The sequence below is a fragment of the Ralstonia pickettii genome, assembly GCF_000607165.1.
Classification (GTDB): domain Bacteria; phylum Pseudomonadota; class Gammaproteobacteria; order Burkholderiales; family Burkholderiaceae; genus Ralstonia; species Ralstonia holmesii.
Map to the genome: position 1 here is coordinate 230687 of NZ_JFZG01000008.1, position 57671 is coordinate 288357.

At 65.0% G+C, this 57671-nt stretch carries 50 protein-coding genes, 1 tRNA gene and 1 riboswitch (2 of these 52 running past the window's edge); of the genes, 28 read left to right on the forward strand and 23 right to left on the reverse strand.

Translation table 11 applies throughout. From position 1 onward, the window contains the following. The 5 genes from gatB to gatC form a co-directional block, all read right to left on the reverse strand. Nucleotides 1-776 carry the 5' portion of an Asp-tRNA(Asn)/Glu-tRNA(Gln) amidotransferase subunit GatB gene (gene gatB / locus BG83_RS0112540; RefSeq protein WP_024977053.1) on the reverse strand. The gene continues 691 nt to the left of window position 1, outside the view, so only the first 776 of its 1467 coding nucleotides appear in the window; the start codon lies at nt 774-776; its stop codon lies beyond the left edge, outside the window. Nucleotides 777-852: 76 nt separating this feature from the next. Continuing rightward, entirely contained in the window at nt 853-1815 is a 963-nt protein-coding gene (locus tag BG83_RS0112545) for a dienelactone hydrolase family protein (protein ID WP_024977054.1), read from the reverse strand. Then, nucleotides 1815-2297: a hypothetical protein gene (locus BG83_RS0112550; protein ID WP_024977055.1), complete on the reverse strand. Its 483-nt coding sequence runs from the start codon at nt 2295-2297 to the stop codon at nt 1815-1817. The genes BG83_RS0112545 and BG83_RS0112550 overlap by 1 nt, the downstream gene beginning before the upstream one ends. Nucleotides 2298-2336: 39 nt before the next feature. After that, nucleotides 2337-3836 carry an Asp-tRNA(Asn)/Glu-tRNA(Gln) amidotransferase subunit GatA gene (gene gatA, locus BG83_RS0112555; protein ID WP_024977056.1) on the reverse strand — a complete coding sequence of 500 codons (1500 nt, stop codon included), beginning with the start codon at nt 3834-3836 and terminating at the stop codon, nt 2337-2339. An 88-nt stretch (nt 3837-3924) separates the two neighbouring features. Continuing rightward, on the reverse strand, nt 3925-4224 hold the full coding sequence (gatC, locus tag BG83_RS0112560) for an Asp-tRNA(Asn)/Glu-tRNA(Gln) amidotransferase subunit GatC (protein ID WP_024977057.1): 300 nt from the start codon (nt 4222-4224) through the stop codon (nt 3925-3927). A 502-nt stretch (nt 4225-4726) separates the two neighbouring features. Here gatC and BG83_RS0112565 point away from each other — a divergent pair. The 5 genes from BG83_RS0112565 to rodA all read left to right on the forward strand — a co-directional run bounded on the left by BG83_RS0112565 (nt 4727) and on the right by rodA (nt 11208). Beyond that, complete coding sequence (locus BG83_RS0112565) at nt 4727-5770, forward strand: rod shape-determining protein (RefSeq protein WP_004628293.1); 1044 nt, start codon at nt 4727-4729, stop codon at nt 5768-5770. Between the two features lie 239 nt (nt 5771-6009). Further along, entirely contained in the window at nt 6010-7056 is a 1047-nt protein-coding gene (mreC, locus tag BG83_RS0112575; protein WP_024977058.1) for a rod shape-determining protein MreC, read from the forward strand. 16 nt (nt 7057-7072) lie between these two features. Next, on the forward strand, nt 7073-7585 hold the full coding sequence (gene mreD / locus BG83_RS0112580; RefSeq protein WP_015856079.1) for a rod shape-determining protein MreD: 513 nt from the start codon (nt 7073-7075) through the stop codon (nt 7583-7585). A gap of 42 nt (nt 7586-7627) precedes the next feature. Then, nucleotides 7628-10033, forward strand: coding sequence for a penicillin-binding protein 2 (mrdA, locus tag BG83_RS0112585; RefSeq protein WP_024977059.1), 2406 nt, complete (start codon nt 7628-7630; stop codon nt 10031-10033). A 23-nt stretch (nt 10034-10056) separates the two neighbouring features. Beyond that, nucleotides 10057-11208 carry a rod shape-determining protein RodA gene (rodA, locus tag BG83_RS0112590; RefSeq protein WP_037031841.1) on the forward strand — a complete coding sequence of 384 codons (1152 nt, stop codon included), beginning with the start codon at nt 10057-10059 and terminating at the stop codon, nt 11206-11208. Between the two features lie 36 nt (nt 11209-11244). On the opposite strand, the gene BG83_RS0112595 is transcribed toward rodA, so the two are convergent. Then, nucleotides 11245-12933, reverse strand: a complete 1689-nt coding sequence (locus BG83_RS0112595; RefSeq protein ID WP_024977061.1) for an AMP-binding protein — start codon at nt 12931-12933, stop codon at nt 11245-11247. 450 nt (nt 12934-13383) lie between these two features. Here BG83_RS0112595 and BG83_RS0112600 point away from each other — a divergent pair, with 450 nt between their 5' ends. Then, the gene (locus BG83_RS0112600) at nt 13384-14322 is read left to right on the forward strand and encodes a LysR family transcriptional regulator (protein WP_024977062.1); all 939 of its coding nucleotides are present in this window, start codon (nt 13384-13386) and stop codon (nt 14320-14322) included. A 73-nt stretch (nt 14323-14395) separates the two neighbouring features. Here the strand turns inward: BG83_RS0112600 and BG83_RS0112605 are convergent, their stop codons facing one another. From BG83_RS0112605 to BG83_RS0112620, 4 genes are all read right to left on the reverse strand, one after another. Further along, nucleotides 14396-17026 carry a DNA topoisomerase III gene (locus tag BG83_RS0112605; RefSeq protein WP_024977063.1) on the reverse strand — a complete coding sequence of 877 codons (2631 nt, stop codon included), beginning with the start codon at nt 17024-17026 and terminating at the stop codon, nt 14396-14398. A 255-nt stretch (nt 17027-17281) separates the two neighbouring features. Continuing rightward, the gene (locus tag BG83_RS0112610) at nt 17282-17662 is read right to left on the reverse strand and encodes a thioredoxin family protein (RefSeq protein ID WP_024977064.1); all 381 of its coding nucleotides are present in this window, start codon (nt 17660-17662) and stop codon (nt 17282-17284) included. 62 nt (nt 17663-17724) lie between these two features. Beyond that, on the reverse strand, nt 17725-18933 hold the full coding sequence (gene dprA, locus BG83_RS0112615) for a DNA-processing protein DprA (protein ID WP_024977065.1): 1209 nt from the start codon (nt 18931-18933) through the stop codon (nt 17725-17727). A 25-nt stretch (nt 18934-18958) separates the two neighbouring features. Beyond that, nucleotides 18959-20146, reverse strand: coding sequence for a LysM peptidoglycan-binding domain-containing protein (locus tag BG83_RS0112620; RefSeq protein WP_024977066.1), 1188 nt, complete (start codon nt 20144-20146; stop codon nt 18959-18961). Between the two features lie 252 nt (nt 20147-20398). Here BG83_RS0112620 and def point away from each other — a divergent pair, with 252 nt between their 5' ends. From def to BG83_RS0112695, 15 genes are all read left to right on the forward strand, one after another. Then, nucleotides 20399-20914, forward strand: coding sequence for a peptide deformylase (gene def / locus BG83_RS0112625; protein WP_024977067.1), 516 nt, complete (start codon nt 20399-20401; stop codon nt 20912-20914). A 10-nt stretch (nt 20915-20924) separates the two neighbouring features. Next, nucleotides 20925-22949 (forward strand): ArnT family glycosyltransferase, encoded by a 2025-nt coding sequence (locus tag BG83_RS0112630; RefSeq protein ID WP_024977068.1) that lies wholly within the window; start codon nt 20925-20927, stop codon nt 22947-22949. Nucleotides 22950-23006: 57 nt separating this feature from the next. Beyond that, nucleotides 23007-23990, forward strand: a complete 984-nt coding sequence (gene fmt / locus BG83_RS0112635) for a methionyl-tRNA formyltransferase (protein ID WP_024977069.1) — start codon at nt 23007-23009, stop codon at nt 23988-23990. A 35-nt stretch (nt 23991-24025) separates the two neighbouring features. Then, entirely contained in the window at nt 24026-24682 is a 657-nt protein-coding gene (locus BG83_RS0112640; RefSeq protein WP_024977070.1) for a LysE family translocator, read from the forward strand. Between the two features lie 120 nt (nt 24683-24802). Further along, entirely contained in the window at nt 24803-25663 is an 861-nt protein-coding gene (gene htpX, locus BG83_RS0112645) for a zinc metalloprotease HtpX (RefSeq protein ID WP_024977071.1), read from the forward strand. Nucleotides 25664-25767: 104 nt separating this feature from the next. Continuing rightward, complete coding sequence (gene rsmB / locus BG83_RS0112650) at nt 25768-27099, forward strand: 16S rRNA (cytosine(967)-C(5))-methyltransferase RsmB (protein WP_024977072.1); 1332 nt, start codon at nt 25768-25770, stop codon at nt 27097-27099. A 13-nt stretch (nt 27100-27112) separates the two neighbouring features. Continuing rightward, on the forward strand, nt 27113-27886 hold the full coding sequence (locus BG83_RS0112655) for a DUF4390 domain-containing protein (RefSeq protein WP_024977073.1): 774 nt from the start codon (nt 27113-27115) through the stop codon (nt 27884-27886). Then, nucleotides 27883-30354 (forward strand): sensor histidine kinase, encoded by a 2472-nt coding sequence (locus tag BG83_RS0112660; protein ID WP_024977074.1) that lies wholly within the window; start codon nt 27883-27885, stop codon nt 30352-30354. Before BG83_RS0112655 ends, BG83_RS0112660 begins: the two co-directional genes overlap by 4 nt. A gap of 36 nt (nt 30355-30390) precedes the next feature. Beyond that, on the forward strand, nt 30391-31104 hold the full coding sequence (locus tag BG83_RS0112665; RefSeq protein WP_024977075.1) for a response regulator: 714 nt from the start codon (nt 30391-30393) through the stop codon (nt 31102-31104). A gap of 67 nt (nt 31105-31171) precedes the next feature. Further along, nucleotides 31172-31247, forward strand: a tRNA-Phe gene (locus tag BG83_RS0112670). A gap of 287 nt (nt 31248-31534) precedes the next feature. Beyond that, on the forward strand, nt 31535-31840 hold the full coding sequence (locus BG83_RS0112675) for a hypothetical protein (RefSeq protein WP_024977076.1): 306 nt from the start codon (nt 31535-31537) through the stop codon (nt 31838-31840). A gap of 182 nt (nt 31841-32022) precedes the next feature. Further along, nucleotides 32023-32931: a MurR/RpiR family transcriptional regulator gene (locus BG83_RS0112680; protein ID WP_024977077.1), complete on the forward strand. Its 909-nt coding sequence runs from the start codon at nt 32023-32025 to the stop codon at nt 32929-32931. Between the two features lie 16 nt (nt 32932-32947). Beyond that, complete coding sequence (locus BG83_RS0112685) at nt 32948-34303, forward strand: aspartate aminotransferase family protein (protein ID WP_024977078.1); 1356 nt, start codon at nt 32948-32950, stop codon at nt 34301-34303. Continuing rightward, on the forward strand, nt 34297-35133 hold the full coding sequence (locus BG83_RS0112690) for a 3-keto-5-aminohexanoate cleavage protein (protein ID WP_024977079.1): 837 nt from the start codon (nt 34297-34299) through the stop codon (nt 35131-35133). Before BG83_RS0112685 ends, BG83_RS0112690 begins: the two co-directional genes overlap by 7 nt. A gap of 83 nt (nt 35134-35216) precedes the next feature. Continuing rightward, nucleotides 35217-36122 carry a glutamate/aspartate ABC transporter substrate-binding protein gene (locus tag BG83_RS0112695; RefSeq protein ID WP_024977080.1) on the forward strand — a complete coding sequence of 302 codons (906 nt, stop codon included), beginning with the start codon at nt 35217-35219 and terminating at the stop codon, nt 36120-36122. A gap of 30 nt (nt 36123-36152) precedes the next feature. On the opposite strand, the gene BG83_RS0112700 is transcribed toward BG83_RS0112695, so the two are convergent. From BG83_RS0112700 to BG83_RS0112715, 4 genes are all read right to left on the reverse strand, one after another. After that, entirely contained in the window at nt 36153-37385 is a 1233-nt protein-coding gene (locus BG83_RS0112700; protein WP_419177607.1) for a multifunctional CCA addition/repair protein, read from the reverse strand. A gap of 50 nt (nt 37386-37435) precedes the next feature. Continuing rightward, a complete protein-coding gene (locus BG83_RS0112705) occupies nt 37436-38125 on the reverse strand; it encodes a glutathione S-transferase family protein (RefSeq protein WP_024977082.1) in 690 nt (229 codons plus the stop codon). Between the two features lie 224 nt (nt 38126-38349). Further along, nucleotides 38350-39354, reverse strand: a complete 1005-nt coding sequence (locus BG83_RS0112710) for a complex I NDUFA9 subunit family protein (RefSeq protein WP_024977083.1) — start codon at nt 39352-39354, stop codon at nt 38350-38352. Nucleotides 39355-39539: 185 nt separating this feature from the next. Continuing rightward, nucleotides 39540-41492, reverse strand: a complete 1953-nt coding sequence (locus BG83_RS0112715; RefSeq protein WP_024977084.1) for a lytic transglycosylase domain-containing protein — start codon at nt 41490-41492, stop codon at nt 39540-39542. Between the two features lie 189 nt (nt 41493-41681). On the opposite strand from BG83_RS0112715, the gene BG83_RS0112720 reads away from it, so the two are divergent. Both BG83_RS0112720 and BG83_RS0112725 read left to right on the forward strand, forming a co-directional pair. Next, nucleotides 41682-42275: a 5-formyltetrahydrofolate cyclo-ligase gene (locus tag BG83_RS0112720; protein WP_024977085.1), complete on the forward strand. Its 594-nt coding sequence runs from the start codon at nt 41682-41684 to the stop codon at nt 42273-42275. Nucleotides 42276-42292: 17 nt separating this feature from the next. After that, nucleotides 42293-42907 carry a pyridoxamine 5'-phosphate oxidase family protein gene (locus BG83_RS0112725; protein WP_024977086.1) on the forward strand — a complete coding sequence of 205 codons (615 nt, stop codon included), beginning with the start codon at nt 42293-42295 and terminating at the stop codon, nt 42905-42907. 4 nt (nt 42908-42911) lie between these two features. On the opposite strand, the gene BG83_RS0112730 is transcribed toward BG83_RS0112725, so the two are convergent. The 5 genes from BG83_RS0112730 to BG83_RS0112750 all read right to left on the reverse strand — a co-directional run bounded on the left by BG83_RS0112730 (nt 42912) and on the right by BG83_RS0112750 (nt 47080). Beyond that, on the reverse strand, nt 42912-43400 hold the full coding sequence (locus tag BG83_RS0112730; protein WP_024977087.1) for a TfoX/Sxy family protein: 489 nt from the start codon (nt 43398-43400) through the stop codon (nt 42912-42914). 30 nt (nt 43401-43430) lie between these two features. Then, a complete protein-coding gene (metF, locus tag BG83_RS0112735; protein ID WP_024977088.1) occupies nt 43431-44261 on the reverse strand; it encodes a methylenetetrahydrofolate reductase [NAD(P)H] in 831 nt (276 codons plus the stop codon). A gap of 10 nt (nt 44262-44271) precedes the next feature. Then, nucleotides 44272-44616 (reverse strand): phage holin family protein, encoded by a 345-nt coding sequence (locus BG83_RS0112740; RefSeq protein WP_004628357.1) that lies wholly within the window; start codon nt 44614-44616, stop codon nt 44272-44274. Between the two features lie 55 nt (nt 44617-44671). Then, on the reverse strand, nt 44672-46096 hold the full coding sequence (gene ahcY, locus BG83_RS0112745) for an adenosylhomocysteinase (protein WP_024977089.1): 1425 nt from the start codon (nt 46094-46096) through the stop codon (nt 44672-44674). 108 nt (nt 46097-46204) lie between these two features. After that, nucleotides 46205-46288, reverse strand: a riboswitch (S-adenosyl-L-homocysteine riboswitch). Between the two features lie 42 nt (nt 46289-46330). Continuing rightward, nucleotides 46331-47080: an AAA family ATPase gene (locus BG83_RS0112750; protein ID WP_024977090.1), complete on the reverse strand. Its 750-nt coding sequence runs from the start codon at nt 47078-47080 to the stop codon at nt 46331-46333. Between the two features lie 225 nt (nt 47081-47305). Here BG83_RS0112750 and BG83_RS0112755 point away from each other — a divergent pair, with 225 nt between their 5' ends. The 5 genes from BG83_RS0112755 (at nt 47306) to BG83_RS0112775 (ending at nt 52413) form a co-directional block, all read left to right on the forward strand. Then, nucleotides 47306-48766, forward strand: a complete 1461-nt coding sequence (locus BG83_RS0112755; RefSeq protein ID WP_024977091.1) for an alkaline phosphatase — start codon at nt 47306-47308, stop codon at nt 48764-48766. 16 nt (nt 48767-48782) lie between these two features. Then, complete coding sequence (locus BG83_RS0112760) at nt 48783-50189, forward strand: alkaline phosphatase (RefSeq protein ID WP_024977092.1); 1407 nt, start codon at nt 48783-48785, stop codon at nt 50187-50189. An 89-nt stretch (nt 50190-50278) separates the two neighbouring features. Further along, nucleotides 50279-50974: a hypothetical protein gene (locus BG83_RS0112765; RefSeq protein ID WP_024977093.1), complete on the forward strand. Its 696-nt coding sequence runs from the start codon at nt 50279-50281 to the stop codon at nt 50972-50974. Between the two features lie 153 nt (nt 50975-51127). After that, nucleotides 51128-52039, forward strand: coding sequence for a bifunctional hydroxymethylpyrimidine kinase/phosphomethylpyrimidine kinase (gene thiD, locus BG83_RS0112770; RefSeq protein ID WP_024977094.1), 912 nt, complete (start codon nt 51128-51130; stop codon nt 52037-52039). A gap of 14 nt (nt 52040-52053) precedes the next feature. Then, nucleotides 52054-52413 carry a DUF4369 domain-containing protein gene (locus BG83_RS0112775; RefSeq protein ID WP_024977095.1) on the forward strand — a complete coding sequence of 120 codons (360 nt, stop codon included), beginning with the start codon at nt 52054-52056 and terminating at the stop codon, nt 52411-52413. An 18-nt stretch (nt 52414-52431) separates the two neighbouring features. On the opposite strand, the gene BG83_RS0112780 is transcribed toward BG83_RS0112775, so the two are convergent. The 4 genes from BG83_RS0112780 to BG83_RS0112795 all read right to left on the reverse strand — a co-directional run. Then, nucleotides 52432-54021, reverse strand: coding sequence for a hypothetical protein (locus tag BG83_RS0112780; protein ID WP_024977096.1), 1590 nt, complete (start codon nt 54019-54021; stop codon nt 52432-52434). A gap of 9 nt (nt 54022-54030) precedes the next feature. Beyond that, a complete protein-coding gene (locus BG83_RS0112785; protein WP_024977097.1) occupies nt 54031-56427 on the reverse strand; it encodes an effector protein Tle3 domain-containing protein in 2397 nt (798 codons plus the stop codon). Between the two features lie 223 nt (nt 56428-56650). Continuing rightward, on the reverse strand, nt 56651-57130 hold the full coding sequence (locus BG83_RS0112790) for a VOC family protein (protein ID WP_024977098.1): 480 nt from the start codon (nt 57128-57130) through the stop codon (nt 56651-56653). 125 nt (nt 57131-57255) lie between these two features. Further along, nucleotides 57256-57671, reverse strand: the 3' end of a protein-coding gene (locus BG83_RS0112795) for a thiamine phosphate synthase (RefSeq protein ID WP_024977099.1). 739 nt of this gene lie beyond the right edge of the window; only the last 416 of its 1155 coding nucleotides appear in the window; its start codon lies beyond the right edge, outside the window; the stop codon is at nt 57256-57258.

Sequence of the window (57671 nt, forward strand, 5' to 3'; positions counted from 1 at the left end):
TCCGGATCGTACAGGCGCGTTTCCTGCACCACGGTGCCGCCGTCTTCGATCAGCTCGATCTGGCGGCGCACTTCGTAGTTGATCGCCTCTTCCAGGAAGCGGAACGAGTTGAGGTTCTTGATTTCGCAGCGCGTGCCGAACGGTGCGTCCGGGCCCCGGCGCACCGACACGTTCGCGTCGCAGCGGAAGCTGCCTTCCTGCATGTTGCCGTCGCAGATGCCCAGCCACATCACCAGCGCGTGCAGTGCCTTGGCATAGGCCACGGCCTCGGCGGCGCTGCGCATGTCGGGCTCGGTCACGATTTCCAGCAGCGGCGTGCCGGCACGGTTCAAGTCGATGCCAGTCATGCCGGCAAAGTCTTCGTGCAGCGATTTGCCCGCATCTTCTTCCAGGTGCGCACGCGTGAGTTGCACGGTCTTCTCATAGCCGGGCTGACCGTTCTTGCCTTCCACCTGGATGGTCAGCGTGCCGCCCTGCACCACCGGAATCTCGTACTGGCTGATCTGGTAGCCCTTGGGCAGATCGGGGTAGAAGTAATTCTTGCGCGCAAAGATGCTCTTGGGCGCGATCTTGGCGCCGATGGCCAGACCGAACACGATGGCACGCTCGACGGCGCCCTTATTCAGCACCGGCAGCACGCCCGGCAGCGCCAGGTCAACCGGCGCCGCCTGCGTGTTGGGCGCCGCGCCGAAGGCGGTGGAGGCGCCAGAGAAAATCTTCGAGACCGTCGAGAGCTGCGTGTGCGTCTCGAGGCCGATCACCACTTCCCATTGCATGTTGCGTGTGTCCTGTCGATTGTTGTGGTGTGAATGTCTAGGTACTCAGTATTCAGGTGTTCTTGCGTTGCTGCGATCAGGGGTGCGGCGCATCGAGCCACGCCGCGAGCTTCCCAAACGCCGCTTCGCGCGCCGCCGGATCGCCACCGACCGTGACCGTTCCATAGCGACGCCCCTTCGGGATGCCGTTGCGCTCCTTGACCGGCGCCGTGCCATCAAAGCCGTGGTACGCGCCGCCAAACATGTCCAGCTCGAAACGGGCCTGCGGCTGGCGGGCCAGGACGGCAGTCTGCAGCGCCTGGCAGTGGTCGGCCTGCGTCCAGTCGTCGTTGCCGCCGGCCAGCAGCAGCAACGGCGCATTCAGCTGATAGTCGGGCCGTTTCTGCGCCGACGCACAGCCCGGGTAAAACGCCACCGCGCGATTGACCCCAGGCGCATCGACGGGCCAGGGACGGCTGGCATCCACGGCCTCCAGCACGGCCTGCGCGCCGTTGGACCAACCCAGCAGAACAATGCGGCGCGCATCCACGCCCGGCTGCCCGGCTACCCAGCGGATCGTCGCCAGCACGTCGGCGCGGCGCACCGCGCCATTGATATCGCGCGTGGCAGTACGTTCGGTGCAGATGCCATGCGGCTTACCGCGCGGGCCGAAGCTGTCGGGAAACACCACCGCATAGCCCCGCGCGCCCAGCCACTGCGCATACCCGCGATACCGCGAGCCCAGCGCCTTGGCATCCGCCCCGGCCTGCGTATAGAGGCCGCTGCAGCCGTGCAGCGCGATCACCACCGGCGCGCCGGTCGCAGGTGCCTTGACGGGCGATGCAACCCAGTAGGCGGTCAGCGTTTGCGGTGCATCCTCGGCGTCCTTCATCGACGCGCGCGGAATCTCCACCGTCTGCACGCCCAATTCTGCTGATGATGGCGCACGCGCAGCCGGCATGTCAGGCAAGGCGCCTTCGGCGTCCGGCGTCGGTTGTGCAGCGGCGTGCAGCGCCAGGGCGCTTGCCAGCGCCGCCAGCACACGGAGCGATGTACGCATCACCGGGCATTCCGGGCGCATTGGCCCGTTTGCGGATCGAACATCACCGGCCAGGCTTCGTCATAGATGCCGGGCGTGCAATGCGCTTCGCAGTTGGCGTGTGCCAGCGTGACGCGGCGTGGGTCCTGCCAAACCATCAGCGTGCACTTGCCGTAGCGCTCGCGCAGCTCGATGCTGGGGCGGCGCTTGGTCTGCTGGAACGTCGACAGGTCGAACTGACACGAACCGCGCCGGCCGACCCACAACTGCCATTGCATGGCGCTGACGTTGTTGTCGGCCACGGTGAGCGTCGCCTGCTCGCGGAAGCCGTCTTCCTCGGTCTGGTTGCAGTAGCCGTTGATGTCGATGCGGCGGTCGGAGATCGGCGGCGGCTTCGACGGGCGGCTGATGCCCGGAATGGACGGCAGCGGAATCGGCACGCACGCCGCCAGCAGGCCGGCGGCAAGCGCCAGCCCGAGTGCAGTGCGGATGCGGTGGTTCATGCGTGCCTCCTGCGCGGAGCGGGTACGTCGGAACGGGCCTCAGGCCGCCGGCTGGCGGTTGTGCCAGTCGGTCGCCTGCTGGAACGCATGCGCAATCTGCAGCATGCGTGCCTCTTCAAAATAGTTGCCGATGATCTGCAAGCCAACCGGCAAACCGTTGGCGCCGAAACCGGCCGGCACGCTCATGCCCGGCAGGCCAGCCAGGCTGGTCGACAGCGTGAAGATGTCGGCCAGGTACATCTGCACGGGGTCGCTCGTCTTCTCGCCCAGTTTCCAGGCGACAGTCGGGGCAACCGGCCCCATGATCACGTCGCATTGGCGATTGGCACCGGCCAGCACGTTCTGGAAATCCTGCGCGATGATGCGGCGGATCTTCTGCGCCTGGAGGTAATAGGCGTCGTAATACCCGTGGGACAGCACATAGGCGCCCACCAGGATGCGGCGCTTGACCTCCCAGCCAAACCCTTCGGCGCGGGACTTTCGATACATGTCGGCCAGATCGCGGTATTCCGCCGCGCGGTGGCCGTAACGCACACCGTCAAAGCGCGACAGGTTGGACGACGCCTCGGCCGGGGCGATCACGTAGTACGTTGGGATCGACAGTTCGGTCTTCGGCAGGCTGATATCGACCAGCGTGGCGCCGAGCTTTTCCAGCTCGGCCAGCGCGGCGCGCACCGTGGTGCGCACGTCTTCGGCCAAGCCTTCGCCAAAATACTCCTTGGGCAGACCAATGCGCAGGCCGGCCAGCGGGCGCGCAGCATCGGCGCCTTGCAGCGGCTGGCCGAGCAGGCGGCCGAAGTCTTCCACGTCGCCACCGCGGCCGGGTTCCAGACTGGTGGAATCGCGCGGGTCGAAGCCAGCCATGGCAGACAGCAGCAGCGCACAATCTTCGGCCGTGCGCGCCATCGGGCCTCCCTGATCCAGCGACGAGGCAAAGGCGATCATGCCGTAGCGCGACACACGGCCGTACGTCGGCTTGATGCCCGTGATGCCCGAGAACGATGCCGGCTGGCGGATCGAGCCGCCCGTGTCCGTTCCCGTTGCAGCGGGCGCCAGATCGGCCGCCACCGCCGCCGCCGAGCCACCCGACGAGCCGCCCGGCACGTGCTCGACGTTCCAGGGGTTTTTGACCGCGCCGAAGGCCGAGTTCTCATTGGACGAGCCCATCGCAAACTCGTCCATGTTGGTCTTGCCCAACGTCACCATGCCGGCCGCGCCCAGGCGCTCGACGACGGTGGCGTCAAACGGGCTGGTGTAATTGCCGAGCATCTTGGAGCCCGCCGTGGCGCGCCAGCCGCGCGTGACGAACACGTCCTTGTGCGCAATCGGCACGCCGGTCAGCGGCGCCCCGTTACCGGCTGCGATGCGCGCGTCGGCGGCCCGGGCCTGGGCAAGCGTTGCCTCGGCGTCGACGTGGGTAAAGGCGTTGAGGTGCGCCCCGGCCTCGATGCGCGACAGGTAATGGCGCGCCAGTTCCTCCGCCGAAACCTCCTTGGCGGCGAGTTGGGCGGACAGGGCTTTGATCGTGGATGCGGTCATCGAATACGTTCGGATGGGCTGCCGGCAAGCGCCGGCGACGTCGAATGGAGTGGGCTCAAGGCAGGCGCGGGAGCGCCGTTTACGCGGATTACTCGATCACCTTGGGCACGAGGTACAGGCCTGCTTCGGTGGCCGGCGCGCATCGCTGGTAGTCCGCGCGGCGGTCGGCCTCGGTGACGGCATCGTCGCGCAGGCGCTGTGCTTGCGCCTGAACTTGCTCGATCGGGTGGGCCATCGGCTCAATGCCGGTGGTGTCCACGGCCTGCATCTGCTCGACCAGCGAGAAAAACTGGTTGAGCTGGGTGAGGGTCTGCGCGGCCTCGCCTTCGGAGACTTCGATACGGGCGAGGTGGGCGATGCGTTTGACGTCGGAGAGTTCGAGTGCCATCGGAATGGGTCAGTGAGTGCAGCGGCGGGCGGGCAACGTACGACAAGCGACGGCTACTGCGCGCAAGGGGCGCCCAGGTTGGGCCCCGACAGCGCCGATTTGCCGCAATTTTGGCGCCAAACGCCCGCCGAATACCCGCAGAGTGCCCGAATTATAAGGTATGATTGCCGACTAAATTTCTAAGTCAGCAGGCGACTTCGTGCAGTCACGGACCCTCTGATTAAGTACCCCGGGAACCTCCCGGCAGTCGCACCGTCAGCATCAGGCGACACTTAATCAAAGGTTCCTTGGGGGCCCCCTCTCCGGGCGGCCCAGCCTCGGCAGGATGGTCAGTGCCACGGCACCCCACCGTCGATCACCACGGAGCCCGCGACATTCCCGGGAGCGCAGTAGCAGGATCGGACCGCATGGCATGCCCGTGCGAGGTCTGCGCGTTGGTGCAGCCGTTGCGCCGCAGTCCTGCTGCTGGGCCGCCCATGACTCGAAAAACAGGATTCATTCGATGTTCGGCTTTTTGCGCAGCTATTTCTCCAACGATCTCGCGATCGACCTCGGCACCGCCAACACCCTGATCTACGTCCGCGACAAGGGCATCGTCCTTGACGAGCCGTCGGTGGTGGCCATTCGCCAGGAAGGTGGCCCGAACGCCAAGAAAACCATCCAGGCCGTCGGTAAGGAAGCCAAGCAGATGCTGGGCAAGGTGCCGGGCAATATCGAGGCGATCCGCCCGATGAAAGACGGCGTGATCGCCGACTTCACCGTCACCGAGCAGATGCTCAAGCAGTTCATCAAGATGGTGCACGACACCAAGCTGCTGCGCCCGAGCCCGCGCATCATCATCTGCGTGCCGTGCGGGTCGACCCAGGTCGAGCGCCGCGCCATCCGTGAATCGGCGCTCGGCGCCGGGGCGTCGCAGGTGTACCTGATTGAAGAGCCGATGGCCGCTGCCATTGGCGCCGGCCTGCCGGTGTCGGAGCCGTCGGGTTCGATGGTGGTGGACATTGGCGGCGGCACCACCGAGGTGGGCATCATCTCGCTGGGCGGCATGGTCTACAAGGGCAGCGTGCGCGTGGGCGGCGACAAGTTCGACGAGGCCATCGTCAACTACATCCGCCGCAACTACGGCATGCTGATCGGTGAACAGACCGCCGAAGCCATCAAGAAGGAAATCGGCTCGGCCTTCCCGGGTTCGGAAGTGCGCGAAATGGAAGTGAAGGGCCGCAACCTGTCGGAAGGCATTCCGCGCGCCTTCACGGTGTCGTCCAACGAAATCCTGGAAGCACTGACAGACCCGCTGAACCAGATCGTCTCCTCGGTGAAGATCGCCCTGGAACAAACCCCGCCTGAACTGGGCGCCGACATTGCCGAGCGCGGCATGATGCTCACCGGCGGCGGCGCGCTGCTGCGCGACCTCGACCGCCTTCTGGCCGAAGAAACCGGCCTGCCCGTGCTCGTGGCCGAAGACCCGCTGACCTGCGTGGTGCGTGGCTCGGGCATGGCGCTCGAACGCATGGACAAGCTCGGCAGCATCTTCTCGTACGAATAACGGGACCATGCGCCGCGCCGATCCGCGTTCCGCTGTTGTGACCGATTTCGTGACTACGATTGTGGTCACGCCAGCCGCCTTCGCGGACCGCTGAGATGCGTCTTGCGCCGGTGCGCCGTGCTCCGCCCGCCAAGGGCTTGGGCACCGCACCAGCGCCACACCCAATCTGTTGCCGGCAGGCCGTTGACCTTGACGTTGACCGTCACGCGTCTGCCGTGCCCATTTGAAGCGTCCGGGTCATGGATTACTCCCCGCCGCCCCTCTTCAAGCAGGGCCCGTCCGCCACCGCGCGGCTGGTCGCTTTGCTCGCGCTCGCGCTTGCGCTACTGGTGATCGATGCCCGCATGTCCGTGCTGGGCGTGGTCCGGCAAGTCGTGTCGGTCATCCTGTACCCCGTCGAGCGCCTGGTTCTGATCCCGCGCGATACGGCACGCGCCGCACTCGAATACACGCAATCGTCCACCAAGCTGGCTGTTGATAACCGGAGCCTGCGCGAATCGGCCGTTGCCCAGGCGCAGCAATCGCTGCGCGCCTCGCAGCTCGAAGCCGAAAACCGCAATCTGCGTACGCTGCTCAATCTGAAACAGCACGCGGCGGTGCCCACGGTGGCGGCGGAAGTCCTCTACGAGGCGCGTGACCCTTATACGCAGCGCATCGTGATCGATCGCGGCTCCAAGGACGGTGTGCGCGCGGGCTACCCGGTCATCGATGATCGCGGCGTGGTTGGTCAGGTGACGCGCGTGTCGCTGTTTGAATCGCAAGTCACGCTGCTGACCGACAAGGACCAGGCGATTCCCGTGGAGGTCGTGCGCAACGGCCTGCGCAGCGTAGCCTTTGGCGGTGCCCGACCGGGTGCGCTGGACCTGCGCTTCATGGCTGCCTCGGCCGATCTGCAGCAGGGCGACCTGCTGGTCACGTCCGGGCTGGATGGCGTCTATCCTGCGGGCCTGCCGGTGGCGCGTATTTCGCAAATCGAGCGCAAGGCCGACACCGCTTTCTCGCGGGTGGTCTGCGAACCGGTGGCCGGCATCCGCAGCAACCGGCACCTGCTGATCGTGAAGTACGAATCGGGCTTCCCGCCGCCGACGGATCTGTCGCCGGCGCCAGTGCCCAAGGGCAAGAACGCTGCACGCAACGCGCGCGAAGAGAAGGACCGCGCTGCACGCGCCGCCGCCGAGGCCAATGTCCCGGGCCCCGCGCCCGCAGCTGAAGAAAACGCTCCGCCGCCGCGCCCGACCGACGCCGACGGCAATCCGCTGGACACCGATTCAGCGCAAAAACGCTGAAGCGAGGCCATCGATCATGAACTCGCCCCAATATCTGCTGCGCCCGGTCAACCCGGGCTTCATCGCTTTCAGCTTCGTGCTGGCGTTCCTGTTCAACCTGATGCCGTGGGGCCACATGCAGTGGATTCCCGATCTGGTGGCACTCGTGCTGGTGTTCTGGAACATCCATCAGCCGCGCCGCGTGGGCATGGTGGTGGCCTTCCTGCTGGGTCTGTTGATGGACGTGCACGAAGCGCGCCTGCTTGGCGAACACGCGATGGCGTACACGATGCTGTCGTACTTCGCGATCACGATTCACCGGCGCGTGCTGTGGTTCTCGGTGCTGTCGCAGGCGCTGCATGTGCTGCCGCTGCTGGTGCTGGCGCACGCCGTACCGATCGTCATCCGCCTGCTGATGGGCGCGCACCTGCCGGACTGGCAGGTCATCCTGCCACCGCTGATCGAAGCCGCCTTGTGGCCGTTCGCAAACGCGTTCCTGCTGGCGCCGCAGCGGCGCCCGGAGAGCGTCGATGAAACTCGGCCCATCTAAGGCGGCCGATCTGATGCACCCCGCTATTCACCCTCACCTGGCATGACCGAAATCCGCAACGTCGAGCAGGAGCTGTCGCGCTTCCGCCTGCGGCTGGCGGCAGCCGCCCTGTTCGTGCTCGTCTGCTTCGGGCTGCTGCTGGCGCGTTTCTTCTGGCTGCAGGAGGTCAAGCACGAGCAGTATTCGGCCAAGGCGGAGGACAACCGCATCTCGGTGGCGCCAATCGAGCCCAATCGCGGCATCATCATGGACCGCAACGGCGTGGTGCTGGCGCGCAACTATTCGGCGTACACGCTGGAGATCACGCCGTCCAAGCTGCAGGACACGCTGGACAACACCATCGACCAGCTTGCCCAGGTGGTCGATATCCAGCCGCGCGACCGCCGCCGCTTCAAGCGCCTGATGGAAGATGCGCGCAGCTTCGAAAGCCTGCCGATCCGCAGTCAGCTGACCGATCAGGAAGTGGCACGCTTCTCGGCGCAGCGCTTCCGCTTTCCGGGCGTGGACGTGCATGCGCGGCTATTCCGCCAATACCCGCTGGGCGACTCGGCATCGCACGTGATCGGCTACATCGGCCGGATTTCCGAGCGCGACCTGGACCGCATCGACAACATGAGCGATGCCAACAGCCAGCCCGGCGTGGCGTATGACCCGCGCAAGGATTCCAACAACTACAGCGGCACGGAATACATCGGCAAGGTCGGCATCGAGCAGAGCTACGAGACCGAGCTGCACGGCCTGACCGGCTACGAAGAGGTGGAAGTGAGCGCGGGCGGCCGGCCGATCCGCACGCTGTCGACCTCGCAGGCAACGCCGGGCAACAACCTGATCCTGTCGCTCGATATCAACCTGCAGCGGCTGGCCGAGCAGCTCTTCGGCAACCGCCGCGGCGCACTGGTGGCGATCGAACCCGAAACGGGTGACATCCTCGCCTTCGTCTCCAAGCCGACATTCGATCCGAACCTGTTCATTGAAGGCATCGACAGCGCGACCTGGGGCGAGCTGAACAACTCGCCGGACAAGCCGCTGCTGAACCGCCCGCTGCGCGGCACGTATCCGCCCGGCTCGACGTACAAACCGTTCGTGGCGCTGGGCGCGCTCGAACTGGGCAAGCGCACGCCGCAGTGGGGCATGGCCGATCCCGGCTCGTTCACGCTGGGTAACCACACGTTCCGCGACGACGTGCCGGGCGGCCACGGCTGGGTCGACATGTACCGATCCATCGTGATGTCGTGCGACACGTATTACTACCGGCTCGCCAACGACATGGGCGTCAATGCCATCCACGATTTCATGAAGCCCTTCGGCTTCGGGCAGGTCACGGGCATCGACATCGAGGGCGAGCGCACCGGCATCCTGCCGTCCACCGACTGGAAGCGCAAAGCCTACAAGCGGCCCGAACAGCAGAAGTGGTACGACGGCGAAACCATCTCGCTGGGCATTGGCCAGGGCTACAACAACTTCACCATCCTGCAGCTCGCGCATGCGATATCGACGCTGGCAAACAACGGCGTGGTGATGAAGCCTCACTTGGTGAAGGCGGTCGAAGATTCGCTGTCCAAGTCGCGCGCGCTGACGGTGCCGACAGAGAGCTACCGGATCCCGCTCAAGCAGGCGAACATCGACGTGATCAAGCGAGCCATGGTGGGCGTGAACCAGGCCGGTACGGCAGCCAAGGCGTTCATCGGTGCGCAATACGTGTCGGCGGGCAAGACGGGGACGGCGCAGGTGTACTCGCTGGGCAAGAACGAGAAGTACAACCACCACGCCATTCCCGAAAACAAGCGCGACCACGCGCTGTTCGAGGCGTTCGCGCCGGCGGACCATCCGAAGATCGCGCTGGCACTCATCGTGGAAAACGCCGGCTTTGGTGCCGCGTCGGCCGCGCCAATTGCACGTGCGGTCATGGACTATTACCTGACCGGCAAGTGGCCTGCAGAACTGGCTGCCACCGCGCCGAAGCCCCAGCAGCAACCGCCGGTGGATACGCCCAGCGTGTTCTCGACCGGCAAGACGGCCACCATTGCCAGCGCGACGGCTGCGCCCCAAGTGGCTGCAGAGCCGGCGTCCGGGGTGGCTGCCGCTTCAGGCGTGTCAGCCCCCGCCGCCAGTGCCGTGGTCGCCGCTTCGGCGCCGGCCGCATCGTCGGTGGCATCAGGCGCCACCCGCAGCGCGCCGCCGCTGTCGCCCGACCTGGTGGCGCCGGCCCTGCGCGAAGCCGGCACCAGCACCGAAGCTATCGCCCCGGCCACGCTGGACGCCCAGGTGCTGCAAGCGCTGTCGCATGCACAACCGGCACCCGAACTGCCACCGCGCGGACGTGGCAACGCTGCCGCACCGGCGGCGGCCCCGGCGACCACGCCAAAGGGCGCGAAGGACGCCAAGCCGGGTAACAAGCCGGCGCCGAAGCCCGCGCAGAAACCGGCCTCCAAGCCGGCCGCACCCTGATATTTGCGCTTGAGGATCTCGCCATGGACAAACTGGACAAGCGCCGCATATTCAACATCATCAAGTCGCTCTTCACCGGCTTCGATGGCCCGCTGGCGCTGATCGTCTTCCTGCTGCTCGGCACGGGATTGGTCGCGCTGTATTCGGCCGCCATCGACATGCCGGGCCGGGTGGAAGACCAGGTCCGCAACATCCTGCTGTCGTTCGTGCTGATGTGGATCATCGCCAACCTGCCGCAGCAAACGCTGATGCGCTTTGCGGTGCCGCTCTACACCGTCGGCGTGGCGCTGTTGATCGGCGTGGCGGCGTTCGGGCTGATCCGCAAGGGCGCGCGGCGGTGGCTCAATATCGGCGTGGTGGTACAGCCTTCCGAGATCATGAAGATCGCCATGCCGCTCATGCTGGCGTGGTACTTCCAGAAGCGCGAGGGCGTGATCCACTGGTATGACTATCTGGCGGCAGCCTTGCTGCTTCTGATTCCCGTGGGACTGATCGCCAAGCAGCCGGACCTGGGCACCGCGCTTCTGGTGCTGGCGGCAGGCATCTACGTGATCTACTTTGCCGGGCTGTCGTGGCGGCTGATCGTGCCGGTGCTGGTAATTGCTGTCACGGCGATCACGCTGGTGGTGTCGTTCGAATCGCGCATCTGCGCTCCTGGCGTGAACTGGCCGATCCTGCACGACTACCAGCAACACCGCGTGTGTACGCTGCTCGACCCGACCACCGACCCGCTCGGCAAGGGCTTCCACACCATCCAGTCGATCATTGCCATCGGCTCCGGCGGCGTGACGGGCAAGGGATGGCTGAAGGGTACGCAAACCCACCTGGAGTTCATCCCCGAGAAGCACACCGACTTCATCTTCGCGGTGTATTCGGAGGAGTTCGGGCTGGTGGGCAACGGCGTGCTGCTGTTCCTGTATCTGCTGCTGATCTTGCGTGGGCTCTTTATTGCAGCCAATGCCGGGACGCTGTTCGGGCGCCTGCTGGCTGGGTCGATCACGCTGATCTTCTTTACTTACGCCTTCGTCAACATGGGCATGGTGAGCGGCATCCTGCCTGTCGTGGGTGTGCCGCTGCCGCTCATCAGTTACGGGGGGACGGCGCTTGTCACGCTGGGCATGGGCATCGGCATCCTGATGAGCATCGCCCGGCAGAAACGCTTCGTGCAGACCTGACAAAACGGCCGCCAGAATTTGGCGGCCGTTTCGTTTTCAGGCGGCGATGGCTTCTTCGCGCAGCAACCTTCGCAGCACCTTGCCCGTTGCGGTAGCGGGCAGCGCATCATGGAACTTCACGCGCCGCGGCACCTTGTACGGCGCCATGTTGTCGCGCGACCAGGCAATCAGCTCGGCTTCCGAGAGCGTCACGCCGTTCATCGGCACCACGTGCGCGCAGACGACTTCACCTTTGTCCGGATCGGGGATGGGCGTCACGGCCACTTGGCGGATGCCCGGGTGGCGCGAGAGGAGCGCCTCGACCTCTTCCGGAAACACGCTGTAGCCCGACACCTTGATCATCTCCTTGATGCGGCCCTGCCATTGCAGGTAACCGTCGGGCGAGACCTGGCCGATATCCCCAGTGCGCAGAAAGCCGTTGTGCAGGACGGCGCGCGTGGCCTCGTCGCGCTGCCAGTAGCCACGGAACACGCCCGGGCTGCGGATGGTGATTTCGCCCGCTTGGCCGGGGGGCAGTTCGGCGCCGGTATGCGGGTCGACGATGCGTACCTCGGTCTGCGGGACGATCTTGCCGTGCCACCCCCAGCGTGGCGCATCGGCAGGCGTGATGGCATCGCAGGTGTGGGTTTCCGACAGGCCATAGGCCGCTTCATAGATGCGGCACTGCGGGCCGGCAAAAGCACGCCACTGCTCGGCAATGGCTTCGGTCAGCGTGACGCCGAAGCTGGTGCATGGGTTGGCCACCAAGGATTCCATGCGGTACTGCGCGGCGTCCGGATGCGCCATGACGGCCAGGTTCATTGGCGTCATGCTGTACCAGCGTGTCACGCGGTAGCGGTCGATGGCCTGCAGCACGGCCAGGGGATCGAACCGATAGAGCAGGATGGTCGTCGCACCGGAATACAGCATCACGTTCATGCCCATCAGCATGCCGGCGATATGGGACAGCGGCGCCACCGCCAGCATCACGTCCGAAGCATGGATGCCGCTGACCTGCACCGTGACAGCGGTCTTGTACAGCGCGTTGCGGTGCGTAAGCATGGCGCCCTTCGGGCGGCCTGTGGTGCCCGAGGTGTAGACCATCAGCGCCACTTCGTCGAGGTCAACGGTGATGGCAGCCACGGCATCGCGCTCGGCCACATCCACGGGTTCAGCCATGAGTTGCATCAGGTCGAGCTGCGCGGCGCCCGGCTTGTTCCTGAGCGGCGGAGCAGACGAGGCATCGGCGGCAATCAACTCGGGCGGCACGGCCAGCGCCTTGCGGCACGCGGGCTGCGAAGGCTGCAGATCGGCATAGCGCGTGGTAATGACGGTTGTGACAGACGTACCCGGCCGCGCGGCCTCGACAATGGGCATCAGGTCAGCCGCCGCCACCAGAATCTTGGCGCCGCAATCGGCCAGTTGGTCGCGCAGTTCGTGCTGACGCGACAGCGGCCCGCACGGCACGACGATGCCGCCCAGCTTGGCCGTGGCCAGATGGGCCACGATGGCTTGCGGACAGTTGTGCAGAAACAGCGCAACGCGATCGCCGCGTGTCACGCCCAACCGCTGCAACTGCACCGCCAGCCGCGTCGAGGCCTGGTCCAGCTCCCGCCAGCAGATCGTGCGGCCGTACCACAGCAGCGCGATGCGCTCGGGCGTCTGCTGCGCATGATGGGCGCAATACCGGTGCAGGGGCATCTCGCCCGCCAGATAATTGACCGGTTCGCGGTTCTGGATGGTCATGTGGTGTCTCCTCGGCCGCCGGCATCGCGGGGCGACACATCGGCCGTGATGGCTGCCCTCGTTGCGGGGCGCTCATGCGGGTCAGGGTTCGCGGCATCCATTGGTCGAGTATGGCGAAGCCATATGGCCACCGCCGCACCGATTTGCGCAAGACCGCGTTCCACCCACGATTCGGGTCAAACATGACCTCGCGCAAGACGAATCCCAAAAAATCTACCGCTCGGTATAGAGTCTCTGCGCAAATCTGCTGTTGCGTCAATCGGTGAGAAGTCGGATACGCAGCCCTGGCAACGAAACATCGCAAACGTAACTGGGGCGGCATTCTCACATGAGCGTGCACTCACATTCAAGGAACGCCCCTAGGCAGTAAATTGCTTGTGTCAATATTAAACATTTGCTGTCACGACAGATTTGTTCTATTTTTGACAACAAATTATGTGAGAGGCTGGAATGGATCGTTTGCAGTCGATGCGGGTGTTTTCCAAGGTGGTGGAGCTTGGCAGCTTCGCCCGGGCGGCCCAGCATCTGTCGATGAGCAATGCCGTGGTCACACGTTACGTGGCCGACCTTGAGGCGCATCTCGGCACGCGCCTGCTCAACCGCACCACGCGGAGCCTGTCGCTGACCGACGTGGGCGAAACCTACCTGCAGCGCTGTGCGCAGATCCTGCTCGACATTGACGAGGCGGAATCGCTCGCCACGTCGCGCAGCCAGGCACTGGTCGGTGGCCTGCGCATCGTTGCCCCTGTCATGTTCGGGCTGCATGTGCTCCCGATGTTGCTCGCGCGCTTCCAACAGCTTTATCCCGAGGTGACGTTTGACGTGGCGCTGTCCGACCGCCCGATCGACATCGTCGAGGACGGCCGCGACGTCGGCATCATGGTCTCGGAACTCGGCCTCGGCTCGCACCTGGTGGCGCGCCGCATGATTTCCGCCGAGATGGTCATGGCAGCCACTCCCGCTTATCTCCGCCAGCATTCCACGCCGCAGCGCGCCGAAGACATTGCCGAGCACCGAGTCATTGCGATGTGGCACCCGCAATTGCGCCACGAGTGGGAGATGAGCACCGCCGACGGCCAGTCGATTTCGGTGCCGGTGCAGCCCTCGCTCGTCACCAGCAACGCCGAACTCATGCACCGCGCGGTGCTCGCCGACATGGGCATCGCGATTCTGTCGTCGTACATGGCCCGGCCGGACCTGGAGTCTGGACGCCTGGTGCGCGTCCTGCCGCAATACAAGCTGCCGCATCGGTCGCTGTCGCTGGTGTATCCGAGCCGCAAGTTCCTGCCGACAAAGGTACGCACGTTCATCGATTACATGCTGGCCCAGGCGATGGAGGTCAAGCACAGCGAGGCGCGCGCCGGCCGAGGCCTGAGCGAAGCCGCATAAGCCACGCCCTATCGCCAAAGCAAAACGGGAGGACAGCGTCCTCCCGTTTGCGTTGGTCCCTGCGAAACCGCGTTCAGGTCTCGCTGGTGCTTTCCTCGTCGGCCTCGGTTTCAGCGGCTTTCTTGCGTGCCGGCGCCTTCTTGGCTGCCGTCTTGCCTGCGGTCTTGGCCGGCGCCTTCTTGGCGGCAGGCGTTTTAGCCGCAGCGGTCGTCTTCTTCGCCGCGGTCTTGGCGCCGGGCTTGCCCTTGCCTTCGCCGCGCGGCTCGAATTCGAAGCCGATCTTGCCGTCCGGTTGCTTGACCAGGAACGCCTTGAAGTTGCGGCCCGTGCGCGCCGACTTGAAGCCGGTCAGCAAGTCGGTCTTGCCCTCGGCCAGCAGCTTGGCCAACTGCTCGCGGCTGATCTCCTGCTGCAGGATGATCTTGCCGGTGGTGAAGTCGCAGGTCTTGGGCTGCGCCACAGCGTTTTCGCACACGTACTTCAGGCCGTGCTCGTAGACGTTGCCGTTGCACTTGGGGCAGTGGCCGACGCTTTCCTGACCCGAGAAATCGACCGGCTCGCCATCGTCTTCGTCGTTCTGGCCGAAGTCGAACTCCATCTTCCAATGACCATCTTCCTGCGCCAGCTTGAGGATGGCCGCAAACGGACGGCCCATCTTGCTGCGGAAGCCCTGCAACGGGCCGATGGTCTTGTTGGTCAGCAACTCCTCCACCTCGTCCAGCTCGAACTGGCGGCCACCCGGAATCTTGCTGATCGAGAAGTCGCAGTGGCTGCAGGCGAAGCGGCGGTAGTTTTCCTTGACCACGTGGCCGCATTGCGGGCACGGCGTGGAAAGCGTTGCGTAGTCGCCGGGGATGGTGTCGCTGTCGTATTCCTTGGCGCGTTTGACGATCTGCTGCGTCATCTGCGCGATCTCGCGCATGAATTCGTCGCGCTCCAGCTGACCACGCTCGATGAGGGAAAGCTTGTGCTCCCAGCCGCCGGTCAACTCCGCTTGCGTCAGTTCCTCCACGCCCAGGCCACGCAGCAGCGTCATCAGCTGGAACGCCTTGGCGGTCGGGATCAGTTCGCGGCCTTCGCGCACAAGGTACTTTTCCGTCAGCAATCCTTCGATGATGGCCGCGCGGGTGGCTGGCGTGCCCAGGCCCTTGCCTGCCATGGCTTCGCGCAACGCATCGTCGTCGACGAGCTTGCCGGCGCCTTCCATGGCGGAGAGCAGCGTCGCTTCGTTATAGCGTGCGGGCGGCTTGGTGGTGAGGCCAACCGGCTCGATCTTGTCCGTCTTGACCTTCTCGTCCTTGGCGACCGGCACGAGGTTCGCATCTTCGCCCTGCGCCTCGCGGCCGTACACGACCAGCCAACCCGGGTTCACCAGCACCTTGCCTTCGGTCTTGAAGTGATGCCCGGCCACCTCGGTCACGCGCGTGGTGACCTGGTATTCGGCCGCCGGGAAGAACACCGCCAGGAAGCGGCGCACCACCAGGTCGTACAGCTTCTGCTCCGGCTCCGACAAATTCTTCGGTGCCTGCAGCGTCGGGATGATGGCGAAGTGATCGCTGATCTTGCTGTTGTCGAAGATCCGCTTGTTCGGCTTGACCCACTGGTTGGCGAGGATCTTCTTCGCGTGCGTCAGATAGTTGGGCGAGCTTTCGCCCAGCATGTCCAGCGTCTGCTTGACCGTGCCCAAGTAGTCTTCGGGCAGCGCGCGCGAATCGGTACGCGGATAGGTCAGCACCTTGTGCTTTTCGTACAGCGCCTGCGCCAGGCCCAGCGTGTTTTTGGCCGAGAAGCCGAAGCGGCCGTTGGCCTCGCGCTGCAGGCTCGTCAGGTCGAACAGCGCCGGCGACATCTGCGTCGACGGCTTCGATTCTTCCGTCACGGTGCCCGGCTTGTCGCGGCACGCAGCCACGATGCTTTTGGCCTCGGCCTCGCTCCAGAGGCGCGAATCGCGCTGCTCGGGGTCGAACTCGTTCCTCTTGAACTTCGGGTCGAACCAACGGCCTTCGTACAAGCCGGCCGCGGCGATGAATTCAGCGCGCACTTCCCAGTAATCGCGCGGGACGAAGCGTTTGATCTTCTCTTCGCGCTCTACCACGATCGACAGCGTGGGCGTTTGCACGCGGCCCACGGTGGTCAGGAAGAAGCCGCCACCCTTGCTGTTGAACGCAGTCATGGCGCGCGTGCCGTTGATACCGACCAGCCAGTCGGCCTCGGAACGGCAGCGGGCAGCATCGGCCAGCGGCATCATGTCTTCGTTGCTGCGCAGCTTGCCAAAGCCATCACGGATGGATTGCGGCGTCATCGACTGCAGCCACAGCCGTTTCACCGGCAGCTTGGTGTTCGCGTGTTGCGCGATCAGGCGGAAGATCAGTTCACCTTCGCGCCCCGCGTCACAGGCATTGATCAGGCCGGTCACGTCCTTGCGCTTGATCAGCCGCGTCAGCACCTTCAGGCGCGATTCCGACTTGGCGATCGGTCGCAGATCAAAGTGCGGCGGGATCACCGGCAGATGAGCGAAGCTCCATTTGCCGCGCTTGACTTCGTATTCATCCGGCGCGGCAATCTCGACCAGGTGGCCAACAGCCGACGAGAGGACGTAGTCGTCGCTCTCAAAGTACTCGTCGTGCTTGGTGAAGCCACCCAGCGCGCGCGCGATATCAGCGGCGACCGACGGTTTTTCGGCAATGATGAGAGCCTTGGACATGTGAGCGGATCCTGGCGATCGCAAGTAATCGGGTAAAGAAGAAGTCGCTTTTCTATAGCGACCGTTCGCGTGTTTTTTTTAGAGTCTTATGGCAACGCCTGCCGACTTCAAGTGCCGCGGGCGCTTGTCAGCGCGCCCGGTGGGACGCCATCAATCACCGGTCGGTCCCAAATTTGGCCGCCAATCATAAGCGCGGTTCCTTTTCAGGCGCAATAGAGTGGCGCATGCATCGCTTAGTGTTGTCAAGACCGGCGATCACGCCGATTCCAGCAGCCAGCCTCGCAAGTCCGGGGCCGATGGCACTACGGGAGCAACGCCCAGATCACGCGAAAGCAATCCCTCGACAACTCCCGGGTGAGGCAAGACTGGGCCGAAAAACAACACATCGCTCCCACGCTGCACTAGCAGGGTTGGGAAGTTTTCAACGTCGTAATCGCCCAGCGCGTCGGCATGGTCTTCGACATCGACCCAGACGAAGCAGTACTCCGGATGCCGTTCCGCCATCTCGGTGAAGGTCTTGCGATAGCTGCGGCACGTGCCGCACCACTCGGCGCACAGGCACGCCACCAGCAGTTGCCCCGAGCGAATGCGCGCGTGCAGCGTGGCGGCGTCGGTGTCAGGCGAGAGCAGTGGCATGAAAAAAGGCGCTAGGCGACCAGCGGAGTGACGGTGGGGTCGCGCTTATTGTAGGCACGCTTTCACGGAAGCCGCAGGAAGCGCCCGCCGGGCTGACGCTCCACGCGGCCATCCAGCTCCAGCGCCAGAAGCTGTGCAGAGAGCGCAGCAGCAGCTTCGCCGGTGCGCTCACACAAGGTATCCAGATCGACGGGATCAAAACCGAGCGCGTCGAGCAATGCGGTTTCGGAAGCACTTGGCGCCGGGCGCGCGGCTGGGCCCGGCGCGGCCGGGGACGCCTCGGCCGAGGCCGCGCGCGTCGCACGTTTGGCCGGCGCAGTAGCACGCCCCCAGCCAAGTTCATCGAGGATATCGGCAGCGGTTTCCACAAGCTTGGCACCTTGCTTGATCAGCAGGTGGCAGCCCTTGGCCAGCGGCGAATGGATCGACCCCGGAATCGCAAACACATCGCGCCCCTGCTCGGCCGCCAGCCGCGCGGTGATGAGCGAGCCAGACTGCGCCGCAGCTTCTACAACCAGAAGCCCCCGCGCCAAACCCGAGATCAGGCGATTGCGGCGCGGGAAGTTCTCGGCACGTGCGCCCATCCCCAGCGGGTATTCAGAGATGATCACGCCAGCCTCGGCAATGCGATGCGCCAGCGCCCGGTTACGGGCCGGGTAAACAATATCGAGCCCCGTACCCACGACTGCGATGGTGCTCCCTGGGCCTGCGAGCGCGCCCTCATGCGCTGCCGCATCGATGCCGAGCGCCAGGCCTGACACAACCGTCACGCTCGCCATCGACAGCGCCTGGGAAAACGCGCGCGCGTTGTCGATGCCGGCTGCCGTGGCGCTGCGCGCGCCCACCACGCCCACCGCCGCTGCACGCAGCAGCGAGGCATCGCCCTTGGTGTAAAGCAAGGTCGGCGGGTCCGGCAGTTCGAGCAAGCGGGGCGGATAGCCGCGATCGGCCAGCGTGAAGATGGCATTGCCGGGCTCGTTCACCCAGGCGACGGTGCGCTCGATCAGCGCCGCAAGCGTGTCGTCGGGCTCGGCGAGCACCGCGCGCGCTTGCCGCTCGGGCAGCACCTTGGCGAGCGTGGCATACGGCTGGGCAAAGATGTCTTGCGGCAACCCGAAGGCCGCCAGCAACTGCCGCGCGGCGACGGGCCCAACGCCGGGGGTTTCAGTCAGACGCAGCCACGCGGCCAGTTCAGCCGGATCGCGCGTACAGGAAAGGGAAGCTGTGGAATCGGCCGCGGCGGGCGCCGCGACCTGAGATGCATCGGTCAAATCAAGGACTGCGTTAGCGCGTAGTTCAAGGTTGCGGCGACATCGGGTTGCTGACGCTGTCGCCCACTTCCACGGCGTTCGATGCGTCCGTCACCAGCGCATAGGCTACGTGCGGGAACACGCGGAACACGAAGGCCAGGCCGTAGCGCTCTGCGGGCAATTGCACGGCCTCATTGCCGGCCGTCGCGTCCTTCACGACGGCGCCAGCGCGCGCCAGCGACAGCACGTGGCCCGGCTCAAGCCCCTGCTGGCTGCCGATGTTCAGCACAACCACCTGGTCGGTGCCGCCAAAGCGCACACCACCCGTTACCTTGGCGACCGCGCCGTGCACGTCGCCTTCCGGCGCATGCGGCACATAGCGCACCGGCACGCGCGGCGGCAGTGGCATCAGTTGCGAGCCGACGCCCATTTCTTCCTTGGACGACAGCACCTCCATCTTGGTCACGGCCTGCGGGCCGGTCGCCGCACGCACCACGCGCAGCGTACCGAGGAAGTCGGCTTCGTAGCCGAGCACGTTGCCCGTCACGGGGTCCTTGAGCGGCCGGACCGGGCGATACGCCTGCCATTCGGCGCCGGCCTGGCCGCCTTCACCTGCGGGCAAACCGCGGGCGTAGGCGTTTTCGCCCTTGCCCAGATAAACGCGGCCCTCGGGCAGCGAGAAGATGCGCGCCGGCGTGGCCAGCGTTTCTTCATCCACCACGATCGGCTGGGTCAGGAAGGGCTCGATGGCGGCGGAGGGAATGCTGGAGATGGCGTCGCCATCTTGTCCCGACACGCGGGTATGCGGCGACAGGCGCACCGTGCTGCCATCCGCCGATGCCGGCGAACTCGACAGCCAAGCACGGCCATTGGCGTGATGCAGATACAGGATCTGGCCCGGATAGATCAGATGCGGGTTGCGGATCTGCTCGCGGTTCATGCCCCACAGCTCTGGCCAGCGATAGGGCCGCTTGAGGTATTTACCCGAGATTGCCCACAGCGTGTCGCCACGGCGCACGGTGTACTGCGCGGGCGCGGTGGCAGACAGTTCGGATTCCGGGATGCCCGCTTGGGCAGCCGTCGCGGCCTGCGCCTGTTGCGCCGGCGTCACAGTGCGCTCGGCGGCGTGGGCGGCGCCCATGCAGAAAAGCGCTGCCGCGGCAACCGCCGAGAGGGCGCAAACGTAAGGCTGGCGCGCTTTCGTGGCGGTTTGCATGGCGGGCTGAGAGAGCATCGGTGTGTTACGATGGCGCATTATTCTATGAAGAATCGGCGAGTGGTCCGCGTGCCTGTTCGACGCCTCACCGCCGCAGCTGTACGCAGTTCTGCGTCGCAGCAAGAGGGGTATGGCATCCAACATTCGTCAGGCTTTTTCCTAAGCCATGTGGCGGATAGCGCCCCCGATTCTGCATGACATTCCAAGCGATCGCAATTGAAGGCAACCCCTCGTTAGCGTGGCCTTCTGCAACCGTTGTTGCCAAGCATCATGGCCCTACTGAATATCCTGCAATACCCTGATCCGCGGCTGCACAAAGTCGCCAAGCCGGTCGCCGTTGTCGATGACCGCATCCGCAAACTCGTGGCGGACATGGCCGAGACCATGTACGAGGCGCCCGGCGTTGGCCTGGCCGCCACGCAGGTCGACGTGCATGAGCGCGTGATCACCATCGACGTGTCGGAATCGCGCGACGAACTGCGCGTGTTCATCAACCCCGAGATCATCTGGGTAAGTGATGAGCACAAGGTCTGGGACGAAGGCTGCCTGTCGGTGCCCGATATCTATGACAAGGTTGACCGCCCGGCCCGCGTGCGCGTGCGCGCACTGAACGAGAAGGGCGAAACCTTCGAGCTGGAGGCAGACGACCTGCTGGCGGTGTGCATTCAGCACGAGATGGATCACCTGATGGGCAAGGTATTCGTCGAATACCTCTCACCGCTCAAGCAGACGCGCATCCGCTCCAAGCTCAAGAAGCATCAACGCGACGCAGTACCGCAGCGTTGAACGTGCTCCCATGCCTGCCGACGTCGGCGCGCGCCCTCGCTCCATCCCGCTGATGCCGATCGCTCCCGCTGACGCAGGCACGCCCGCCAGCCCGCGCCGCCTGTCGGCACTGCTGGTGCGGCATTGGCGTGCTGTCGTCCTGCTGATGTTGTGCGCGTATTTCGTTGCGGGCACGTTCTGGCGCGCACCCTGGAAGGCCGACGAGCCGTATTCCTTCGGCATCGTCATCAACATCATCGAGCGTGGCGACTGGGTCGTTCCCAACGTCGCCTTCGAGCCGTTCGTCGAGAAGCCCCCGCTGATGTACTGGACGGGCGCGCTGGCCGCGCTGGCGCTGCCCGACATGCCGCCGCACGAAGCGGTGCGCGTGGCGGTGCTGTTCTGGATGGCGCTGACATGCTGGGCGGTCTGGCGCACGGCGCGCCTGCTGCGAAGCGAAGCGCGCGACTGGCGCTTGCGCGTCGGCGCAGACCTCGCACGCGGACGGCCGGGGCTGACCCTGGCCGCACGCCGCGAAGCCGGGCTCGACGCCGGCGGCGCTGCGCTGCGCGACTATGCGTTGGGCGCGCTGCTGCTATTTGCCGGCTGCGTCGGGTTGGTTGAGCACGTCCACAAGTTCATTGCCGATGTCCCGCAACTGGCCGGCACCGCGATCGCCCTGTATGGCCTCGTGCGCTTCGTCAAAGAGAGCGAAGCCGGGGGCGCAAAGGGCGTCGACGTGCTGCATCCGGCATTGTGGTTCGGCACGGGCATCGGTGTGGCGTTCCTGGGCAAGGGCGTGCTCGTGCCTGGGCTGTTCGCCATCACCCTGCTGGCGGCGATCGCACTGCTGCCGGATTTCCGCAACCGCCAGGCATGGCGCTTCTATGGCCTCTCGCTGCTGGTGGCGTTGCCGTGGCTGGTGATCTGGCCGGCCATCTTCTGGCGCGAATCGCCGGACTTGTTCATTGAATGGTTCTGGGTCAACAACCTCGGCCGCTTCTTCGGCTTCTCGCATCTGGGTGGCGAGAAAGGGTCGCTAGCGACGACCGTCCGATCGATCTTCCTGACCGGCACGCCCGCGGTGTGGCCAGCGGTGGCCGTGTTGGGCGTGTCGCTGTACAAGCTCGTGCGGCAACGTGGGCACGGCGCGCGCACGGCGTGGCTACTGCCATACCAGGGGCACTTGGTCGTTGCGTTGTTCGTGCTGGCCACGATTGCCGTGGTGCTGCGCTCGGCCGTGCTGCGCGATGTGTACCTGATGCCGCTGCAACCCGCCTTGGCTTTGTTAGGTGCGCCGATGCTTCTCCTGATTGCGCCCGCGTGGCGCGCGCGTGCATGGGGTGCGGCGGTGACGTTGTTTGGCGCGCTCGGGCTGGTAGTCTGGGCCGTGTGGGGCGCCCTCGTGACCAGCGGCGGGCAACTGTTGCCGAGCTGGCTGGCCAAAATGCTGGGCCGCGTGCTGCCGTTGCCGTATGACATGCTGATCCATCCGGTCGCCGTATTGGCGGCGGGGGGCATTACGGCGCTGTGGGCTGCCTGCGTGTGGCTGCGGCCGGCGCGCTCCGGCGTGGTGGCGTGGGCGGCGGGCCTGGGCATGGTGTGGGGCCTGCTCGGCACCCTGCTGATGCCGTGGGTGGACGATGCCCGCAGCTACCGCCCGCTGTTCCAGGCGATCAAACCGGTGCTCGAATCTGCGCAGATCTGCGTGGCCACGCGCGGCATGGGCGAAAGCGAACGCGCCCTGATGCACTACGAAACCGGCGTGCGACCCGTCAAATGGCTCCTGGGTCACAGCGGTGCCGGCGACGCTCACCACCCCAACCCGACCGCACGCACCTGCGACCTGATCCTCGTGCTCGAAAAACGCCCGGAACATGCCCGCCGCCGCCCCCACGGCAATAACTGGGAAATGGTGTGGCGCGGCAGCCGCCCGGGCGACACCAACGAAACCTTCTCGCTGTTCCAGCGGCGCAGTAATGGCGTGTCCGAGGCGCTGCCGTCGCCCGAGCCCATCGTGCCGCTGACCGACACGCCGCATCGCGGCCGTCGCTAAGCGCAATGCGCTACGCTGTCGTGTAGCCCGCTTCCCCTCGTTTTCGGTTCTCCATCTATGACGTCCACCCTTCGTGTAGCGTTTGCCGGCACGCCTGAATTTGCGCAGATTGCCCTGGCGGCGATCCATCAGGCCGGCTTTCCCGTCGTTGCCGTGCTGAGCCAGCCGGATCGGCCGGCCGGGCGAGGCATGCAATTGCAGGCGAGTCCCGTCAAGCAGTACGCCGTAACGCATGGGTTCACGCCCATCCTCCAGCCGCCGTCGCTGCGTCGCACGGGCAAGTATCCGCAAGAAGCCGCCGAAGCCATCGACGCCCTGGCCGCCCAGCGTCCTGACGTGATGGTCGTTGCCGCTTACGGGCTGATCCTGCCGCAGGAAGTGCTCGACCTGCCGCGCTTTGGCTGCGTCAATATCCATGCGTCGCTGCTGCCGCGCTGGCGTGGCGCCGCGCCCATCCATCGCGCGATCGAAGCGGGCGACGCCGAATCGGGCATCACCCTCATGCAGATGGATGCGGGCCTGGACACCGGTGACATGATCGCCATGGAACGCGTGCCCATCGGCCTGACCGACACGACGGCCACGCTGCACGACACGCTGGCCGCGCTCGGCGGACGCATGGTGGTGGAGGCGCTCGCCAGACTGGCGCAAGACGGCAAGCTGGACGCCACGCCGCAGCCCGCCGAAGGCATCACCTACGCGGAAAAAATCGCCAAGGACGAAGCCACGCTGGACTGGTCGCGCCATGCCGCCGCGCTGCTGCGCCAGGTGCATGCGTTCAATCCGTTTCCCGGCGCATCGGCCGCGCTCGATGGCGTGACGATCAAGTTCTGGCAAGCGCAAGCGCTAGCCGACCGCCCGGCTGATGCCGAACCCGGCACGGTCCTGGCCGCCAACGCCGAGGGCATCACCATCGCCTGCGGCGCCGGCGCGCTCCGCGTGACCCAGTTGCAGAAGCCTGGCGGCAAACGCCTGCCCGCACGCGAATTCCTGCAAGGCTTGGCAATCGAGCCTGGCCAGCGCTTCGCATCGCGCGGTTAACCGACCCGCCTATATATAGAGAAGAGGATTTCGCCATGACCGCGCTGGGCATCGTCAATCTGCCGCTCTTCATGCTGGCCGTGTTTCTGCTGAATGTGACGCCTGGGCCCGACACGGCCTACATCGTCGGGCGCAGCGTTTCGCAAGGACGGGCAGCGGGGCTGCTGTCGGCGCTAGGCGTATCGGCGGGCTGCTGCGTGCACGTGCTGGCAGTGGCGTTCGGGCTGACGGCGCTGCTGGCGGCATCCACCGTGGCCTTCACGGTCATCAAGGTGGTGGGCGCGGCGTACCTGATCTACCTGGGCGGCCGCATGCTGCTGGCGCCGCCCGAGCGCGACGACGCCCCCGTCGAAGAAGGGGAAGCTTCCGCCGCCAAGCGCCCGCGTCCGCTCAAGTCTCTGTTCATGCAGGGTTTTCTCACCAATGTGCTGAATCCGAAGGTCGTGCTGTTCTTCCTGTCGTTCTTCCCACAATTCGTCGACCCACACGCCGCGCACAAGGCGCTGGCGTTCCTGGCGTTGGGTGCGGTGTTCATTGTCATGTCGACGATCTGGAATAGCCTGGTGGCGTGGGTGGCCGCCAGCGTCACGCGCCGCGTGGCGGGCAAGCCGGGCATCAAGCGCTGGCTCGATCGCGTTGTCGGCACGGCATTCATTGGGCTTGGCGCACGGCTGGCGTTCACCACCCGTTGATGGGTCAAGCGTCATCTGCGGCGAAATATCGCGCAAATCCCGCGCAAACCCTTGAATTTTCAGCGATTATCGCGATCTAACAAAGTCGTAAAACCCGAGACCCACAGGAGCCACGCCCCCATGTTCAACTGGATCAAGACCTTCATGCTGATGGCAGCGATCACCGCGCTGTTCATCGTCATCGGCGGCATGATCGGCGGACGCAGCGGGATGATGCTGGCGCTGCTGTTCGCGCTGGGCATGAATTTCTTCTCGTACTGGTTCTCCGACAAGATGGTCCTGCGCATGTACAACGCGCAGGAAGTCAACGAGACCAGCGCGCCGCAGTTCTATCGGCTGGTGCAGGAGCTTGCCGGCCGCGCCGGCCTGCCCATGCCGCGCGTCTATCTCATCGACGAGGCCCAGCCCAACGCCTTCGCCACCGGCCGCAACCCGGAGCACGCCGCCGTGGCCGCGACCACCGGCATCCTCAATATCCTGTCGGAACGGGAGCTGCGCGGCGTGATGGCGCACGAGTTGGCGCACGTGCAGCACCGCGACATCCTGATCTCGACCATCTCGGCCACGATGGCCGGTGCGATCTCGGCGCTGGCCAACTTTGCCGTGTTCTTCGGCGGCCGCGACAGCGAAGGCCGCCCGGCCAACCCGATCGCCGGGATTGCGGTGGCGATCCTGGCGCCGCTGGCGGCAGCGATGATCCAGATGGCGATTTCCCGCGCCCGTGAGTTCGAAGCCGACCGTGGGGGCGCCACCATCAGCGGCGACCCGCAGGCGCTGGCTTCGGCGCTGGACAAGATCCACCGCTATGCCGCCGGCATTCCGTTTGCCGCCGCTGAAGCCCACCCCGCCACCGCGCAGATGATGATCATGAACCCCCTGCACGGCGGCGGCCTGGCCAACCTGTTCAGCACGCACCCGGCCACGGAAGAGCGCATCGCGCGCCTGATGCAGATGGCGCAGACGGGGCAATATCCGGCGTAAAAGCGGCTGCCCGGCCGGGCGCTTCCTTTATACTTCCGCAGTCCGCACGAGCCCGCCCATCGCGGGCTCGTTGCATTTTTGTTCGCCTGATTTCCTGCTGCCCGATGCGCCTGCCGCCCGATTCCCTCGCCCACGCCTTGTCGCTTGCCGCTGTTGCACTGGGCAAGCTGCGGCAGGGCATGGCATTGCCCCAGGCCATTGACGCCGTGTGCCAGGGCCAGCCCGCACCGGTGCGGGGTGCCGTCCAGGATCTCGCATACCGCGCCACGCGCTGGCTCGGCAGCACCGACTGGCTGATCCGCACGCTGATCCCGCGCCCACCTGCCGAAGGCGCCGCCAACCTGCTGCACGTGGCGCTCGCGCAATTACTGGACGATCCGCTGCCGTACGCGCCGTTCACTGTGGTGGACCAGACCGTCACGGCCGCATCGGCCGACCCGAAGCTTTCGCACGGCAAGGGCATGGTCAACGGCGTGCTGCGCCGCTTTTTGCGCGAGCAAAATACGCTGGTCGCAGACATGCAGGCAGACCCGTCGGCCGCCACCAACTACCCGATGTGGTGGATCGACGCCGTGCGCAGCGCGTATCCCGACGCATGGCAAGGCATTCTGGCTGCAGGCAACCGCCGGCCGCCGATGGTGCTGCGCGTGAACCCGCGCCGCGTTGCCATCGACGCGTATCTCGCACGCCTGGCCGAAGCTGGCATCGAGGCCGAGCGCATCGGCGAACAGGCCGTACGCCTTGCCCGCGCCGTCCCCGTTTCCGAACTGCCGGGTTTTGCAGACGGCGATGTCTCCGTGCAGGACGCCGGTGCGCAACTGGCGGCAACGCTGCTCGACGTGGCACCCGGCCAGCGCGTGCTCGATGCCTGCGCCGCACCCGGTGGCAAGACGGGCCATCTGCTTGAGCTGGCTGACCGCCTGGACGTGACGGCGCTTGAGTCGGATGCCGCGCGCGCCGTGCGCATCAGCGAAAACCTCGCGCGATTGGACCAGACCGCCACCCTCTGCATCGGCGATGCGGCCAAGCCCTCCACTTGGTGGGACGGCCGACCATTCGACCGTATCCTGGCCGATGTGCCGTGCTCGGCCGCCGGCATCGTGCGGCGCCATCCGGATATCCGCTGGCTGCGTCGCCCGGCCGACCTCAAGGCGCTGGCTGGCCTGCAGCGAGACATCGTGCGCGCCCTCTGGGCATGCCTGAAGCCGGGTGGCAAGTTGGTTTATGTCACGTGTTCGATTTTTCCGACGGAAGGCGAAGACCAGGCCCAATGGTTTGAACGCCATCTGGAAGATGCGATACGATTGCACGCGCCCGGCCAGTTGCTGCCGGTCTCGCCCGATGCGGCGCAGGCCAGCAGGTTCGCCCCCGGCGCGGCGCCCTTGCCGCTCGATCACGACGGCTTCTTTTACGCGGTTTTCCAGAAACGGCCCTGATGCACCGACCGTTGTGACTGTCATCCTTCGCCCATTGATCCGGCTGCTGCAATCCCGGTTCCGGCAGATTCTGCAACGACTGGTCACGCTAGTCGCATTGGGCATGCTGTTCCTGTGGTGCCCGGTCACGGCATCCGCACAATCCATCGAAATCAACCGGGCCCAGCTCGAATACGCCGACGGCGCCTGGAACCTCTCCGCCGATTTCGATTTCGATCTGCCCAGCAACCTCGAAGACGCGGTGAACAAGGGCATCGCGCTCTACTTCCTCGTCGAATTCGAGCTGATCCGCCCGCGCTGGTATTGGTTCGATGACCACGCCATCAGCGCCACGCGCGTGGTGCGGCTGTCGTATCACCCGCTTACGCGCCAGTACCGCGTGTCGACCGGCGGCCTGCAGGTGCCGTTCTCGCGTCTGAAAGACGCCGTCGACTTCATGCAGCACGTGCGCGGCTGGCGCGTGTTCGAGCAACGCGCCGTCAAGTCCGGCGAGACCGTGCAGGCCGAAGTGCGCATGCGCCTGGACGTGACGCAGTTGCCCAAGCCGTTCCAGATCAACGCCGTCAACACGCGCGACTGGAATCTCAGCTCCGAATGGAAGCGCTTCAGCCTGCTGGTGCCGAATGAGCCGCCGCCAGCCCCCGCGCCCGCACCTGCGGCGCCACCGGCCAGCGCACCGGCATCTTCCTCGCCGGCTTCCGGCTCGGCGGGCCTGTCGCCCAATCCGGGCTGGGGCATGAGCGCCGGCCCGTCCAGCGCAGGCCCGCTGCTGGCGCCCGCCAAATGATCTTCGATCGCAGCTACAAGCGGCTGCTCTATCAGGTGGTGGCGGGCACCATCGTCTTCCTTGCGATCGTGTTGGTGGGCCTGCTGGCTGCCGCATCGGCCAACACCGAGTTCTTCGACCGGTATTTCACGCTGCTCTACAAGGTCAACCTCGTCATCGGGGTGCTGCTGGTGGTGATTATCGGCGGGCTGATGCTGGCGCTGGCACTGCGCGCGCGGCGCGGCAAGTTCGGCACGCGGCTGATGACCAAGCTGGCGGTGTTCTTCGGCGTGGTGGGCGTGCTGCCGGGGGTGCTGATCTATCTGGTGTCGCTGCAGTTCGTGTCGCGCAGTATCGAGTCGTGGTTCGACGTGAAGGTCGAATCGGCGCTGGAAGCGGGCCTCAACCTCGGCCGCTCGACCATGGACACGGCGCTGGCCGATCTGCAGAACAAGGGGCGCCTGATCGCGGAGCAAGTGGGCGATGGGTCCGCCTCGGCCACGGCCATCACGCTCAATCGATTGCGCGAGCAGTTCGGCGTGCAGGAGGCGACCATCTTCACCGCCAGTGGTCGCGTGATCGCCACCGCGTCGAACACCTACGACACGCTCGTCCCGAACCTGCCCGATCAGGCGGTGCTCGAGCAGGCTCGCGCGCCGGGCGGCTATGCCAGCCTGGAAGGCGGCAGCGATAGCGAAACCGATAGCGCCTCCGCTCCGGCCGCCTCGGCACCTGCGGCACGCAACAACAGCCGCCGCAGCGATCTGTATCAGTTGCATGTGGTGGTGGCACTGGGCACGTCGTCCCGCGACGAGCCCGCCCTGGGGCTGAACACGCCGGCGCGCAAATGGGCCGGCACCGGTTTGCTGGCGGATCGCCGGCCGGAAGATGGCAGCAGCACGTCGCGCGGCTTTGGCCTGATCGGCGAAAGCGGCCGCGACGAACGCTTCCTGCAGCTCGTGCAGCCGGTGCCGCAGGCGCTCGCCCGCAATGCTGACGCCGTCCAGCGCGCCTATCAGGAATACCAGGAGAAAGCGCTCGGCCGCACGGGTCTGCGCAAGATGTACATCGGCACGCTCACGCTCACGCTGTTCCTGGCGGTGTTCATCGCGGTGATGTTGGCGCTGCTGCTGGGCGCGCAGTTGGCACGACCGCTGCTAATGCTGCTCCAGGGCACGCGCGAAGTGGCCGAAGGCGATCTCTCGCCCAAGCGGGAACTGCATACGCGTGACGAACTGGGTGTACTCACCCAACAGTTCAACCAGATGACGCGGCAGCTTGCCGACGCGCGCCGCGCCGTGGAGCAGAATCGCGCGGCACTCGAGCAATCGAAAGCCTATCTTGAGAGCGTACTGACCAACCTGACCGCGGGCGTCTTCGTGTTCGACCATCGCTTTGTACTGCTGACTGCCAACCCGGGTGCCGAACGCATCTTCAAACAGCCCTTCGGCGCGTGGGTCGGCCAGGCGCTGACCAGCATCACGCCGGTGGCAGCCTTCGCGCCGGTGGTCGAACAGGCCTTCGCTGAACAAGACGCAAGCACAGCCGCCGGCGGCGCAGTGGCCCACTGGCAGAAGCAGGTCGAAATTCCGCTCGAAGACGAAGACGAACCCCTCACGCTGCTGGTGCGTGGCACGCGCCTGCCCGGCCCGTCAGTGGGCTCGCACGGCACCGAACGCGGCTATGTGGTGGTGTTCGACGATATTTCCGACGTGATCTCGGCGCAGCGCTCGGTGGCGTGGGGCGAGGTTGCGCGGCGCCTCGCACACGAAATCAAGAATCCGCTCACGCCCATCCAGCTCTCGGCCGAGCGCCTGGAGATGAAGCTCTCACCCAAGCTGTCGGATGCCGACGCCGAGGTGTTGCGACGCGGCGCCACCACCATCGTCAACCAAGTGTCGGCGATGAAGCGCATGGTCGATGACTTCCGCGACTACGCCCGCACGCCACCGGCCATGCTGCAGGAGTTGGACCTCAACGCGCTTGCCACCGAAGTGCTGCACCTGTACGGCATCGATCACCCTGACCGCCGCGATCATCCCATCATCGAGGCCAAGCTGGGCGCCAATCTGCCGCTCATCAAGGGTGACCCGACGCAACTGCGCCAAGTCATCCACAACCTGCTGCAGAATGCGCAGGACGCCGTGGCCGAGAATGAAGCGGCCGGGCGACCCGCTCCGCATGTCATGTTGCAAACTGACACGGTAGAATACGACGACGCCTCGGGCGCGCGGCGTCAAGCCGTGCGGCTTGCGATCGCGGACAATGGCGGCGGGTTCTCTTCCCGCATCCTCAACCGCGCCTTCGAGCCGTACGTCACGACCAAAGCCAAGGGCACAGGATTGGGCTTGGCCATGGTGAAGAAAATCATGGACGAGCACGGAGCGCGTATCGAATTGCGCAACCGCCAATCCAGCACAACATCGGGCACATCGGGTACCGACATCGTCGGCGCCCAGGTTTCCATACTGTTCGTAAAACTCGCGTAGCGCGGACGGCAATCCCGCCGCACATAGAGGAAAAGCATGGCCACCATCCTCGTTGTCGACGACGAAATGGGTATCCGGGAGTTGCTCTCCGAAATCCTCGGAGACGAAGGGCACGTTGTTGAAGTCGCCGAGAACGCTCAGCGCGCGCGCGAATACCGCGCGAACGCAACGCCCGACCTCGTCCTGCTCGATATCTGGATGCCGGATACCGACGGCGTGACGTTGCTCAAGGAATGGGCGTCACAAGGTCTGCTGACCATGCCCGTCATCATGATGTCGGGCCACGCCACCATCGACACCGCCGTCGAGGCGACCAAGATCGGCGCGCTGAATTTCCTGGAGAAGCCCATCGCACTGCAGAAGCTGCTGACGGCGGTGGAGCAGGGCTTGTCGCGCAGCAAGGAAAAGCCGCGCTCGGCAACGCCGGCTGCCACACCGGCGGCGGGACTCGCAGGTGCCATGCCCAACGCCGCAGCAGGAGGTACGCCTGCCGCGCTCGATCGCGCCGATATCAATGGCGTACCGACTCGCGCAGCCGAGGGCGGCGGCATGCAGTTCTCGTTCGACATGCCGCTGCGCGAAGCGCGCGACCTGTTTGAGCGCGCCTACTTCGAATACCACCTGCAGCGCGAAGGCGGCAGCATGACCCGCGTGGCCGAAAAAACCGGCCTGGAGCGGACCCACCTGTACCGCAAGCTCAAACAACTGGGCGTCGAACTCTCTCGCAACAAGGGCGAGCCCGCCGCCTGATCATCAAAGTGCCCAGAGATGCTTGACGACTGGGCACCAACCCTGTCATACTTGCCTCTCTTTGCTTGGCCCGGTAGCTCAGTTGGTAGAGCAGCGGATTGAAAATCCGCGTGTCGGTGGTTCGATTCCGCCCCAGGCCACCAAAATTCTTCGCACTTCAAGATCGATCGATTTTGCAGGGCAACAAAAAAGACCTCCTCGCGAGGTCTTTTTTCATTTCTGCGGTGCAATTCGCCCGCACCCGCCATCTCCCGATTTGCCGCGCCAGTCGCCGATCTGCGGCGCAGTGTCGCACCCACAAAAAATGTAACCGCACCTCTTGACGCAGCGCAGCTCAGGGTATACCTAGCGGCGTAAACTGCGCCAAACTGTCGCAGGTCTCGGTATAGTGACTCAACGCTATCAAACGGCAAGCACAAGGAGATTCTCCATGGCACTCGTTGGCACCGGTCACCACCACTTCCATTTCCACGCTTTCGACGGCATCAGCCGCAAGACGCGGTTGACGTGGTTGCGCAATGCCGCAGCGCTGACGTGTTTGATGGCCCTCGTCGCGGCCATGTGGGTTGGCGGCAATCTGTCGGCGTTGATGCATACGCCGCTCATGAGCGGGGTTTCGTCGCTGGGCGCGGTAATGATTCTGGCCTGCACGTGCATGGCGCTGAGCTTGCTTGGACTGATCGGCGCAGGCTTCTTCCAGTTCCGCATGGAACAGCTCGACGCCCCGGCAACCTGAGCCGCGCGCATCACACATCCCTGACGGAGGCTTCGGCCTCCGTTTTTGTTTGCCCATTACGGCCGCACGCCTTGAGGTGCGGCCGTTTTGTTTTCGTGCGCGGCCCAAAGGGTGAATCCGATATTGACTCAATTGTTTCAGTTGCGTAGTTTACGAAACAGTTGAATCAATGCGATCACCTTATGACGTTCGATGGGCTCATGCAAACGCTGCGCGACCGCGCCGGCGATCTCTCTCCGCAACTGCAGCGTGCCGCCATGTTGCTTGAGACACACCAGCACGACATCGCCCTGCTTTCGATGCGGGACCTGGCGCGCCGCTGCGACCTGCCGCCGGCCACGTTCTCGCGTCTGGCGCGCGCGCTGGGCTTTGATGACTTTGCCGCGCTGCGCGATATCTGCGTGAACCACCTGCGCCAGCAGGCCGACGGCTTTGCCGGCCGCGCCAACGCGCTGCAGGGCGACGATGCGGCAGGCGCTTCGGAGGCCGAACGCATCGGCATGGCCATCGGCGCGCATGTGCAGTCGGCGTTTTCACCAGCCAACCTGGCGGCGCTGGATACCGTGGCCGCTGCCCTCTGCAAGGCGCGCCGGGTCTATCTGCTGGGCGCGCGCAGTTGCCTGGCGCTAACGCATGCGTTCGGTTACGCCGCTCAACTGTTCGACGACAAGGTCACGCTGTGCGCCGGCAGCGGCAACACGCTGGCCGACCCGCTGCGCTTTTGCGGCGACGGCGACATCGTCGTGGCCGTCACCTTTGATCCGTACACGCGCGAAGTCATCGAGGCGATGCAGTACGCGCATGCGCGCGGTGCGCGCCTCGTGTATGTGACCGACAGCGCCATTGCCCCCGGTGCCGAGTTGGCGTGGCAACAGCTCGTCGCGCCCGTCGCCATTCCGTCGTTCTTCCATTCGCTGGCCGCGCCCATGGCGCTGCTCGATGCGCTGCTGATGACGTGGTTCCGCCACGCCGGCCCAACCGCGCTCACGCACCTTGCCGACAGCGACGCCCAGCTCAAGCAACAAGCCGCCTACGTGCGCAGCGCCCGCCGCAGTGAAGCGGCAGTCGCCGTGCCGCCCACCCAACGTTGAACCCTCCCGACCGTCCATGACACCGTCCACCACCTCCGTCTTCCACCGCGACCCGCGCAAGACGCTGCCCATCGCTGTCGGCGGCGAGGGCATGACCCTCATCGACTCCGACGGCAAGCGCTACCTCGACGCCTGCGGCGGTGCCGCCGTCTCGTGTCTGGGCCACGGTCACCCGCGCGTGGTGGACGCCATCTGCAAGCAGGTGCGCGCGCTGGCCTATGCGCACACTTCGTTCTTCACGACAGACGTGGCCGAAGAACTGGCTGCGCGCCTGACCGCGGCCGCGCCGGGTGATCTGGATCACGTGTACTTCGTCTCTGGCGGTTCCGAAGCGATCGAGGCGGCGCTCAAGCTGGCACGCCAGTACTTTGTCGAGATTGGACAACCGCAGCGCCAGTACTTCATCGCGCGGCGTCAGAGCTATCACGGCAACACGCTGGGCGCGCTGGCGATCGGCGGCAACGCGTGGCGCCGCGAACCGTTCCTGCCCCTGCTGGTGCCGGCACACCATGTCTCGCCGTGCTATGCGTATCGCGAGCGCCTGGATGGCGAAAGCGACGCGCAATACGTGCAGCGTCTAGCCGATGAACTGGACGCGAAGATCGTCGAACTCGGCACGGAAAATGTCGCGGCCTTCGTCGCCGAGACGGTGGTGGGCGCCACGGCCGGCGCGGTGCCGCCCGTGGCCGACTACTTCCGCAAGATCCGCACGGTGTGCGACCGTCACGGTGTGCTGCTGTTGCTCGATGAAGTGATGTCCGGCATGGGCCGCACGGGCTATCTGTTCGCATACGAGGAAGATGGCGTGGTGCCAGACATGGTCGCCATTGCCAAGGGGCTGGGCGGCGGGTATCAGCCGATCGGCGCGACGCTGGTGAATCGCCGCATTTACGACGCGATCACGAACGGCAGCGGCTTCTTCCAGCACGGCCACACTTACATTGGCCACGCCACGGCGTGCGCGGCGGCACTGGAAGTGCAGAAGGTGATCGAGGAAGACAACCTCCTCGCCAACGTGCAGGCGCGTGGCGAACAACTGCGTGCGGCGCTGCGCGCGCGCTTTGCCGACCACGCACATGTGGGCGACATACGCGGGCGAGGGCTGTTCGTCGGCGTGGAGCTGGTGGCGGATCGCGCGACCAAGGCGCCGATGGCGCCAGCATGCAAGACGCACGCACGCGTGAAGGCCGAAGCCATGCAGCGCGGCCTGATGGTGTATCCGATGGGCGGGACGATTGACGGCCGGCGCGGCGACCACATCCTGCTGGCACCGCCGTTCATTGCCAGCGCGCAGGACATCGACGCCATCGTCGAGCGGCTGGGCGATGCGGTTGACGCCGCCACCGTCAAGGCGCAGGAGGCCGCATGGTGACCAAACCCATCGCCATCGCCGTGGCGCCCAACGGGGCGCGCAAGACGCACGCCGATCACCCCGCGCTGCCGATCACGCCCGACGAACTGGCCGCCTGCGCGCGCCAATGTGTGGATGCCGGCGCCGCGATGCTGCATCTGCATGTGCGCCGTCCCGACGGCACGCATAGCCTGGCGCCTGACGACTACCGCCCGGCCATCGCCGCCGTGCAACGCGCCGTGGGCGATGCGCTGGTGATTCAGATCACCACCGAGGCCGTTGGTATCTACACGCCCGAACAGCAGATGGCCTCGGTACGTGCGCTGCAGCCCGAAGCGATTTCCGCCGCGCTGCGGGAGCTGGCGCCCGATGCCGCGCACGAAGCGCAAGCCGCGCGTTTCTTTGGCGAGCTTGCCGCCGCACGCACGGCCATCCAGTACATCCTCTATTCCGCCGACGACGTGGTGCGCTACCGCGACCTGCGTGCGCAGGGCGTGCTGCCCGACACACCGCATTGGGTGCTGTTCGTGCTCGGCCGCTACAGCGCAGGTCAGCGCTCCGATCCGTCGGATCTGTTGCCCTTCCTGCAGGCGTGGGCTGACGGCGGTGACATCACCGCCAACGTGCCGTGGGCGATGTGCGCATTCGGCCCGCGCGAAGCCGAATGCGCGCTCAGCGCAGCGCTGCTGGGCGGCCACGCGCGCCTGGGGTTCGAAAACAACATGGCGCTGCCCGACGGCAGCACGGCGCCCGACAACGCGGCACTCGTCACCAACCTGCGACGGCATCTCGACGCGCTGCATCGGCCGGTGGCCAGCGCCGCAGAGCTGCGCAGCTGGTTCGGCCGCTAAGACTCTCCGCACTCATCACCACGAAGCCAAAGCACAGACGGCCGCAACACAACAGGCCGCGCACCACAACCACTGGAGGAAGTATGCGTTTGACCACCCGCTGTATCCGATCCATCCCGCTAGCGCTGGCCAGCCTGCTCGCGATCAGCGCGCACGCGCAGGCCCTGGACGGCACGCTCAAGAAGATCCAGGACAGCAACACGATCCTGATCGGCGTGCGCGAGTCGTCGATTCCGTTTTCTTACCGCGACAGCAAGAACGAGATCGTCGGTTTCTCGGCTGACCTCTGCTCGCGCGTGATCGACGCCGTCAAGAAGAAGACGGGCAAGCCCAATCTGGACATCAAGCAGATTCCGGTGACGTCGCAGAACCGGACATCGCTGGTGCAGAACGGTTCGGTGGATCTGGAGTGCGGCGTGACTACGCACCTGAAATCGCGCGAGCAGCAGACGGCGTTTTCGACCACCTTTTTCATCGCCGGCACGCGCCTGCTGACCAACGTGAAATCGGGCGTGAAAGACTTCCCTGACCTGGCGGGCAAGTCCGTCATCACCAACGCGGGCACGACGTCAGAACGCATCCTGCGCAAGATGAACGACGAGAAGAAGATGAACATGAACGTGATCAGCGGCAAGGATTACGGTGAATCGTTCCTCACGCTGCAAAGCGGCCGCGTGGCGGCGTTCATGATGGATGACGTGCTGCTGGCCGGCGCACGCACGCTGGCACAAAAGCCTGACGACTGGGTCGTGACCGGCACGCCGCAATCGTTCGAGGCCTACGGCTTCATGCTGCGCAAGGACGATCCGCAGTTCAAGAAACTCGTGGACGACACGATGATCGGCGTGATGAAGAGCGGCGAGATCAAGACGCTCTACGCCAAGTGGTTCGAAAAGCCGGTGCCGCCCAAGAACCTGAACTTCAACTTCCCGATGAACGATCAGTTGAAGGCGCTGTACGCCAATCCGAGCGACACGCCATTCGAGTAAGCGGCCGCACGGCCGGCTCTGGGTGGCAGCTCAGACGCCGGCCTGCGCAACGGCCTCGATGCGGGCCTGATGCACGGCCTGTTTGATGTGCGCCGGGTTGTCGGCATAGCGCTTGGCGACAGCGCCCGCGTCGATGGATGCCGCGGCTTGGAGTGCGCGCAGCAGACGCGCTGTCTGCGGATAGCTGCGGTCTTCAAACCCGAGACGGCCGCGTGCGTCTGCCTCGCACGCCTGCAGGGCCTGACGGAAACGATCGGGCTTGCGCAGCGCATCGCAGCGTTCCAGCAGGCGTACCAGCGCCGCTGCATCAAAGCCGTCACAGCGATGGATGTTGCCGTGCTCGCGCGCGACCACCAGCGCCAGTTCACGGCACTCCGTTGGCACGCGCAGGCGCTGGCACACCGCGTCGATAAGGGGCACGCTGCGCTCTTCGTGGCCGATGTGGCGCGGCAGGATGTCCTCAGGCGTCGTGCCCTTGCCGAGGTCATGCACCAGCGCGGCAAAGCGTACCGGCAGCGACGTCGCCATCGCTGCGGCCGTTTCGATCACCATCATGGTGTGCACGCCGGTATCGACTTCGGGGTGATAGTCGGCGCGCTGCGGCACGCCCCACAGCCGGTCAAGCTCTGGCAGCAGGCGCACCAGCGCACCGCAATCCCGCAGCACGGCAAACATGCGCTGCGGATGAGCCTCTATCAGGCCGCGGGCAATTTCCTGCCACACACGCTCAGGCACCAGCGCATCGACTTCGCCGGCCTGCACCATGCGCTGCATGAGCGCGTTGGTTTCGGGCGCGACATGAAAGTCGGCAAAGCGCGCAGCAAACCGCGCCAGGCGCAGGATGCGCACCGGGTCTTCCATGAACGCATCGGATACATGCCGGAACGTGCGCGAGGCCAGGTCAGCCTGTCCTCCATACGGATCGACGACGGGGCCGACCAGCGCGCCGTCTTCCGCCACGCGCTGCGCCATCGCGTTGATGGTCAGATCGCGGCGGATGAGGTCGTCTTCGAGCGTGACGTCCGGCGCGTAGTAGACCGAGAAACCTTTGTAGCCGGCTGCCGTCTTGCGCTCGGTGCGGGCGAGCGCGTATTCGGCATGCGTGGCCGGGTGCAGGAACACCGGGAAATCCTTGCCGACGGCACGAAAGCCACGCGCTTCCATGTCTTCGGGCGTGGCCCCGACCACAACGTAGTCCCGGTCCTGCACCGGCAGCCCGAGCAGCGCGTCACGAATGGCGCCGCCCACGGCATAGACATCCAGTCCGTGCGTGGCCGGATCGACGATGGCCTCGGTCTGTGTTGCGCGTTCCGTCATTGATTGGCGGCAACCAGCGTGTCTTCGTCCGGCGCGGTGCGATACGGCTCGTCGTCGGCGAGGAAGTCATGCTCGGCGCGTGCGCCATCAATCCACTCCTGCATGGCGGGCAGGTTGAGGATGTAATCGGCGTAGGTCTTTGCGGCCTCCGGCAGACGCACGCCGTACGTGGCGAAGCGGCTGACCACCGGCGCGTAGAACGCATCGGCCACCGTGAAGTGTCCGAACAGGAACGGACCTTCCGCTGCGTACTTCTGGCGCAGCTCGGTCCACATGGCTGCAATGCGGTCGATGTCGCGCTGCACGGCCACGTTCCAGCCCATGCCGGGCAGCACGGCCGTCACGTTCATAGGCATGTTGTTGCGCAGGTTGGTGAAGCCGCTGTGCATTTCAGCGCAGATCGAGCGGGCGTGCGCGCGGGCTTTCGGGTCTTGCGGCCACAGTTGCGCGCGCGGAAAGCGCTCGGCCAGCGTCTCGCAGATGGCGAGCGAATCCCACACGTTCATGTCGCCGTCCACCAGCACCGGCACGCGGCCGGCCGGCGAATGACGTGCCACGTCGGCGGCAAAGGTCTCGCTCAGCAGGCGCACGCGGATCTCTTCGAACGGAATGCCGGCCTGCTTGGCGAGCAGCCACGGGCGTAGCGACCACGACGAATAGTTCTTGTTGCCGATGACCAGTTTCATGATTCCCGTCCTTGGAGAGTGCACAGCAATTGTTGTGGGAGCCCGCCAGCATCGCGCGGGAATGCCGGGGCGCTCTAGTCTTGTTGTATCGGAAGCGGCGAGCGGCAGCGCGAAGGCGAACAAACCATTCTAGCCTTGCGCTGCACCGCCACAAAATGAAACGGATTGGCCACGGTTGTGAAGCGGATTCACAAACGCGCCAATACTCCGGGTTTCCGTAGCGCCTAGCGATGGACCCTTGTGCGTGCAGCACGCAATCCGCGGTCCGGCCCAAAACCGGCCAGCGCGGGCAGCATTACCGCTTCCATGCCGAGCGGGTGGATGCCGAGTTCCGGGGCGACCGGTTCCATGCTGACGTTGTCCACGCGCATGGAGTCGAGGTTGTCCCGCGAGATGGGCGCGCCTGGCAGATGCTCAAGCAACGCGGCCTGCATACGGCCCAAGCCTTCGGGAAGTGGCACGATCCAGCGCGGGTGGCCGCTGGCACGTCCGGCAAAGCGCATCAGCTCCGCCAGGGTGTAGACGCGCGGCCCGACCAGCGGATAAGCATGCCGGATCGTCGCGGGCTTCTTGAGCGCATTGATGAACGCGGCGGCCACGTCATCCACGTATACAGGCTGGAAGCGCGCGTCGGCACAAGCCAGCGGCACAAACGGCGCCATGCGCTGCATGCTCGCGAACAGATTCAGGAAATGATCTCGCGGGCCGAACACCACCGACGGACGGAACACCGTCCAGTCAAGCTCGCTGTTCATGACCACGCGTTCGCCGTCGCCCTTGCTGCGCAGGTACATCGACGGGCCGGCGGGGTCGGCGCCCAGCGCGCTCATGTGCAGCAGCCGGTTCACGCCATGGCGTCGGCATGCGGCGACGATGCGGCGAGGCAGATCGACATGCACGCGCTGGAAATTCGGCCCGTACGGCATCTCGCGCGCATCCTGCAGCACCCCGACGAGGTTGATGACGGCACAGTGCTCGCCGCCGCGCTCGGTCAGCGCCAGAAACAGCGCGTCGAGGGCATCGTCGGCGTAGATGTCGGCGTCCATCACGTCCACACGCGGCAGCAGCGTGAGGTTGTGCGCGCGGGCAGACTCAGGATCGCGCGTGGGCACGATGATCCGGCCCTCGGGTAAGCCGGGCGCGGAAAACGTCTCCGTCACCAGCCGTGAGAGCAACTGCGAACCGATAAAACCGGTACCGCCAAAGACGAGCAGATTGGAGGGCTGCATAGAGGCATCTCCAAGACGGGAGGGGGCAACACCACAATACATCCCGAAGGCGATCGCCCCCAAGATATGTCGATGCGGCGTGCTGCGAGCCACACTTCTGTGCGCCAGCCAGCGCACACACCCGAGAAAAAACGCCCGCGTTGCGGCGGGCGTTTGATGTGACGGCGGGATGACGATCGGGGCGCTTATGGCAGGTCGTCGGGCGTCACGGATTCCGGCGCCACCTTGCCAAGGCGATCCTTCAGCGACTGCGGGCGGCCCGTCAGCAACGCGCCGTAGTACGTCGCGTTCGACAGCACGTTTTTCACATACGTGCGGGTCTCGTTGAATGGAATCGTCTCGGCGAAGATCGCACCTTCCACCGGCCGCGCGAGCGTCGAGCGCCAGCGCTTCGGACGGCCGGGGCCCGCGTTGTAGCCGGCGGTAGCCAGGGTGATCGAACTGTCCAGGTTGGTCAGGATCATCGACAGGTAGGCCGTACCCAGCAGCACGTTGGTATCGATGTCGCTCATCTGCGAAACGCGGAACCCCGGCAGGCCGATCTTCTTGGCGATGTGCTTGGCGGTTTCCGGCATCACCTGCATCAGGCCCGAGGCGCCCACCGACGACCGCGCATCCATGATGAAGCGCGACTCCTGGCGGATCAGGCCGTAGGCCCAGGCAATGTCCAAGCCCACGGCATCGGCGTTGCGCTGCACCACGCTGAGGTACGGCGTCGGGAAGCGCAGCGAGAAGTCGTGCTCGGTCTTGGTCTTGTCCGCCGAGTTGACGGTGCGATCGAGCAAGCCCAGCTTGCGGCCATATTCGGCTGCGGCGAGCAACTCGCGGTCGCTCATGTTGCGCAGCTCCCAGTTCCACTCACGGTTGCCCTCGAAGCGCAGATTCAGGTCGTACAGCTTCTTGGCACGCCCAAAGCCCGGGTGGTTGCGGCCCATCACGTCGATCTCGGCGTCGGTCACGGTCGTGCGCGGCGGCACGGTGATGCGCTGGCCGAGTTCTTCCTGCGCCAGCTGGCCATAGAAATTGAACTGGCCTGCGATCGCCTGGAACTGCTGGCGGGCCTCATCGTTGCGGTTGTCGGCCTTGAGTGCACGGCCGTACCAATACGTCCAGGCGGGATCACGATCGCGCAGGCTGGGGCGCATTTTTTCAATGGCCTGGCGCACCATCTTCCAGTCACCCGCGCGCAGGGCAGTGCGCACACGCCACTCCTGCGAATCGTCCGACAGGTAGGCATCGCCGCCGAGCGTCATCTGGCGGCGGTAGGCATCCAGCGCATCGGGTGTCTGCTTCTTGGCGGCGTACTGGCCGATCACGCCCCAGCCCGCGCCTTGCTCTTCACGCGACAGGCCGCCGCTTTGCGCCAGCAGATACGCCGTCGCCTGGGACGGATCATTGCGCGCCATGCGCGTCACGTTGGCCAGCGTGTCGTTGTCTACGCGATCGCCCTCCGGCAGCACCGCCGCAATACGCGATGCCTGCGTGACGAGGTTCTGCTCCAGCGACAGCCGCGCCGCAAACGCCACATCTGCACGGGTGAACTGCTTGGACTGCGCCAGATAGCCGATCAGGTCGACACAGCCTTCGCCATAGCCTTTGGGATCCGACAGCGTGCTGCGCGCATCGGCGGCCACGTTCTGGCCCTTCATGGCGCGCGAGAGCAGCGCATAGCACTCGACCTGCGTATCGTCCTTCAGCACGAAATTGGGGTACTCGGCATCGAAGGTGGCCCAGTCGCGCTTCTTGCCGAGCACGAGCAGCCAATCGTTGCGCAGCCGGTCGGCAATCGCCTCGCCCTTGTAGCGCTGCAGGAACGAACGGATTTCGTCTTCCGGCGCGTCGGTGCGGGCATAGCCGCTGGCATCGTACAGCTGCGGCTTGATGCGGAAATACTGCACGTAAGACTGGATCGGGTAATCGGAGAGGCTGTCGGCCAGCTCCCAGCTGCGCGACACATCGTTGCGACGCGCAGCGTTGCGCAACTCGACAAACGCATCGTCCGGATTGGCCGGAATGCCTTGCGGCGCCTGGCGCTTGGCGGCCATCGCCAGCGGCGTCGGGCCGACCACGCTCATGCCGACCATGCCTGCAAAAGCCAGCGCTACCGCGCGATATACTGCCTTGGCCTTCAATGTCATCTCCTGCCCCATCCAATCACTGTTAGGTCCGCCGAATTATCCCATGTCAGCCTTAGCGCCAATTCACGATCCGACTGCGCGGCCCGATCTTGGCACTGCGATGCTCGCCGTACACGTGTACGACTGCGCTTCTCGCACCAACCTCGGGCCGCTCGCTACGGATCGTGAACCGGCGAGAGGCCACATCCAATGAGTACGCACGATCCGGCCAATCCCACCACGCCAATCGAATCGCGCCGCACGCTGCGCACCATGTTGCTCGATGCACGCGCTGCGCTGCCAGACCGTGTCGCACACAATGCCGCGCTGGCGCATCACCTGGCTGGGTTGCTAAACGCACTGCCCATCAAACGCCTGGCCGCCTACTGGCCAACGCAGGGAGAGTTCGATGCGTTGACTGTGCTGGGCCACTGGTTGGCGGCTGACGCTACGCGCCATGCACTGCTGCCTGTGGTGACTGACAAGTTTTCTCCCCTGCAGTTTCGGCGATGGACGCCCGATTGTGAAATGATCCCGGGCGCTTACAACATCCCCATCCCCCGCTCGGGCGAGATGGAAACGCCCGATGCCTTGCTGATTCCGTGCGTGGGCTTTGATTGGCAACGCTATCGCATCGGCTACGGCGGCGGCTTCTACGACCGCACGCTGGCTGCGCTGCATGCCGCCGGGCATCGCCCGCGCACGATTGGCGTGGCATATGAAGTGAACCGCGTGGAATCCATCGCACCGCAACCGCACGACATCGCGCTGGACTGCATCGTCACCGAGCGCGGCACGTTTTAACCCCGCACAGGAAGCCCATGCCCCACACGCTGAAAACCGTTGCCGACCTGGAAGCCGTGTATGGCGCTCCGAACCCACGCTCGCTGCTCAAGGAGATCGACCACCTGAACGCCGACTACCGCGCGTTCGTAGAGGCGTCGCCGTTCATCGTGCTGTCGTCGGTGGGCGCGCAAGGCACGGATGCTTCGCCGAAGGGCGATGCGCCGGGCTTCGTGCGCATCCTCAACGAACGCCTGCTGGCGATTCCCGATCGGCCCGGCAACAACCGCATCGACAACCTGCGCAACATCGTCGAAGACGGGCGCGTGTCGGTGCTCTTTATCGTGCCGGGCGTGGGTGAAACGTTGCGCGTCAATGGCACGGCCACTATTTCGGCTGACCCGGAATTGCTTGCATTATTTGTCGTGCAGGGCAAGCTGCCGCGCAGCGTAATCCTCGTGCAGGTGCAGACGGTGTATTTCCACTGTTCGAAGGCGCTGGTGCGCTCAAAGCTTTGGGAGCGCGGCGCGCGCGACACCAAGCTCGCCGTGCCCACCGCAGGCAAGATCCTGCAGCACATCAGCGGTGGCGCATTTGATGGCGACGCCTACGATCGGGAATTGCCCGAGCGCCTGAAGACAACGCTGTACTGAGCGTTCAGCGCTTGGCTGTCTTTTTTGCGGCAACCTTTTTGGCAGGCACTTTCTTGACTGCGGCCTTTTTGGCCGCCGTTGTCTTTGTGATCTTCTGGGCCTTGGCAGTCTTTGCTGCGGCGCGCTTCGGCTTCGCCGCCTTCGCATTCGCGTCACGCAACGCGGCTTCAATCGCCAGCCGTGCCCAGTCGCGCAACGGCTGCCCGCCGTCGAGCGCCTCTGCCGGCGTGCTCAGATAGCCGGTCATGCTGATGGTGCGGCCGTTGCGCTCGTAACTGAACGGCGTGCATTTTTCAGCGAGAAAACGTTCGCGCGTGAGGTCGTCCACGCGCAGGTAAGACGTGCCGCGCAGCACCAGCGCAAAGACGATGTCGTCGTAATACAGCGCCGCACCGCTGAACATCCGGCGCGCGCGGATCTCGCCGATTTGCGCGGCGAGCGGCCGGAGTTCGTCAAGCAACCAGGCGATCAGCGGATCGGGTGCGGCTGCCATGACGATCTCCTTTGCTTTGCTGCTTTCTGCTTACAGGCCCAGACGCTGCCAGATGGCGCGCGTGGAACCGGCGGCGTTGAGCGTGTAGAAGTGCAGGCCCGGCGCGCCGCCTTGCAGCAGGCGGTCGCACATGGCCGTCACCACGTCCAGGCCGAAGGCGCGGATCGATTCACGGTCGTCGCCGAAGCCCTCGAGGCGCTTGGCGATCCAGCGCGGCACTTCCGCGCCGCACATCTCGGAAAAACGCATGAGCTGCGACGAGTTCGTGATCGGCATGATGCCGGGCACGATGGGCACCTCCACGCCGAGCTTGCGTGCGTCGTCCACGAACTGGAAGTACGCGTCCGCGTTGAAGAAATACTGCGTGATGGCGGAATTGGCACCGGCCTTCACCTTACGGGCGAAATTCTCCAGATCGTGGCGCGCCGAGCGCGACTGCGGGTGGTATTCCGGATAGGCCGCCACTTCGATGTGGAAAGCCTCGCCGGTTTCCTGGCGGATGAATTCGACCAGCTCGTTGGCGAAGCGGAATTCACCGATCTCGCCCATGCCCGAGGGCATGTCGCCGCGCAGCGCAACGATGCGGCGGATGCCGTGCTCGCGATACGTGTTGAGGATGCCGCGAATGCTCTCGCGTGACGAGCCGACACACGACAGGTGCGGCGCCGCTTCGATGCCTTCGCGCTGGATTTCCACCACGGCGTCGAGCGTGCCCTGCTGCGTGGTGCCACCCGCACCGAACGTCACGGAGATGAAGCGGGGCTTGAGCGGCGAAAGCTGCGCGCGTGTGTTGCGCAGCTTCTCGGCGCCTTCCGCCGTCTTGGGCGGGAAGAATTCGAAACTGAATTGACGATCTTGCATGACAGAAACCTTAAGCCTCGCGCAGCAGCAGGCTCGAGAGCAGCCACGAGATCACGCTGTACAGGATGGAGCCCAGCAGCGCCGCGCCAAAGCTTGCCACCTGGAAGCCTGCCAGCAGGTTGCCGACAAACAGGAACAGCAGCGCGTTGATGATGAAGATGAACAGCCCGAGCGTGAGCAGCGTCACCGGCAGGGTGAGGATCACCAGGATCGGGCGGATCAGCGTGTTGACCAGACCCAGCACGAGCGCCGCGATCAGCGCGGAGCCGAAGCCGTTGACATGGATGCCTTTGAGCAGATAGGCGACAAGAAGCAACGCCAGCGCGTTGATGACCCAGACAGCGAGCAGTCTCATGGAGGAGTCCTCGGTTGGAGAGCCGGCGGCTGGGAATGCCGCCGGCAGGTACGGCTTAGTAGCGGTAGTGGTCAGCCTTGTACGGGCCTTCCTTGCTCACGCCAATGTATGCGGCTTGCTGGTCGGTCAGCTCGGTCAGTTGCGCATTCAGCTTCTTGAGCTGCAGGCGCGCGACCTTCTCGTCCAGATGCTTGGGCAACGTGTAGACGCCCACCGGATACTTGTTCGAGCCCTTCTGCGCTTCCGTCCACAGCTCGATCTGCGCGATGGTCTGGTTGGCGAACGAGCTGCTCATCACGTACGACGGGTGGCCCGTGGCGCAGCCCAGGTTCACCAGGCGGCCCTTGGCCAGGATGATGATCTTCTTGCCGTCGGGGAAGATCACGTGATCGACCTGCGGCTTGATCTCTTCCCACTGGTACTTCTCAACGGAGGCGATGTCGATCTCGTTGTCGAAGTGGCCGATGTTGCAGACGATGGCCTGGTCCTTCATCTTGGCCATGTGGTCGTGCGTGATGACGTGGTAGTTGCCCGTGCAGGTGACGAAAATGTCGCCGTGCTCGGCGGCGTAGTCCATCGTGACCACGCGATAGCCTTCCATGGCGGCCTGCAGTGCGCAGATCGGGTCGATCTCGGTCACCCACACCTGCGCCGACAGCGCGCGCAGTGCCTGTGCCGAGCCCTTGCCCACGTCGCCGTAGCCGGCCACGATCGCCACCTTGCCGGCGATCATCACGTCGGTCGCGCGCTTGATGCCGTCGACCAACGACTCACGGCAGCCGTACAGGTTGTCGAACTTGCTCTTGGTGACCGAGTCGTTCACGTTGATGGCCGGGAAGCGCAGTTCACCGCGCTGGGCCATCTGGTACAGGCGGTGCACGCCCGTGGTGGTTTCTTCGGTCACGCCCTTGATGGCGTCGAGGTTGCGGCTGTAGAAGGTCGCGTCCTTGGCCAGCTTTTCCTTGATGGCCGCGAACAGGAAGGTTTCTTCTTCGCTGGTGGGCTTCGAAATGACGGAAGCGTCCTTCTCAGCCTTGGCGCCCAGGTGCAGCAGGATCGTTGCGTCGCCGCCGTCGTCCAGGATCATGTTCGGCGTGCCGCCGTCGGCCCATTCGAAGATGCGGTGGGTGAAGTCCCAGTATTCCTTGAGCGACTCGCCCTTGAACGCAAACACCGGCGTGCCCGATACGGCGATCGCCGCGGCAGCGTGGTCCTGCGTGGAGAAGATGTTGCAAGAGGCCCAGCGCACGTCGGCGCCCAGCGCCTTGAGCGTCTCGATCAGCACGGCGGTCTGGATGGTCATGTGCAGCGAGCCGGCAATGCGCGCGCCCTTAAGCGGCTGGCTCGCGGCAAACTCGTCGCGAATCGCCATCAGACCGGGCATTTCGGTCTCGGCGATGGCGATTTCCTTGCGGCCCCAGTCAGCCAGCTTGATGTCGGCGACGAGGTAATCGTGTTTCAGTTCGGTGACAGCGTTCATTGGATCACTCCGGAAAAGATGGGTGACCGCACGCAGGGAGATAACCACTGAGACGGGGCCCATACGGGGGCCCCGGATAGATGCGTTCTCGCCATCGTGTCAGCCACGATACTGCGAGCGCCGTTTGAACTTCCGAGCCTGGCGGCCGCCCCGTCTGAACTTGGGCCGGTCGTTGCAACGCTCCTCGGAATGGGCTGGATTGTAGCGGATTCGGCCGTCCGCCACCACGGCCGTTCATTGCTCCAGCAGCATGTTCAGCATCCGCTGCGGATTGGCCAGAAAGTCACGCGTGACCTGAAAGTGCTCGGTCTCTTCATAGGCGACGCGCCGAATGCCGTCTCCGTCACACTGGTAGATCCACGCGTCCGGATACGCCATCAGGATGGGCGAGTGCGTGGCGATCACGAACTGGCTTTCCGCCTGCACCAGATCATGCAGGCGCGTGAGCACGGCCAGTTGCCGTTGGGGCGACAGCGCCGCCTCGGGTTCATCGAGCAGGTACAGGCCGTTGGGGCCGAACCGGTTCATCAGCAGCGCGAGAAACGATTCCCCATGCGATTGCGCATGCAGCGATCGGCCGCCGTAGGAATCGATCACGCGCCCGCCAAGGCCCGGCTCCCCATCCATCTGCTGGATATTCGTGGCCACGTTGAAGAAACTCTCGGCGCGCAGGAAGAACTCGGTGCGCGGCTTGCGAAAGCCCCTGGCAATGCGCAGATGCGCGTGCAACTCGGAGTGCGATACGTGGGTGCTGAAATTGAAGTTGCGCGACCCACCCTCGGCGTTGAAGCCAAGCGCCACGGCAATCGCCTCCATGAGCGTGGATTTGCCTGAACCGTTCTCTCCGACGAGGAACGTGACCTTGGGATGCAGCTCCAGCGTATCGAGCGCGCGCACGGCGGGCAGGCTGAACGGATACGCGTCGAACGCGGCAACGGTGTCGCGCCGCAGCGTGACGTGGCTGACGAATTGGCGGGTGAGCATGGGGGGCGTGGAGCAAATTGCAGATGCCGCATCGTATCGCGCCGCATGCTGGCTCGGGACCCGTTGCCTGCTCAGGCAACCGAGCCTCCGTAGCGCGCATCACGCCGCAGTGTCAATGCGCTGTCACAGGCAAACCTTGCGATCCGGTTAGGAAGTGGCGCACCCGCATCACGGACATGCAACACGCGGCCACCAAAGTGCCGGGCATCGTTCAGGGAGCCAACGATGCACAACCATAAATTCACGAAGTACGCCGCCGCTGCGGCTGCTGCACTGGCCATGGCTGCGTGCGGCAGCGATGGCACGTCCAGCAACGCCGGCAGCGCCGCACCGGACGCCAACACACCGTCAACCGGACCAACCAAGAACGTCGTGTTCTTCCTCGGCGACGGCATGGGCATGACCACCATGACCGCCGCGCGCATCTACAAGGTGGGCGAAGACGGCGAACTGACCATGGACACGCTGCCGGAAACCGGCTTCGTGCGCACCTTCTCGAACAACGCGCAGGTGACCGACTCGGCGCCGTCGATGTCGGCCTACATGACCGGCGTAAAGATGAACAACGAGGTCATCTCCATGTCTGCGGACACGATGGCCTACGACGCGGGCGGCAAGGATTACCTCTCGGGCGCCGACAGCACCTGCCCGAGCGGCAACGGCAAGCCCGTCACGACGCTGCTCGAACTGATGAAGGCGGCAGGCTATGGCACGGGCGTGGTCACCACCACGCGCATCACGCACGCCACGCCGGCCGCCACGTATTCGCACATCTGCCACCGCGACGGCGAGAACACCATCGCCGCGCAACTCACGCCGGCCGGCAAGGGTTTCAACGCCACGCTGGGCGATGGCGTGGACGTCGTCTTCGGCGGCGGCCGCAAGCACTTCCTGCCGAGCACCGCTGGCGGCGCGCGCACCGACGGCCGCGACTTGGTCGCCGAACTCAAGGCAGGCGGCTATCGCTATGCCAGCAACAAGGCCGAGTTCGACACGCTGCAAGCCACCGACAAGAAGGTCGTGGGCCTGTTCACCAGCAGCCACATGTCCTACGACCTGGATCGTGATCCGAGCAAGGAACCGAGCCTGGGCGAGATGACCAACAAGGCCATCGACGTACTCGCCGCCAAGAAGAAGGGCTTCTTCCTGATGGTGGAAGGCGGCCGTATCGACCACGCGCTGCACGAGACCACCGCACGCAAGGCACTGCAGGACACGGTGGCGTTCGACTCCGCCATTCGCGGTGCGATCGACAAACTCAACACGATCGACCCGGGCCTGAAGAACACGCTGATTGTCGTGACGGCCGACCACGACCACACGCTGGTGCTCAACGGCTACGCCAAGCGCACGGGCCCGACCAGCGACAGCAACCCCGGCGTGCTGGGCCTGCTGAAGAACTACGTGACGGGCGCCAACGCTACCGACACGGGCGGCAACCCTTTCACCATCATCGGCTTCGGCACCGGCGAGAACCGCCCGGCCACGCGCGGTGCGCTGACGGATGCGGCCGTGTACGACAAGACGTATCACCAGGAAGCCGTGATTCCGGTTGCGCCGGGCGGCGAAACGCACGGCGGCACCGATGTCTTCATCGGCGCACGCGGCCTGGGTGCCGAGCGCTTTACCGGCACGATGGACAACACCGAGGTCTTCGGCCTCATCAAGCAGGCCGTGGGTCTGTAAGAGGGAGAGGGCAATCATGAACAAACAATCGAACCGCATCCCGAATCGCGTCATTCAAGCCGGCCTGCTGGCGCTGGCAGCCGGTGCCTGTGTCCAAGCACACGCCGCCGGTGAAGCCAAGAACGTGATCTTCTTCCTGGGCGACGGCATGGGCCCGACCACCGTCACCGCCACGCGCATCTACAAGGTGGGCGAGGCCGGCCGCCTGACGATGGAATCGCTCAAGCGCACGGCGCGCATCAAGACGTACTCGAACGATGCGCAGACCACCGACAGCGCACCGTCGATGTCGGCGTACATGACCGGCGTGAAGATGAACAACGAGGTCATCTCCATGTCGGCCGACACCAAGGCCAGCGATGCCACGGGCAAGGGCTACGTGAGCGGTGCAGACAGCACGTGCCCCGCCAACAACGGCACGCCGGCCGTGACGCTGCTGGAACTTGCCAAGGCTGCCGGCAAGTCGGTGGGCGCGGTCACGACCACGCGCGTGACGCATGCCACGCCGGCCGCCACGTACTCGCACATCTGCCACCGCGACGGCGAAAACCAGATCGCCGCGCAAGGTGCACCGGGCAACACGCTCTACAACGCCGCGCTCAAGGATGGCCTGGACGTGCTGCTGGGCGGCGGCCGCCGCCACTACCTGCCGCAAGGCACGACTGGCAGCAAGCGCACCGACACGACCGACCTGACCGCGCAGTTCCAGACCGCCGGCTACACCTATGTGACCACCGGCACGGCACTCACCGCCGTCAACCCGGCCACGACGACCAAGCTGCTCGGCCTGTTCAACCTGGACCACATGAACTACGAGCTGGACCGCAAGAAGAACAATGTGGACGAGCCCAGCCTGGCCGACATGACCGAGAAGGCCATGCGCGTGCTGCAGAAGAACGGCAAGGGCTATTTCCTGATGGTGGAAGGCGGCCGCATCGACCACGCGCTGCACGGCACCAACGCCAAGCGCGCATTGGAAGACGCCGGTGCATTTGACGAAGCCATCAAGCGCGCGCTGTCGATTGCGGATCTGTCCAACACGCTGATCGTCGTCACGGCCGACCACGACCACACGATGACGATCAACGGCTACCCCCGCAAGGGCAACCCGATCCTGGGCGTGTCGAACGACATCAAGACCGGCCAGCCGCAATTGGCTGCGGACGGCCTGCCGTACACCACGCTGGTGTTCGGCAACGGCGGCACGACGCGCAAGGCGACACGCGACAACGTGGCCTCGGTCGACACGGCTGCAGACGATTACCTGCAGGAAGTGGGCGTGCAGCTCGGCACGCCTGGTTCGGAAACGCACGGCGGCGGGGATGTGATGCTGTTCTCCTCTGGTCCGGGCAGCACACCGCTGAAGGGCACGCTGGACAACACGAAAGTGTTCGGCGTGGTCAAGACGGCCATGGGCCTCTGATTCCTGCGTTTCCATTGATGCGCATGCCGAGGCAATCGGCATGCGCTTTTTTCGTTTCCGCTTTCCCGCTTTTCCGATCCCGAATCCGCATGAACCGATCCGCTCATTTCCTACTTTCGTTCGCGCTCGCCGCGCTTGCCGGCACGGCACAGGCTGCCGGCCCCGCTTCGTCCAACTCGCTCACCGCCCTGCGCGTCGAACACCAGATGTCGTCGCTCGGCACCGACGGCATCCAGCGCGACGTCCGCTTTGCCGAGCGCGTCTATCGCCAGGGCGACCGCGTCTGGATCGCGCGCGAACTCCCGCCCGCATCGGCGCACGCCGAACATGACCACGCCAACACCCACGCCGGCCACAAACACGCCGACACCGACACCGCCCCGCGCTGGATCGAACGCGACGCCAAGGGCGCGTTGACCGTGCGCGTGGTAAGCGAATCGCAGCAGAAGAACTACGCCGTGGAACCGGCCGAATATTCCAACATCGGCTTCGACGGCTCATGGGCGACGGCCTATCACCTGCTCGACCCCGCCGCGCTCAAAGGCATGCGCGCCGACGGCCCCGCGCGCAATGGCGTGCAGACTTACCGCTCAACGCAGGATGAGCGCACTGTCACCGTCGATTGGGACGTGGCCGGCCAATATCCGCGCCGCGTGGAATCGCGCAACGCCACCGGCACGCAACGCAAGCTCACACGCGTGACGGCATTACCGGCGCCGGCCGCAGCGCCGTGGGAACGCGCCCAGCGCTACGCTGCCGCCGATTACACCGACCTGATGGACTGACACCCGGCACTCGCCACGCGGCGTGCATGTGCCAGCGGCATCGGACTGATGACCCACCGGGCCCGGCAGCCCGAAATGCCGGCCCGGCCTCCCCACGTCGGTCCGGTCTCGATAGCGCTATAGTGCGAAACACCCCCCAAACATTCGCACGACATGACGATCACCGACCCGACCCTCGCTGCGTTTGCCGCTCCCGCCTCGCACGTGCCGCGCGTGCTCACCATCGCCGGTTCGGACAGTGGCGGCGGTGCGGGCATCCAGGCTGACCTGAAGACATTTGCCGCGCTCGGTTGCTACGGCATGTCGGCCATCACGGCCATCACCGCGCAGAACACGCTGGGTGTGACGGCGGTGGAATCGCTCACACCCGACATCGTCGCCGCACAGATCGATGCCGTGACAACCGACATCGGCGTGGACGCCGCCAAGACCGGCATGCTGGGCACGCCACAGGTGGTGGAGGCCATCCTCTCCGCGTTGGACCGTCACCCGATCGCCAACCTCGTCGTCGATCCGGTCATGGTCAGCACCAGCGGCGCGCAGCTCGGCAGCGATGCCACGGCGCAGGCGATGGCGAAATGGCTGTTCCCCCGCGCGCTGCTCGTCACGCCGAACCTGCCCGAGGCCAGCGCACTGCTCGGCCGCGAGGTGCGCACCGCCGACGACATGCTGCCCGCCGCGCGCGATCTGCTGGCGCTTGGGCCCCGCGCCGTGCTGCTCAAGGGCGGGCATCTGGCCGGCGCATCAACCGCCGGCGAAGACGGCGTGCTGCAAGACGTGCTCGTTACCGCCGACGGCACCGAGCGCATCTACGCCCACACCTACATCGACACGCCGCACACGCACGGCACGGGCTGCACGCTGTCCGCCGCCATTGCCGCGCACCTGGCGCGCGGCGACGCGCTGGAAGTGGCCATCGAAGCGTCACTCGACTACCTGCTGCATGCCATCGGCGCGGGCCGGCATCTGGCGCTCGGGCGCGGCGCGGGTCCGTTGAACCACGGGTTCGCGCCGCGGCCGCTCGCCGCACCGCGTTCGCTTGAAGTGGATGTCGAGGAAGACTGATCAGGGGAGCTGCCATGAAACGCCTGCCGATCATGCTGGTTCGCCACCTTCCGGTGGCTGCACTGTGCGCACTGCTTGGTGCCTGCAATGGCTACATCAGCCTGGGCTCGGGCATCGGCAGCGCCTTCTCGATCGGCGGCACGTTGAGCGGGTTGCCCGGTGGCCAGTCGATCGTATTGCTCAACAACGGCCGCGATTCGCTCACGCTGGCCGCCAACGGCCCGTTCGTGTTTGGCGGACTGATACCGTTCGACGGCAGCTACGTGGTGACGATCAGTGTGCAGCCCGCATCGGCCAACTGCGTGGTGACCAATGGCAGCGGCACGGTCAATGGCGACGTGAGCAACGTTCAGGTGACGTGCCAGCCGCGTTGAACCCGTCTGATAACGGCCTCATGGAACGTTAGCCTTGTTGCCGTCAGTCCGCTCCCCAAACCAAGCCCAGTACGCCCGGTTCTCGCCTCGTGCGCGGGGCCAGTACGTCACCGGCGGCTTGGGCTGCCAGCCCGGCGGCGGACCGATCAGCACTGCCCAGCTATCGGTCGCGTCGGCCAGGCTGGTGACGACGGCACTCTTGCCGCTCTGGTTGGCATACGCCGCCGCAAATCCAGCATTGACGGCAAAGCTTGCAGCCCGGGCCGGGCCCTCCATGTGTTCAGCGACGCTGTACACGTTGGCGATCTGGTCCAGGTCAGGCCATTGCTGGTGGATAGCGGCGCGCAATGGCCCCATCAAGGATGTGACATTGCCGGCATGCTTGGGCACGTCGTAGTAGACGCGTTCGACCGGGTGCTGTTCTGAGGCCTGTGCTTGCACGGCTTGCATGAGCCCCGTCCACGCGTTGGCCGCCTTGTTGCCAATGGCGCCTTGGTGCCGATGCGGGGTGTAGATCGAAGCCAGCGCTGTGTAGCCCCAATCCGCACTCGGGTGGCCGAGGATCAGCAGGGCGGTGTTTTCGTTGGTCTGCTCGCCCATGGGGTAGTTCGGGGCGTCTACGTTCCACACCCACACCAGCTTGTCGGGGTGTTGTGCCAGGAACTTCAGGGCGTCTTGCAGGTTGTAGAAACCCACGTTGGTATCGCCCGCCGACACCGTTACGTTAGGCAACCTGCCGTCAGGGTTGAGCAGCATGCTCCTGGCTTGTGAGTCCCGTGCAATTTCATGAAACACAAGCCGCCGCACGGCCAGCAGTGACAAGGTGCGTTCGCCGATGATCATTGAGGGAAGGACGCGCGTACCACGCACAGTCTTGCCCTCCCGGTCTTTGTGCAGGGTGACCCAGTAGTCGCGCATGCGCTCTTCAGCGTGGGCGGCATCGTAGGCAAGGTAGCTTGGCGCCGGAACCCCCATCTCCCGTTGCTCGCGGAGCATGGCATCCAAGCCGGTGTCCTTCGCATTGCCGTTGATGTACGTGGGTGTGTTCAACCACTCGCGCGGCAACCCAAAGAACACGTTCGGGTCGAAGTAATTGGGGCGGCCGGTGCCCCGCTTGAGGGAATAGAAGTAGTTCGGGTTCTCAAGGTAGTCGTTAAAGGTGTTCAGCGGAGCAGTAATCAAATCGCTTAACGCCGTCGCGAATTCATCTCGCTCCACGTGCGGCAAGTCTTCTAGCCGCAGGCGGCGAGGCACGCCACTGGTCACCTGGCCCACCGCGTCGCCCAGCTTGAAGCGCTTCGCTTGCAAATCGTCGTCATTGGGCTGTGCGAGCCCTTGTGCCCACAGCAGATTCCATTGAGTGGGGTAGCTTCGGCGCATCAGCGGGTTGAGCCATTGCACCCCAAGCAGGACGGCGGCGGGGGCCTGGCCCGAATCAACCTGTTGCGCTTGCGTTTGCATGCGAGGCCAGGCGATGGGTTGGCGGTAGTAGGTTTTATTGGTCGGCATCTGGACTCCGGATTGACAGGCGGTAAGCAACAGGCAGGCGACGGCTAGCGCATGGGTGGCAGCACGCCTGTAAGCGATGAGATGAAATGAATCGCGCATGTGGGTTCCTCAGGCGTAGCGTGGTCCGCCTGGCGGCATGTGGAGGGCATCAAAGCGCCCCGGGTTGCGCGCGTCAGCAATGCCGATGGCCTTAACTGCCCCTTGATTGGCATCCAGCAGCTCGTGTTTGGCCAGTGCGCTCCCCCGATAGATCGCCTCTTTGGTGTTGTAGTAAGTGAATTCATCGTCCAGGTCGATGTTTCGCCCCTTCGGGCATTCATCCGTTTTCTCTGGCTTGCACCACCGCCAATCCGCCATCCGCCGTAACTGGTTCATCAACAGTTCATCGAAGTGGCACAGGCCCACGTCCACGTCATAGGCGAGCACATGTTCGGCATGCATGGCGTTGGTGAGGATGGTGGAGTGGTTGGTAGCCTGTGCGTCTTCGCCGTCCTTCATCAAGGTCGTGCGCTCTTGCTGTTCGAAAGCGCCAAACTTCGTGCCACGCAAGGTGTGGTGTTGTGCAGCGTTCATCTTCTCGACATCGCCTTCCGCAAAGGGCACGCCCTTCCTGACGGTGCCGTCGTCGTTGTAGAGTTCGCGCCGCGCGCGCTGGCGCACCCCGGCGTTCTGGTCGTAGCGCATGGCGGCTTCGGTGGCGGCATTGCCGTAGCCGGTCTTGCGTTGCTCGGCGTAGGGGTCGAACTGCCCTGCGGGGATGCTCCGCTTGCGGTTCAGCGCATCGCTGGCGGATTCCTTGTACTGGTTGAAGGGGCCGATGGTGCGAACGCCATCCGGATGTGAGGTCTCGCCGGGTCGGGGCTTGCCGTGCGGCAAGTAGACGGCCCGGGGAACGATGCCACCACTGGGCACCTTGGGGGCATTGACGAGCACGGTCCAGCCATCCGCTGGGTCGGCATTGACGTTGGTGGCGCCCTTGACTGCTTGGCCACCCCACATGAGGGCTTGGATCGGAACACCTGCAGCGCTGGCGAAAAGCTTGCCGAAAATGCTCTTGCGCGAATCTCCCCAGATTCGGGCGAAGGAAACACCCGCGGTGTCGGGGGGCGGCGTCCAGAAGGTGGGCTTGGTGTTCTGCGGTTTGAAGGTGCCGGCGGCGTCATCCCAGCCGCTGCCCACATCGGCGGGCGTGGCGCCGATGGTGTCGTGCCAATAGCGGTAACGGTAGCCCGGTTCTGCGCCCACCTTGTACGGGGTGCCCGGCTTGGTTTGCGCCCAGACGCGTTGGAACAGAATGTCCTGAGCCCCGGTGGCTCGCACATCCTCGTCGTTCAAGCCAAGCCAGCCCATGCCTTGGACGGGTGAGACGGAGATGACGCGGTCGTGCGGACAGCAATAGAGGAAGACGCGCCCGCGGGTCTGGTGGTCTGCGCTGTCCTGGGCGGCAGTACGCGGGGCGTCGCCATTTTTGGGGCAGACGTTGAATCCGAGCTGATCCACGGCGTGGTGGCTGTAGTGCTGGGCTCGGTCCTGGAAGTGGCGCGCGATGTCAAAGAAGCCCTTGAGGCCGGCAACGCGCGCGTCGTAGGTGACGCGGCCTGCGCCGTCAAATTGGCTGAAGTTATCCAGGCGACTACCGCGCAGGCTGTAAGGCGGGTTGGCCAGAACGTAGGTGTCGGCTACGCCCAATGATTGGAACTCGCGGTGGTTGGCGCCGAAGTAGGCGGAGGCCAAGCCCACCATGTTGCCTTGGCTGTGGCAGACGACTGTGATGGGGCAATCGCGCTCGAAGATGTCGCGGTGCAGCTCTCGGATGCGGGAGATAAGCTTGGCCAGCCGCCAGGCGGCAAAGGCCTGGTAGTGGCGCGTGGGAGCGCTGTAGATTTGGCGGTCGCTGGTTTGCAGGTGCTGGAGTTCAAACAGACCGCCCAACACTTCGCTGTCGGTGCCCTTGCCGAACAGATCCGGCAGAGCGGAGGCGCCATTGACGAACGGACCGCCGCCCCAAGCGTTTTTCTCGTCGAGCAGAATACTGCCGCCCACACTGGCAAGCTCGTTGCGGATGGTGCCGTCTTCCTGGACCACGTCTTCGCTGCTGGCTTTGTAGCCCCAGCGAAAACGGATGACGGGGCTGGTGCCGGTGCCGGGTTGAACGAAGGTATTTGCTTTGAGGTCGTCCGATATATAGCCGTCTTCAGTTAGTTCGGCTGTATAGCGCATGGGGCGCAGCTTGCCGCTCTCCTTAGGGTAGGCGACCTGTTCGTCGTTGCGTTGCAGGCGGCGGGCATTGAGCCCCTTGCAAAGGCCTTCCTCTGCGGCGTCGAACCATTCGCCGGTGGAATTGACGCCATGCACGAAGATGATGACGCCGGGCAGCGGGGCGGGGTAGACGACCTTGCGGCATGGGCCGCCGGGTAGGGTGATGTCTGTCACCTTGATGCCGTAGAAAGAGCGGCGGCGGGCGGTGACGGTAGTTTCGGGCAGAGCCTGTTCAGGGATAGTCATCGTGCAGGACCTCAGGGTGGAAGATGCAAACGCACACAGATCCACCAGTGTCGGAGCGTCGCGCACGAGATCGACGAGACTCAACACTCTTTGACTTCATCGCCTCCGAGGCCTTCCCGCAATGAACAACGACGGGATATGTCCAACGCGGTAATTAGTCGAGAACGCAGGAGAAAAAAAAGCGCGGCTCACGTCCGCGCTTTTTTCTTGACTGCTCCCGATGTCAGGCCGATGCCGCTGCCTGCTCCTTCGTCCACTTCTCCATGCGCTTGGCCATCTCATCGGGCGCCACGTCTTCCACATGCGTTGAGACCGTCCACACGTGGCCGAACGGGTCTTTGAGCGTGCCGGAGCGGTCGCCGTAGAACTGGTCCACCACCGGGCGCACTTCCGTGCCGCCGGCCTTCAGGGCATTGGCAAATACGGCGTCGACGTTGGGCACGTAGATCATCATTCCGACCGACGTGCTCTGCAGCGTGTCGGGGCTGGCGAAGGCCATGTTGGGGAATTCATCGGCCATCATGACGGGGGAATCGCCAATGCGGATTTCAGCGTGCGCGATGGTGCCGTTGGGGCCATCCATGCGAAAGAGTTCGGTGGCGCCGAAGGCCTGCTTGTAGAAATCGAGCGCGCGTGCGGCGCCTTTGATGCTCAGGTACGGGGTAACGCTGTGGTAACCCTCGGGAATGGGCTTGACCGCCATGTCTTGTCTCCTGCAGCGTGTTTTGGAAAGCCGCTGCGGCAACGACCGCAGCGGCACACGAACAGGATAGGTCAGCGGAAAAGCGCTTGCGTGTCGAAACCCGTAGGACGTGCTGCCCGCGATGCTCAGGGGCGCACGTGCGCCGCGAACGTCGCTTGCAGCGCATCGACTGCAGCCGGCACATCGGCCGCCTGGGTGATGGCACGCACCACCGCCACGCTGCCCACGCCGGATTCCAGCACGCGCGGCATCGCTGCCAGATCGATGCCGCCGATGGCCACCAGCGGCGGGGCCGGCACGCGCGTGCGCATGGCGGCCGCGTAGGCGAACAAGCGGCCGAGCCCCTGCGGCACGGTCGGCATGCTCTTGGTGGGCGTGGCAAACACGGCACCGAGTGCAAGGTAGCTGGGGTTCAGCGGTGCAACGCGGAGCATCTCGGCAAAGCCGTGCGTGCTGATGCCAAGACGCAAACCGGCCGAGCGGATCGCCACCAGGTCAGCATCGTCGATGTCTTCCTGGCCGAGGTGGATGCCGTAGATGC

Excerpts from the sequence above, each read along its gene's own strand:
- BG83_RS0112545 (WP_024977054.1), bottom strand. The coding sequence starts at position 1,815 with ATGCGTACATCGCTCCGTGTGCTGGCGGCGCTGGCAAGCGCCCTGGCG.
- BG83_RS0112550 (WP_024977055.1), bottom strand. The coding sequence starts at position 2,297 with ATGAACCACCGCATCCGCACTGCACTCGGGCTGGCGCTTGCCGCCGGC.
- gatA (WP_024977056.1), bottom strand. The coding sequence starts at position 3,836 with ATGACCGCATCCACGATCAAAGCCCTGTCCGCCCAACTCGCCGCCAAG.
- gatC (WP_024977057.1), bottom strand. The coding sequence starts at position 4,224 with ATGGCACTCGAACTCTCCGACGTCAAACGCATCGCCCACCTCGCCCGT.
- BG83_RS0112565 (WP_004628293.1), top strand. The coding sequence starts at position 4,727 with ATGTTCGGCTTTTTGCGCAGCTATTTCTCCAACGATCTCGCGATCGAC.
- mreC (WP_024977058.1), top strand. The coding sequence starts at position 6,010 with ATGGATTACTCCCCGCCGCCCCTCTTCAAGCAGGGCCCGTCCGCCACC.
- mreD (WP_015856079.1), top strand. The coding sequence starts at position 7,073 with ATGAACTCGCCCCAATATCTGCTGCGCCCGGTCAACCCGGGCTTCATC.
- mrdA (WP_024977059.1), top strand. The coding sequence starts at position 7,628 with ATGACCGAAATCCGCAACGTCGAGCAGGAGCTGTCGCGCTTCCGCCTG.
- rodA (WP_037031841.1), top strand. The coding sequence starts at position 10,057 with ATGGACAAACTGGACAAGCGCCGCATATTCAACATCATCAAGTCGCTC.
- BG83_RS0112595 (WP_024977061.1), bottom strand. The coding sequence starts at position 12,933 with ATGACCATCCAGAACCGCGAACCGGTCAATTATCTGGCGGGCGAGATG.
- BG83_RS0112600 (WP_024977062.1), top strand. The coding sequence starts at position 13,384 with ATGGATCGTTTGCAGTCGATGCGGGTGTTTTCCAAGGTGGTGGAGCTT.
- BG83_RS0112605 (WP_024977063.1), bottom strand. The coding sequence starts at position 17,026 with ATGTCCAAGGCTCTCATCATTGCCGAAAAACCGTCGGTCGCCGCTGAT.
- BG83_RS0112610 (WP_024977064.1), bottom strand. The coding sequence starts at position 17,662 with ATGCCACTGCTCTCGCCTGACACCGACGCCGCCACGCTGCACGCGCGC.
- BG83_RS0112620 (WP_024977066.1), bottom strand. The coding sequence starts at position 20,146 with ATGCTCTCTCAGCCCGCCATGCAAACCGCCACGAAAGCGCGCCAGCCT.
- def (WP_024977067.1), top strand. The coding sequence starts at position 20,399 with ATGGCCCTACTGAATATCCTGCAATACCCTGATCCGCGGCTGCACAAA.
- BG83_RS0112630 (WP_024977068.1), top strand. The coding sequence starts at position 20,925 with ATGCCTGCCGACGTCGGCGCGCGCCCTCGCTCCATCCCGCTGATGCCG.
- fmt (WP_024977069.1), top strand. The coding sequence starts at position 23,007 with ATGACGTCCACCCTTCGTGTAGCGTTTGCCGGCACGCCTGAATTTGCG.
- BG83_RS0112640 (WP_024977070.1), top strand. The coding sequence starts at position 24,026 with ATGACCGCGCTGGGCATCGTCAATCTGCCGCTCTTCATGCTGGCCGTG.
- htpX (WP_024977071.1), top strand. The coding sequence starts at position 24,803 with ATGTTCAACTGGATCAAGACCTTCATGCTGATGGCAGCGATCACCGCG.
- rsmB (WP_024977072.1), top strand. The coding sequence starts at position 25,768 with ATGCGCCTGCCGCCCGATTCCCTCGCCCACGCCTTGTCGCTTGCCGCT.
- BG83_RS0112660 (WP_024977074.1), top strand. The coding sequence starts at position 27,883 with ATGATCTTCGATCGCAGCTACAAGCGGCTGCTCTATCAGGTGGTGGCG.
- BG83_RS0112665 (WP_024977075.1), top strand. The coding sequence starts at position 30,391 with ATGGCCACCATCCTCGTTGTCGACGACGAAATGGGTATCCGGGAGTTG.
- BG83_RS0112675 (WP_024977076.1), top strand. The coding sequence starts at position 31,535 with ATGGCACTCGTTGGCACCGGTCACCACCACTTCCATTTCCACGCTTTC.
- BG83_RS0112680 (WP_024977077.1), top strand. The coding sequence starts at position 32,023 with ATGACGTTCGATGGGCTCATGCAAACGCTGCGCGACCGCGCCGGCGAT.
- BG83_RS0112685 (WP_024977078.1), top strand. The coding sequence starts at position 32,948 with ATGACACCGTCCACCACCTCCGTCTTCCACCGCGACCCGCGCAAGACG.
- BG83_RS0112690 (WP_024977079.1), top strand. The coding sequence starts at position 34,297 with ATGGTGACCAAACCCATCGCCATCGCCGTGGCGCCCAACGGGGCGCGC.
- BG83_RS0112695 (WP_024977080.1), top strand. The coding sequence starts at position 35,217 with ATGCGTTTGACCACCCGCTGTATCCGATCCATCCCGCTAGCGCTGGCC.
- BG83_RS0112705 (WP_024977082.1), bottom strand. The coding sequence starts at position 38,125 with ATGAAACTGGTCATCGGCAACAAGAACTATTCGTCGTGGTCGCTACGC.
- BG83_RS0112710 (WP_024977083.1), bottom strand. The coding sequence starts at position 39,354 with ATGCAGCCCTCCAATCTGCTCGTCTTTGGCGGTACCGGTTTTATCGGT.
- BG83_RS0112715 (WP_024977084.1), bottom strand. The coding sequence starts at position 41,492 with ATGACATTGAAGGCCAAGGCAGTATATCGCGCGGTAGCGCTGGCTTTT.
- BG83_RS0112720 (WP_024977085.1), top strand. The coding sequence starts at position 41,682 with ATGAGTACGCACGATCCGGCCAATCCCACCACGCCAATCGAATCGCGC.
- BG83_RS0112725 (WP_024977086.1), top strand. The coding sequence starts at position 42,293 with ATGCCCCACACGCTGAAAACCGTTGCCGACCTGGAAGCCGTGTATGGC.
- BG83_RS0112730 (WP_024977087.1), bottom strand. The coding sequence starts at position 43,400 with ATGGCAGCCGCACCCGATCCGCTGATCGCCTGGTTGCTTGACGAACTC.
- metF (WP_024977088.1), bottom strand. The coding sequence starts at position 44,261 with ATGCAAGATCGTCAATTCAGTTTCGAATTCTTCCCGCCCAAGACGGCG.
- BG83_RS0112740 (WP_004628357.1), bottom strand. The coding sequence starts at position 44,616 with ATGAGACTGCTCGCTGTCTGGGTCATCAACGCGCTGGCGTTGCTTCTT.
- ahcY (WP_024977089.1), bottom strand. The coding sequence starts at position 46,096 with ATGAACGCTGTCACCGAACTGAAACACGATTACCTCGTCGCCGACATC.
- BG83_RS0112750 (WP_024977090.1), bottom strand. The coding sequence starts at position 47,080 with ATGCTCACCCGCCAATTCGTCAGCCACGTCACGCTGCGGCGCGACACC.
- BG83_RS0112755 (WP_024977091.1), top strand. The coding sequence starts at position 47,306 with ATGCACAACCATAAATTCACGAAGTACGCCGCCGCTGCGGCTGCTGCA.
- BG83_RS0112760 (WP_024977092.1), top strand. The coding sequence starts at position 48,783 with ATGAACAAACAATCGAACCGCATCCCGAATCGCGTCATTCAAGCCGGC.
- BG83_RS0112765 (WP_024977093.1), top strand. The coding sequence starts at position 50,279 with ATGAACCGATCCGCTCATTTCCTACTTTCGTTCGCGCTCGCCGCGCTT.
- thiD (WP_024977094.1), top strand. The coding sequence starts at position 51,128 with ATGACGATCACCGACCCGACCCTCGCTGCGTTTGCCGCTCCCGCCTCG.
- BG83_RS0112775 (WP_024977095.1), top strand. The coding sequence starts at position 52,054 with ATGAAACGCCTGCCGATCATGCTGGTTCGCCACCTTCCGGTGGCTGCA.
- BG83_RS0112780 (WP_024977096.1), bottom strand. The coding sequence starts at position 54,021 with ATGCGCGATTCATTTCATCTCATCGCTTACAGGCGTGCTGCCACCCAT.
- BG83_RS0112785 (WP_024977097.1), bottom strand. The coding sequence starts at position 56,427 with ATGACTATCCCTGAACAGGCTCTGCCCGAAACTACCGTCACCGCCCGC.
- BG83_RS0112790 (WP_024977098.1), bottom strand. The coding sequence starts at position 57,130 with ATGGCGGTCAAGCCCATTCCCGAGGGTTACCACAGCGTTACCCCGTAC.